The 56,810-nt window shown below is 72.3% G+C and carries 51 protein-coding genes and 2 pseudogenes (2 of these 53 only partly in view); 30 read left to right on the top strand and 23 right to left on the bottom strand.

Annotated features, from left to right (window positions below; translation table 11 throughout):
- Nucleotides 1-112: 112 nt before the first annotated feature.
- From SCWH03_RS25915 to SCWH03_RS25940, 6 genes and pseudogenes are all read right to left on the bottom strand, one after another.
- Nucleotides 113-793, bottom strand: a pseudogene (locus SCWH03_RS25915) (IS3 family transposase); the annotation flags it as partial.
- On the bottom strand, nt 790-1,101 hold the full coding sequence (locus tag SCWH03_RS25920; protein WP_173266951.1) for a transposase: 312 nt from the start codon (nt 1,099-1,101) through the stop codon (nt 790-792). The pseudogene SCWH03_RS25915 and the gene SCWH03_RS25920, both read right to left, overlap by 4 nt.
- Before the next feature lie 144 nt (nt 1,102-1,245).
- A complete protein-coding gene (locus tag SCWH03_RS25925; protein WP_173266953.1) occupies nt 1,246-1,911 on the bottom strand; it encodes a response regulator in 666 nt (221 codons plus the stop codon).
- Nucleotides 1,912-1,969: 58 nt separating this feature from the next.
- On the bottom strand, nt 1,970-2,179 hold the full coding sequence (locus tag SCWH03_RS25930; RefSeq protein ID WP_308788888.1) for an MbtH family protein: 210 nt from the start codon (nt 2,177-2,179) through the stop codon (nt 1,970-1,972).
- A 122-nt stretch (nt 2,180-2,301) separates the two neighbouring features.
- Nucleotides 2,302-2,508, bottom strand: a pseudogene (locus tag SCWH03_RS29990) (DUF6444 domain-containing protein); the annotation flags it as partial.
- Nucleotides 2,509-3,217: 709 nt separating this feature from the next.
- Complete coding sequence (locus SCWH03_RS25940; protein ID WP_173266957.1) at nt 3,218-4,387, bottom strand: hypothetical protein; 1,170 nt, start codon at nt 4,385-4,387, stop codon at nt 3,218-3,220.
- Between the two features lie 174 nt (nt 4,388-4,561).
- Here SCWH03_RS25940 and SCWH03_RS25945 point away from each other — a divergent pair, with 174 nt between their 5' ends.
- The gene (locus SCWH03_RS25945; protein WP_173266958.1) at nt 4,562-6,307 is read left to right on the top strand and encodes a DEAD/DEAH box helicase; all 1,746 of its coding nucleotides are present in this window, start codon (nt 4,562-4,564) and stop codon (nt 6,305-6,307) included.
- Nucleotides 6,304-8,445: a hypothetical protein gene (locus SCWH03_RS25950; protein WP_173266960.1), complete on the top strand. Its 2,142-nt coding sequence runs from the start codon at nt 6,304-6,306 to the stop codon at nt 8,443-8,445. Before SCWH03_RS25945 ends, SCWH03_RS25950 begins: the two co-directional genes overlap by 4 nt.
- Before the next feature lie 314 nt (nt 8,446-8,759).
- On the opposite strand, the gene SCWH03_RS25955 is transcribed toward SCWH03_RS25950, so the two are convergent.
- Nucleotides 8,760-10,445, bottom strand: a complete 1,686-nt coding sequence (locus SCWH03_RS25955; RefSeq protein ID WP_173266962.1) for a bifunctional 3'-5' exonuclease/DNA polymerase — start codon at nt 10,443-10,445, stop codon at nt 8,760-8,762.
- Between the two features lie 277 nt (nt 10,446-10,722).
- Nucleotides 10,723-11,280, bottom strand: coding sequence for a sugar O-acetyltransferase (locus SCWH03_RS25960; protein WP_173266965.1), 558 nt, complete (start codon nt 11,278-11,280; stop codon nt 10,723-10,725).
- Between the two features lie 232 nt (nt 11,281-11,512).
- Here SCWH03_RS25960 and SCWH03_RS25965 point away from each other — a divergent pair, with 232 nt between their 5' ends.
- Entirely contained in the window at nt 11,513-12,670 is a 1,158-nt protein-coding gene (locus tag SCWH03_RS25965; RefSeq protein WP_308788889.1) for a DUF2786 domain-containing protein, read from the top strand.
- A gap of 479 nt (nt 12,671-13,149) precedes the next feature.
- Nucleotides 13,150-13,389: a DUF397 domain-containing protein gene (locus SCWH03_RS25970; RefSeq protein WP_173266967.1), complete on the top strand. Its 240-nt coding sequence runs from the start codon at nt 13,150-13,152 to the stop codon at nt 13,387-13,389.
- 439 nt (nt 13,390-13,828) lie between these two features.
- On the opposite strand, the gene SCWH03_RS25975 is transcribed toward SCWH03_RS25970, so the two are convergent.
- The gene (locus SCWH03_RS25975) at nt 13,829-14,314 is read right to left on the bottom strand and encodes an ATP-binding protein (RefSeq protein WP_173266969.1); all 486 of its coding nucleotides are present in this window, start codon (nt 14,312-14,314) and stop codon (nt 13,829-13,831) included.
- Nucleotides 14,315-14,609: 295 nt separating this feature from the next.
- Between SCWH03_RS25975 and SCWH03_RS25980 the strand changes: the two genes are divergently transcribed.
- From SCWH03_RS25980 to SCWH03_RS25990, 3 genes are all read left to right on the top strand, one after another.
- Nucleotides 14,610-15,521: a Sco1979 family transcriptional regulator gene (locus SCWH03_RS25980; RefSeq protein ID WP_254077029.1), complete on the top strand. Its 912-nt coding sequence runs from the start codon at nt 14,610-14,612 to the stop codon at nt 15,519-15,521.
- 78 nt (nt 15,522-15,599) lie between these two features.
- Nucleotides 15,600-17,060: an aldehyde dehydrogenase family protein gene (locus tag SCWH03_RS25985; protein ID WP_173266972.1), complete on the top strand. Its 1,461-nt coding sequence runs from the start codon at nt 15,600-15,602 to the stop codon at nt 17,058-17,060.
- A gap of 577 nt (nt 17,061-17,637) precedes the next feature.
- Complete coding sequence (locus SCWH03_RS25990) at nt 17,638-17,859, top strand: hypothetical protein (RefSeq protein ID WP_173266973.1); 222 nt, start codon at nt 17,638-17,640, stop codon at nt 17,857-17,859.
- Nucleotides 17,860-18,019: 160 nt separating this feature from the next.
- Here SCWH03_RS25990 and gad read toward each other — a convergent pair whose 3' ends face one another.
- Nucleotides 18,020-19,453 carry a glutamate decarboxylase gene (gene gad / locus SCWH03_RS25995; protein ID WP_173266974.1) on the bottom strand — a complete coding sequence of 478 codons (1,434 nt, stop codon included), beginning with the start codon at nt 19,451-19,453 and terminating at the stop codon, nt 18,020-18,022.
- Between the two features lie 14 nt (nt 19,454-19,467).
- The gene (locus SCWH03_RS26000) at nt 19,468-20,748 is read right to left on the bottom strand and encodes an ion channel protein (RefSeq protein ID WP_371872780.1); all 1,281 of its coding nucleotides are present in this window, start codon (nt 20,746-20,748) and stop codon (nt 19,468-19,470) included.
- A 220-nt stretch (nt 20,749-20,968) separates the two neighbouring features.
- Between SCWH03_RS26000 and SCWH03_RS26005 the strand changes: the two genes are divergently transcribed.
- Nucleotides 20,969-21,667, top strand: coding sequence for a DedA family protein (locus SCWH03_RS26005; RefSeq protein ID WP_173267063.1), 699 nt, complete (start codon nt 20,969-20,971; stop codon nt 21,665-21,667).
- 205 nt (nt 21,668-21,872) lie between these two features.
- On the opposite strand, the gene SCWH03_RS26010 is transcribed toward SCWH03_RS26005, so the two are convergent.
- Both SCWH03_RS26010 and SCWH03_RS26015 read right to left on the bottom strand, forming a co-directional pair.
- The gene (locus tag SCWH03_RS26010; RefSeq protein WP_173266976.1) at nt 21,873-23,522 is read right to left on the bottom strand and encodes a threonine/serine exporter family protein; all 1,650 of its coding nucleotides are present in this window, start codon (nt 23,520-23,522) and stop codon (nt 21,873-21,875) included.
- 109 nt (nt 23,523-23,631) lie between these two features.
- Nucleotides 23,632-24,126 carry an inorganic diphosphatase gene (locus tag SCWH03_RS26015; protein ID WP_173266977.1) on the bottom strand — a complete coding sequence of 165 codons (495 nt, stop codon included), beginning with the start codon at nt 24,124-24,126 and terminating at the stop codon, nt 23,632-23,634.
- Between the two features lie 120 nt (nt 24,127-24,246).
- On the opposite strand from SCWH03_RS26015, the gene dacB reads away from it, so the two are divergent.
- The 6 genes from dacB to folE all read left to right on the top strand — a co-directional run bounded on the left by dacB (nt 24,247) and on the right by folE (nt 32,263).
- Nucleotides 24,247-25,656: a D-alanyl-D-alanine carboxypeptidase/D-alanyl-D-alanine endopeptidase gene (dacB, locus tag SCWH03_RS26020; protein WP_254077030.1), complete on the top strand. Its 1,410-nt coding sequence runs from the start codon at nt 24,247-24,249 to the stop codon at nt 25,654-25,656.
- Nucleotides 25,657-26,207: 551 nt separating this feature from the next.
- Nucleotides 26,208-27,335: an Rv3626c family coenzyme F420 biosynthesis-associated protein gene (locus SCWH03_RS26025; RefSeq protein WP_173266979.1), complete on the top strand. Its 1,128-nt coding sequence runs from the start codon at nt 26,208-26,210 to the stop codon at nt 27,333-27,335.
- Between the two features lie 326 nt (nt 27,336-27,661).
- A complete protein-coding gene (gene tilS / locus SCWH03_RS26030; RefSeq protein WP_173266981.1) occupies nt 27,662-28,714 on the top strand; it encodes a tRNA lysidine(34) synthetase TilS in 1,053 nt (350 codons plus the stop codon).
- Nucleotides 28,715-28,777: 63 nt separating this feature from the next.
- Nucleotides 28,778-29,317, top strand: coding sequence for a hypoxanthine phosphoribosyltransferase (gene hpt, locus SCWH03_RS26035; protein WP_109297800.1), 540 nt, complete (start codon nt 28,778-28,780; stop codon nt 29,315-29,317).
- Between the two features lie 198 nt (nt 29,318-29,515).
- Nucleotides 29,516-31,540: an ATP-dependent zinc metalloprotease FtsH gene (ftsH, locus tag SCWH03_RS26040; RefSeq protein ID WP_173266983.1), complete on the top strand. Its 2,025-nt coding sequence runs from the start codon at nt 29,516-29,518 to the stop codon at nt 31,538-31,540.
- A gap of 117 nt (nt 31,541-31,657) precedes the next feature.
- Nucleotides 31,658-32,263, top strand: a complete 606-nt coding sequence (gene folE / locus SCWH03_RS26045) for a GTP cyclohydrolase I FolE (protein ID WP_173266985.1) — start codon at nt 31,658-31,660, stop codon at nt 32,261-32,263.
- A gap of 386 nt (nt 32,264-32,649) precedes the next feature.
- Here folE and SCWH03_RS26050 read toward each other — a convergent pair whose 3' ends face one another.
- The 6 genes from SCWH03_RS26050 to SCWH03_RS26075 form a co-directional block, all read right to left on the bottom strand.
- Complete coding sequence (locus tag SCWH03_RS26050) at nt 32,650-33,135, bottom strand: DUF3180 domain-containing protein (protein ID WP_173267067.1); 486 nt, start codon at nt 33,133-33,135, stop codon at nt 32,650-32,652.
- Nucleotides 33,136-33,189: 54 nt separating this feature from the next.
- Complete coding sequence (gene folK / locus SCWH03_RS26055; protein WP_173266987.1) at nt 33,190-33,777, bottom strand: 2-amino-4-hydroxy-6-hydroxymethyldihydropteridine diphosphokinase; 588 nt, start codon at nt 33,775-33,777, stop codon at nt 33,190-33,192.
- Nucleotides 33,774-34,133, bottom strand: coding sequence for a dihydroneopterin aldolase (folB, locus tag SCWH03_RS26060; protein ID WP_173266989.1), 360 nt, complete (start codon nt 34,131-34,133; stop codon nt 33,774-33,776). The genes folK and folB overlap by 4 nt, the downstream gene beginning before the upstream one ends.
- Before the next feature lie 193 nt (nt 34,134-34,326).
- Nucleotides 34,327-34,788, bottom strand: coding sequence for a nuclear transport factor 2 family protein (locus SCWH03_RS26065; protein ID WP_173266991.1), 462 nt, complete (start codon nt 34,786-34,788; stop codon nt 34,327-34,329).
- The gene (folP, locus tag SCWH03_RS26070; protein ID WP_443098668.1) at nt 34,785-35,645 is read right to left on the bottom strand and encodes a dihydropteroate synthase; all 861 of its coding nucleotides are present in this window, start codon (nt 35,643-35,645) and stop codon (nt 34,785-34,787) included. The genes SCWH03_RS26065 and folP overlap by 4 nt, the downstream gene beginning before the upstream one ends.
- A 502-nt stretch (nt 35,646-36,147) precedes the next feature.
- Nucleotides 36,148-37,293, bottom strand: coding sequence for an ABC transporter ATP-binding protein (locus SCWH03_RS26075; RefSeq protein ID WP_173266993.1), 1,146 nt, complete (start codon nt 37,291-37,293; stop codon nt 36,148-36,150).
- A 347-nt stretch (nt 37,294-37,640) separates the two neighbouring features.
- On the opposite strand from SCWH03_RS26075, the gene SCWH03_RS26080 reads away from it, so the two are divergent.
- The 4 genes from SCWH03_RS26080 to SCWH03_RS26095 all read left to right on the top strand — a co-directional run bounded on the left by SCWH03_RS26080 (nt 37,641) and on the right by SCWH03_RS26095 (nt 41,445).
- On the top strand, nt 37,641-38,339 hold the full coding sequence (locus SCWH03_RS26080) for an ABC transporter permease (protein ID WP_173266995.1): 699 nt from the start codon (nt 37,641-37,643) through the stop codon (nt 38,337-38,339).
- On the top strand, nt 38,339-39,007 hold the full coding sequence (locus SCWH03_RS26085; RefSeq protein WP_173266997.1) for an ABC transporter permease: 669 nt from the start codon (nt 38,339-38,341) through the stop codon (nt 39,005-39,007). Before SCWH03_RS26080 ends, SCWH03_RS26085 begins: the two co-directional genes overlap by 1 nt.
- Before the next feature lie 26 nt (nt 39,008-39,033).
- Nucleotides 39,034-40,023, top strand: a complete 990-nt coding sequence (locus SCWH03_RS26090) for an ABC transporter substrate-binding protein (RefSeq protein ID WP_173267072.1) — start codon at nt 39,034-39,036, stop codon at nt 40,021-40,023.
- Between the two features lie 345 nt (nt 40,024-40,368).
- A complete protein-coding gene (locus tag SCWH03_RS26095) occupies nt 40,369-41,445 on the top strand; it encodes a hypothetical protein (RefSeq protein WP_173266999.1) in 1,077 nt (358 codons plus the stop codon).
- Nucleotides 41,446-41,674: 229 nt separating this feature from the next.
- Here SCWH03_RS26095 and SCWH03_RS26100 read toward each other — a convergent pair whose 3' ends face one another.
- Both SCWH03_RS26100 and SCWH03_RS26105 read right to left on the bottom strand, forming a co-directional pair.
- Nucleotides 41,675-42,817, bottom strand: a complete 1,143-nt coding sequence (locus SCWH03_RS26100) for an NADH-quinone oxidoreductase subunit D (RefSeq protein WP_173267001.1) — start codon at nt 42,815-42,817, stop codon at nt 41,675-41,677.
- Nucleotides 42,818-43,314: 497 nt separating this feature from the next.
- On the bottom strand, nt 43,315-44,310 hold the full coding sequence (locus SCWH03_RS26105) for an SAM-dependent methyltransferase (protein ID WP_173267003.1): 996 nt from the start codon (nt 44,308-44,310) through the stop codon (nt 43,315-43,317).
- Between the two features lie 96 nt (nt 44,311-44,406).
- Here SCWH03_RS26105 and SCWH03_RS26110 point away from each other — a divergent pair, with 96 nt between their 5' ends.
- On the top strand, nt 44,407-45,606 hold the full coding sequence (locus SCWH03_RS26110; protein ID WP_173267006.1) for a sensor histidine kinase: 1,200 nt from the start codon (nt 44,407-44,409) through the stop codon (nt 45,604-45,606).
- Between the two features lie 201 nt (nt 45,607-45,807).
- Nucleotides 45,808-46,479 carry a response regulator transcription factor gene (locus SCWH03_RS26115; protein ID WP_173267074.1) on the top strand — a complete coding sequence of 224 codons (672 nt, stop codon included), beginning with the start codon at nt 45,808-45,810 and terminating at the stop codon, nt 46,477-46,479.
- 343 nt (nt 46,480-46,822) lie between these two features.
- Here SCWH03_RS26115 and SCWH03_RS26120 read toward each other — a convergent pair whose 3' ends face one another.
- Nucleotides 46,823-48,172, bottom strand: a complete 1,350-nt coding sequence (locus SCWH03_RS26120; protein ID WP_254077031.1) for a threonine aldolase family protein — start codon at nt 48,170-48,172, stop codon at nt 46,823-46,825.
- 249 nt (nt 48,173-48,421) lie between these two features.
- Here SCWH03_RS26120 and SCWH03_RS26125 point away from each other — a divergent pair, with 249 nt between their 5' ends.
- The 10 genes from SCWH03_RS26125 to SCWH03_RS26170 all read left to right on the top strand — a co-directional run.
- On the top strand, nt 48,422-49,384 hold the full coding sequence (locus SCWH03_RS26125) for a Rossmann-like and DUF2520 domain-containing protein (protein ID WP_254077036.1): 963 nt from the start codon (nt 48,422-48,424) through the stop codon (nt 49,382-49,384).
- Nucleotides 49,381-50,379 carry a pantoate--beta-alanine ligase gene (gene panC / locus SCWH03_RS26130; RefSeq protein WP_173267009.1) on the top strand — a complete coding sequence of 333 codons (999 nt, stop codon included), beginning with the start codon at nt 49,381-49,383 and terminating at the stop codon, nt 50,377-50,379. The genes SCWH03_RS26125 and panC overlap by 4 nt, the downstream gene beginning before the upstream one ends.
- On the top strand, nt 50,376-52,166 hold the full coding sequence (locus SCWH03_RS26135; protein ID WP_173267011.1) for an L-aspartate oxidase: 1,791 nt from the start codon (nt 50,376-50,378) through the stop codon (nt 52,164-52,166). Before panC ends, SCWH03_RS26135 begins: the two co-directional genes overlap by 4 nt.
- Complete coding sequence (gene nadC, locus SCWH03_RS26140) at nt 52,163-53,188, top strand: carboxylating nicotinate-nucleotide diphosphorylase (protein ID WP_173267013.1); 1,026 nt, start codon at nt 52,163-52,165, stop codon at nt 53,186-53,188. The genes SCWH03_RS26135 and nadC overlap by 4 nt, the downstream gene beginning before the upstream one ends.
- Before the next feature lie 4 nt (nt 53,189-53,192).
- A complete protein-coding gene (locus SCWH03_RS26145; RefSeq protein ID WP_173267015.1) occupies nt 53,193-53,990 on the top strand; it encodes a type III pantothenate kinase in 798 nt (265 codons plus the stop codon).
- 317 nt (nt 53,991-54,307) lie between these two features.
- Nucleotides 54,308-54,943 carry a hypothetical protein gene (locus SCWH03_RS26150; protein WP_254077032.1) on the top strand — a complete coding sequence of 212 codons (636 nt, stop codon included), beginning with the start codon at nt 54,308-54,310 and terminating at the stop codon, nt 54,941-54,943.
- A 13-nt stretch (nt 54,944-54,956) separates the two neighbouring features.
- A complete protein-coding gene (locus SCWH03_RS26155) occupies nt 54,957-55,148 on the top strand; it encodes a hypothetical protein (RefSeq protein WP_173267018.1) in 192 nt (63 codons plus the stop codon).
- 170 nt (nt 55,149-55,318) lie between these two features.
- On the top strand, nt 55,319-55,792 hold the full coding sequence (locus SCWH03_RS26160; protein ID WP_173267020.1) for a BlaI/MecI/CopY family transcriptional regulator: 474 nt from the start codon (nt 55,319-55,321) through the stop codon (nt 55,790-55,792).
- A gap of 9 nt (nt 55,793-55,801) precedes the next feature.
- Nucleotides 55,802-56,341 (top strand): amino-acid N-acetyltransferase, encoded by a 540-nt coding sequence (locus tag SCWH03_RS26165; protein ID WP_173267022.1) that lies wholly within the window; start codon nt 55,802-55,804, stop codon nt 56,339-56,341.
- 172 nt (nt 56,342-56,513) lie between these two features.
- Nucleotides 56,514-56,810 carry the 5' portion of a histone-like nucleoid-structuring protein Lsr2 gene (locus tag SCWH03_RS26170; protein ID WP_173267024.1) on the top strand. 42 nt of this gene lie beyond the right edge of the window, so the window shows 297 of its 339 coding nt (coding positions 1-297); it begins with the start codon at nt 56,514-56,516; the stop codon falls past the right edge of the window.
- Nucleotides 56,783-56,810, bottom strand: partial view of an SCO3374 family protein gene (locus SCWH03_RS29445; RefSeq protein ID WP_503827454.1) — the 3' portion only. Its footprint extends 947 nt past the window's final position; 28 of the gene's 975 nt are visible here — the last part of the coding sequence; its start codon lies beyond the right edge, outside the window; its stop codon occupies nt 56,783-56,785. The genes SCWH03_RS26170 and SCWH03_RS29445 overlap by 70 nt on opposite strands.

The raw sequence follows: 56,810 nt of genomic DNA on the forward strand, positions 1-56,810 counted from the left end.
GCCCGGCCCCGACCACCCCGCTCCCGAGGCCGCCCAGGGCATCAAAATCAGCGACCGCATCGCGGCCCGCGAGGCAGCTCTATCCGCACAATCGCAAAGGAGCGCAGTGTGATGACAACGGTTTGTCATAGCTGTCCGCGACGGACCCCACCGACGCGGAAGCCCCGACCTCCGTGAGACGTTCCGTATAGCGAATGGACACGTATTGCGACCCTCTGTCGCTGTGGTGGATGAGCTCGGCGTCCTTCTTGATCTTCTGCCTCCACAGCGCCATCTCCAGCGCGTCCAGCGGCAGGTCCGTGCGCATGTGCGTGGCGGCCTGCCAGCCCACGATCCGGCGTGAGTACGCGTCCAGGACGAACGCCACGCAGACCCACCCCGACCATGTGCGGATGTAGGTGAGATCTGCCGGCCAGAGCTGGTTGGGCCGCTCGGCGGTGAAGCGGCGGTTGACCAGGTCCGGCGGGCGCGGCGCGGCCGGTTCGGGGACCGTGGTGCGGCGGCGCTGTCCGCGGATGACGCCCTCGATACCGAGCTCGCCCATCAGCCGCTCGACCGTGCAGCGGGCGACGCGGTGGCCGGCGCGGACCAGCGCGCGGGTGATGCGGCGGGCGCCGTAGGTGTGGCCGGAGTCCTCCCAAACGCCTGTGACCAGCGGAATCAGCTCCTCATCGCGGAGCCGGCGAGCCGACTTCGGCCGCGTCTTGCGCGCGAAGTACGTCGACGGTGACAGGTCCAGCACCCGGCAGACGGGATCGACCCCGAGGCCCTTGTCGCGCAGGTGGTCGATCACCTGCTCGGCCTCGTCCGGGGACGGTCGATCTCCTGGGCAAAAAACACCGAGGCGGCCTTCAGGATCTCGTTGGCCCGCCTCAACTCGGCATTCTCCTTGCGGAGTTCCTTCAACTCCTCGCGCTCGGCAGTCGTCAGCCGGTCGTCGCGTTCACCGGCGTCCGCCTCGGCCTGGCGGACCCAGCCGCGCAGGGCCTCCTTGTGGATGCCAAGGTCGCGGGCGACGTGCGCGATGGGACGTCCGCTCGAGCGGACCTCGCGCACCGCGCGCTCACGCAGCTCATCAGGATATTTACGGGGTGCTGGCATTGCTCGTGGTTCTCCTTACGCCTGGAAGCGTAACCCAAGCTTCAGGGACTCCACGAGAACCAGTGCAGCTCACTGAGAGACCAGCACGGATACCTGTTCCACGCATCTGCCGAACGGCATATCCGCGGGCATCAGCACGGGAACTCAGCCGGATGTCCGGCCGGTGGCGTACCCAAGTTCCCAGGCGCGCACGGCTACGCCCACCCGATTACGCACCCCCAGCTTTCGCTGGATGCTCGCCACATGGGTCTTCACCGTGCCCGCCGAGATGAACAACTCATCCGCGATGTCCGAGTTCGTCTTCCCCTCGGCCACCTTGCCGGCGATCTCGACTTCGCGCTCGGTCAGGCCCGAGTCCCGCGGTGTGCGTCCAGTCGCCGGGGGACCAGTGACGTGCTGCAGAAGCTGCACGGTGACGGACGGACTGATCAGGCTGTCGCCCGCCACCGCCGCTCGCACCGCCTCCACAAGCAGCGCTGGACCCGAACGTTTGAGCAGGAACCCCGACGCCCCGAAACGCAGCGCGGGATAGACGTACTCGTCGAGGTCGAAGGTCGTGACGACGACGACCCGCACCGGGTTCCGCACGCCAGGGCCAGCCAGCAGGCGGGTCACCTCCAAGCCGTCCATCCGTGGCATCCGGATGTCCACCAACGCCACGTCCGGCGCGAGCGCACGTGCCATGTCCACGGCGTCAACGCCGTTCTCCGCCTCCCCGACCACCTGCATGTCAGGTTGGCTCTCCACGATGCGCCGCATACCCCGTCGGACCATCTCCTGGTCGTCTGCGATCAATAAGCGAATAGTCACAGGGTTGGATTCTGCCGCATCACCGCGAGCCGTACGCCGCCTTCCGGACCCGGTCAGGTCACGTCGTGCACGAGGTGGACCGGCCGTCTCCCACGGCGTCCCGCATCGCCCTCACCAGGCTACGCGGCCGCATATCCGTCCAGTGCTCGTTGACATAGGCCACGGCGGACTCGCGGTCAGTCTCAGGGAGGACCACCCTCCACCCCTCGGGTACATCGGCGAAGCCCGGCCAGAGCGAGTACTGGCCCTCTTCATTGACCAGCACCAGGAGTCGCCGCAGGCGGCCGGATAGTGATCGATTATCCGGTCCGGGTCGGCGACCTGTTCCAGCCGCCCGCCCGGATTCCCCTTCGCCCGCCCCGGCTTACGCCCGGTGGCCTTCCGCAGCGACTTCGGCGCGGGCTTCTTGCGCAGCCCGTCACTGGACGGCGGCCTGGACGAGTTGTGCGAGTCGGCGGCGACCTGCCGCTCCAGCTCCGCGATCCGCTCCGCCTGCACCGTGATCGTCTCGGCCTGCGCGGACACCAGCAGCTTCAACTCCACGATCAGCGCGGCCAGGTCCTCGTACGAGGGCTGCGGCGGCGGAGTCGAGGACACAAGATCAACCTACCCGACCCCAACGATCACTCTGCACCACGCCACCGCAGATCACGCCCAGCCGTAAACAGTCACCAGCTGCCGCGCCCCGGGACGTCATTCGTCGCGAGTCGCTGGTGAGTGTCTAACTGCGTGACAACGCCGACGGACACCGGCGGACAACCGCGCACACCTGTGGACCGTCTCCGCAGGTGATAGGCACGGCAGCCCGAGGTCGAGCACCCACCCGAGTTGCTTCGGGACGAAGAGGTCGTGGGTTCAAATCCCGCCACCCCGACAGTGAAGTACCAGGTCAGGCCCGGTGCTGAGGGATCAGCGCCGGGCCTCGCTTGCCTTGTGGGCCTGTTTGGGGAGCCGCTTGGGAGCCCCCCTTCCGGGGACGGGTCCCGAGCGGCTCCCACGAGTGCCGCCAGGACGGACTCATACCAGGCGAGAGATGAGCGTCCAGCCCGCGGGGACGCCGGCTCCGCAGCGCACCGCGAAGCCCCCACAGCCATCGCCGGCGGAAGTCGGAGCCGCTTTGATCGCGGAAGTTCAGCAGGCTGGACGGTTTCTCCGGATCCCGAACCCGAACGACAAGGAGCGGGCCGGGGACGACGCCGCTCGCGGCGGTCCGCACGACCGGGGAGCCGCGTTGCCCTCGCTGTGCTCCGGGTCCTGGCTCGAGGGCTCCGCGACCAGGACCTCCGCGACCAGGACCGAGGCCCCCTCAGCCGGCTGTCAGGCCGGCGTCGGTGAGGCGCTGCATGAACGAGGGCTTGCCGCGATGCCGTTCGCCCAGGTCGTCAAGGCGCCGTTGGAACTCCTCGGGGGTGCCCGCCCGGTCGTGGACTTCCCTGAGGTCCTTCAGGAGGGTGACGGCGGTGTCGTAGGGGCCGGGCCGCTTCTGCCCGATCAGATGGTCGGCGTCCTGCCAGGCTTGCCCGGTGTTCGCGGCCAGGCGGTCCAGGTGGCCGTCGCGGCCCCGCTGTTCGGCTCGGCGTGCTTGGGCGCGGGCCCGCCCCTGCTGCCGGGTGTGCTCGCTGCGCACCCGGTAGGCGGCGTCGAGGAGCTCCGCGGCCGACCGCCGTGATGTCGAGGTGCACGGCTTCTTCGTGGCGTGGGACGCGGCGCGGTGGCGCGCCAGCAGAGTGGGGCCCGGCTGCGGGGCTTTGCCCAGGGCGGCGTTCAGCAGCAGGGTGTCCTTCTCGCGCTGCGGCAGGGTGCGGATCCAGTCGGCGAGCGACTCCTCGTCGACCTCACTCGGAGGGGCGGCATCACTGGCACGGGCAGCCGCGGTGAGCAGATGCGGGTCGACGTGCAGGAAGTCGGCCAGGGCGCGCTGCGCCCCCGTGAGCCGGCCGAGACCGGCGGGGACGGGCGGCTCGAAGGCGGAGGCGTACTCGTCCTCGTCGACGTCCTCCTCCAGCTCCCAGCGGGTGAGTGCGGACAGCCACGCCAGATAGAGGGGGCGCAGGTCGCCCGCGGCGAGTTCGGCACGCAAGGCGGTGAACGAGGCGAGCGTGGAGGAGGTCTCGAAGTCCCACTCGCCGCCGTCCTCGTCGTCGTAGGAGAATTCGAGCAGCAGGTGCCCCTTTCTGGTCCAGCAGCTCAGGGCGTCTTCCGCGCAGTACGGTTCGGCGCTGCGGGAGGGCAGCAGGGCGGTGGGCAGGCGCAGCATCAGACGCCGTGATCCCCAGTTGGCGAAGTACAGATGCGCGTCGTACAGCCGCTCCATCAGTTTGCGCTCATCGCCGCGGAAGTTGCCGTAGTGGTACTCGTTGACGAAGTGGGTCGCGCTGATCCGGGCCCGGCTCGACAGCGCCCTCACCCCGTCGAGTTCGTCCCGGGTCAACGGCCGGTCGATGGCCTGGAACTCGTAGTACTGGTACACGCTCACGCTTGCGCAGCCTACCGACAGGCGCCCCGGATCGTCCCGCGGTCCCGGACGCGATCCCCTGGACGGGGTTTCGGCGGCGGTTATGGCCGTCGCGGTGCAGTCGGTACGCTGGCCCGTGCGGGTGACGGAGCGTGCCCGTCCTTATCCTTTCCGCAGCTCCCCGAGCGAGGTCGCTTGAGTACCGTCACCCTTGCCGCTCCCGCAGAAGGCGGCCCGGCTGCGCGGCCCGAAGGGCTGCCTGACGCGTTTGCCGCGCTGTTGGCCCGGCTGGGGGCCGCTCCGGTGGATCCGGTCACCTCGGCGCTGGTGGATGCGGCGGTGGAGGTATGGCGCAGACCGGGCTTCGACTCGTTCCTGTCGCTTCCGCATCTGTCCTTCGCGCCGTTCGGGTACCAGCTGCAGACCGCTCAGACGGTGCTGCGGCGGATGCGCGGCCGGGCGATCCTCGCGGACGAGGTGGGGCTGGGCAAGACCATCGAGGCGGGGCTGGTCCTGTCCGAACTGCGGATGCGGGGGTTGGCGGACCGGACGCTGGTGCTCACCCCGGCGGGGTTGGTGGAGCAGTGGCGCGAGGAACTGGAGCGCAAGTTCGGCCTGCCCACGGCGATCGCCCGGGGGCAGGGCTGGACGGAGGCGGACAGCGACCGGCCGGTGGTGCTCGCCTCGATCGCCGCCGCACGCCGGGAGCCGCTCAAATCCCGGCTGACCGAGAGCCAGTGGGATGTGGTGGTGGCGGACGAGGCGCACCGGTTGCGCAATCCGCGCAGCGCCTCGGGAAAGCTCGCCAGGGCCCTGCGCGCCCGCTATCTCCTGCTGCTCACCGCGACTCCGGTGGAGAACCGGTTGCAGGACCTGTATGAACTCGTGAGTCTGGTCGCGCCCGGACTGCTGGGCACTCCCGCGCAGTTCCGCCAGCGCCATGCCGGATCCGGGGCGGATGCGTCGGCGCCCCGCAATCCGGCAGAGCTGCGGGCACGTACCCGGGAGGTGATGGTGCGTCACCGGCGCAGCGAGGTCGAGGTGCTGCTGCCGCAGCGGCTGGCCGAGACGGTGCTGGTGGCCCCCTCGCGGGAGGAGGCCGAGTTGTACGCGGGGATCGCGGCCAGGATCAGGGAGGAGGCCGAGGGCGCCTCCTCGGCGCGGCTGCTGACCCTGCGCGGGCTGACCAGGCTGGCCGGGTCGAGCCCGCAGGCCGCCGCGCCGACCCTGGCCAAGGTCGGCTGGACCGACCTGGCGGCACTGGCCCGGGAGATCGAGGGGTCCACCAAGGCCGACCTCCTGCTGGAGCGGTTGCGCCGGCACAACGGCCAGGGGGAGAAGGTACTGGTGTTCACCGCCTTCCGGCGGACCCTGGAAGCGCTCGCCGCACGGCTGGAGCGCGAGGGCGTGCCCGCGGCGGTCTACCACGGCAGTCTCTCGCGCCGCGACAAGGAAGCCGCGGTGGCCGCCTTCCGGGATTCCGCGCCGGTGCTGCTGTCCACGGAGTCCGCCGGAGAGGGCCGCAACCTGCAGTTCTGCCATGTGATGGCCAATGTCGACCTGCCGTGGAACCCCATGCAGATCGAGCAGCGCCTGGGCCGGCTGCACCGGGTGGGACAGGAGCACGACGTGGTGCTGACCAATCTGGTCTCCCGGGGCACCATCGAGCAGCGGATCCTGCACGTCCTTGAGTCCAAGATCAATCTGTTCGAACTCGTGGTCGGCGAACTCGACATGATCCTGGGCCGGGTGGACGAGGACTTCGACTTCGAGGCCTCCGTCTTCGACGCCTTCGCCACCGCCGAGGACGACGCGGAGTTCGCCGAGCGCCTGGAGCGCCTGGGCGAGCGGCTGGTCAGTGCCCGTACGGACTACCTCGACAGCCGCGGTGCGGTCGATCGACTGGTCGGCGGCGATGACGAGCGCGAGGCGGGCCGATGATCAGGAAGGAGGCCGGTCTCGCCTTCTGGCTGGACTGGGTCGAGCACCGGGGCGGGCTGTGGGAGGACGCCGGGGACACCGCACTGGCCCTCCTGCCCGCTGCCCTTTCGAGTGAACTGGAGCTGCCCGAGGAGACCGCGGTCACCGCTGACCCCGATGTCGCCCGGGAGGACGGCGCCCTGCTGCTGGTGACCGGGCACCCGATGGTCGCCAGAGCAGCGGAGAGCGTGCTGGCCGCGGGTGACACCGGCACCCTCACCCTGGCAGCACCGCGCTCCGTGCCGCCCGATGCGGCCACGCTGCTGGCCAAGGCCCGAGAGCATCTGCCGGTCGACCACGGTCGCCTCGATCCGCGCGCCGAATCCCCGCCCCAGCGGGCTCTGCGGCCGGTGCTGCGCGTGGGCGCCCTGGTCGGCTACGAACTCTCCGCGGAGGACCACTTCCAGGAGCAGGGCGAGGTGTTCGTCGACGTGCCCAGCCGCCTACGGCTGCCGGCGGGGGTGACCGAGCGCCTCGCCCGCACCGGCCCCGACCCCCGTGCCGAGACCGCGCTGCCCGGCGGGGGCGCCGCCCTGGACCACGCCTCCACCAGCCGGCCGGACCTGGTGGCGGCCCTCGCCGAGGCGTACGGGATGCTGGAGACCGCCGCCGGACTGCGCCGTGACGGACTGGCCGGGCAGATTGCCGATGCGCACGCCAAGGAGCGCGCCCGTGCCGAGGCGTACTACGCGGCAGCCGTGGACTCCCTGGAGCGCCGTGCCGCCAACGCGCCAGACGATCGCGCGGCGTTGCTGCGCGCCCGAATCGAGAGCACGTGCGAGGAGCGGGCCCGCCGTCTGGCCGAGATCGCCGAGAAGTACCGTGCCCGCCATACGCTCACGCCCTACCGGCTCTACCTGCTGAGAGTCCCGGTGCTACGTCTCGCGCTGGATGTCCGCCGGGGCGAGCGGCGCTATCCGCTGGACCTGGACTGGCTGCTGCCCGCTGGGGAGTTCGCCCCCTTGCGCTGTCCGGCCTGCGCCCGCAGCGGTGCGCAGTTGGTCGCCGCCAAGACCCACCTGGGCTGCGAGCGATGCCTGGCTCCCAAGCGCGCCGCGCCGAGGCCGGTCCCGGAATCCGTACCCCCGCCTCGTGACGGCGCCGCCGGGCACGCCGGCGCATCTGCGAAAGGCGCGGTTGCGCCGGAGCACCCGGGCGCCGCCGCTGCTGTGGGGCCGGGCGCCGTCCCTGTTGTCAGGCAGGGGGATGCACGAGGGGCCGAGGCGGCGGGTGGTGCTGTGCGTCGAGGCAGGGGTGGGGGCGGGGCGGAGGCAGGTCGGATCGCCGAGGCGTCCGCAGCGCGGGCCGCCTCCGACCGGACTGCCGCCGCACCCGGCCATGCCCAGTCCCGACCGCAGTCCCGACCGCAGCGCCGATCCGCCGATCCCCAGACCCTGCGGAAGCGCGCCTTCACCTTCTGGGAGAACGCCGCGGGGGGCGACCGCCGCAAGCTGGAGCGGCTGTGCGCCCCGGACTCGCCCGCCGCCGCACTGCTGCGGCTGTACGGCGCCGCCGGGCCGCTCCACGGGATCGGCGTCCGCTCCGGGGAGCGGGTGGAGTCCTGCAGCGCCACGGTCTTCCCCGCCGAGGGGAGACGCGGATGGGACAGCGCAGGAGGCGAGGTCCACACCGACCAGGGCCACCACGACTACCTGCTGCGCTGGTCCCCCGGGTCCGACCGGTCGGTCGTCGAGGTCATGCCCTACGCGACTCCTTTCGCGTTGAACGCCGCCACCATGATGGCCCGCTACCGCGCGGGCGGTACCGAGCCGACCAGCCGCCTGCTGCGCACCGGTGCCGAAGTGGACCCGGTCGCCGACCTGCTGTGGCAGCGCACCTCCGCCCGGCAGGGGGCGCATCTGGCCGCCCGGGCCCTGGCTTCCTGGTGGCGGCTTGCCGACCCGGAGGCGTTGCGTGAGCGTTACCCGGTCGCGGTCCTCGCCGCCGCCGTCGAACGGTCCGCCTGCTACTGGAGCGGTGCGGGCGGGGGCGGCTACGGCGACGCGGCACTGCTGTGGCAGGTCCCCGAGGCCGACCTGCGCAAGGCCGGCGCGCACCTGCAGCGCCTGCTGAAGCTGACCCAGGACCAGCCCTGGTAGTGGCCACCGCGACCGGGACGCGTGGTGCCGGCCGGAGGCGCGAGCGCAACCTCGGGAGGGTCCCGGGGCAGCACGGTCTGCGACGCCGCCGAAGCGCTGGCCTCGGCAACGCACCCACCCGTGAGCCGCCCGGTCCGGTGGACCTCGCCCGGGCGTACCCGCCGTAGTCTCCGACCGGCTGCGCCTGCCTCGCCGTGCGCCGACCCGAGGCGTGCCTGGCCATCATCGAAGGGCATGGACGGAGCGGGATGGAGCGGACGGAGCGGACGGAGGGACGAGGGGGACGAGGGCGGCGCCGGGTCGGGGCGGGTCGGTCACTTGGCGTCCGCATAGCGCTCCACCACCGCCGTCGTGAAGGGGAACCGCACCGGCGTCTCTCCGAAGGCGATCCGCCCGGCCAGCTCACCGGCGGTGCGGATCGCCCGCACCACCTCCTCGGCCTCATCCGCCGGGCAGTGCACGATCACCTCGTCGTGCTGGAAGAAGACCAACTCGGCACGCATGCCCACGGTCGCCCTGCGGAGTGCGGCGAGCAGCAGCAGTGCCCAGTCCGCGGCACTGCCCTGGACGACGAAGTTACGGGTGAACCTGCCGCGGGCCCGGGTGTCCGTCGAGGCGTAACCCGGGGTGAACCCGCTCCGGGCGGGGGCGTCGCCGCCGCTCTCCTGCGGAATACCGGCTTCGTCGCCGTCGCCGTCGCCGGCCGCCGGCGGGCTGGTGCGGCCCAGCCAGGTGCGGACGAGTCGGCCCTCCTCACCGGCACGTGCCGCGTCGTCCACGTAGGCCACCGCACGGGGGAAGCGGCGGCGCAGCGCGGCGAGGTTCTTCAGCCCGTCGCCGCTTGTCTGGCCGTAGACGGCGCCGAGCAGCGCGATCTTGGCGTGCTCACGGTCCCCGGAGAACGCCCGGTCCGACAGCCGGGTGTACAGGTCACCGTCGTGTGCGGCGACCTCCATCAGCCCCGGGTCGCGGGAGATCGCGGCGAGCACCCTGGGCTCCATCTGGTCGGCGTCGGCCACCACGAGCCGCCAGCCGTCGTCCGCCGCCACGGCGCGCCGGATGACCTTGGGGATCTGCAGAGCGCCACCGCCGTTGGTGGTCCAGCGGCCGGACACCGTGCCGCCGGGCAGGTACCCGGGCCGGAAGCGGCCGTCCCGTACCCAGTCCTGCAGCCAGCTCCAGCCGTGTGCCGTCCAGATCCGGTACAGCTTCTTGTAGGTGATCAGCGGACGCACCGCCGGATGGTCGATCTCCTCCAGCTCCCAGCGCCGGGTCGACCGCACCGTGACCCCGGCCCGGGCGAACGCCCTGACGACGTCCGCGGGCAGATCGGGGCGTACCCGGTGCCCGAACGCAGCCGAGACCTCGTCGGCCAGCTCGGCGAGGCGGCGCGGCTCGCCCCCTCCCGCGTACCGCTCGCCGAGGAGTTCGCGCAGCACGTCCCGGTGGACGTCAGCCCGCCACGGCAGACCTGACCGGTTCATGTCCGAAGCGACCAGCATCCCCGCGGACTGGGCTGCCGTCAGCAGCCGCATCCGGCCGGGGTGCTCGGTGGTGTGGTGCCGTCGCTGCTGCTCGGCATAGACCTCCAGCAGACCGTCGAACGGCACGGCCACCGGCTCCGGTTCGAACAGCGACGACTGCGAGCCGGGGACGGCGGCGCGCGGCGGCGGGTCGTCCGGGACGGGGGCGCGCCGCAGCCGCGCCCAGGCGGCGGCCGCGGAACGCGGCTCACCGTGCCGCCCTTCGTACCCGAGCAGGAGCAGTTCGGCGTCCTCGATGTCGTAGCACCGGTCGACCCGCACGCCGGCCGCGAGCAGCCGCGGGTAGACCTCGGCCGTGGACCGCCACACCCACCGTGCGACTGCCGGCCGCGACCTCACCGCAGTGACGAGATCGGCCTCTGTGCGTACCTCTCCGGCGGGCAGCCCGTCCGGGCCGAGCGGCACGAGCACCGCTCCGCCTTCCTCGGCAGGGGCCAGGGCCCACCGTCCGTTCACGGTGCCGAGTCTCGCACCCACGACTGACAGCGCCGCGCCCGCCGCCGTGCGGTCCGCGGCGGCGCTCGGGGAGCGTACGCGGTGTCGGGCTGCCGGTCGCGTGCGGAGCGCGGGCCGGCGCGGTGCCCGGCACGGGTCTGCGTGGTGTCGGTCCGCGGGCGCGTCCCGCGTGGTGTCGGTGGCGTATGGGGCGCGGGCTTTCGCGTCGGTCGCGGGGCCGGGGCGCGGCCACCGCCGGCGTGGTGCAGCCGGTACGGACCGCCACGCCGGCCTGCCGTCAGGTGAGTGTGCGGATCACCCGTGCCGGGTTGCCCACCGCCAGCACCCCCGGCGGCAGGTCGCGGGTGACGACGGCCCCGGCTCCGACCACCGTGTCGTCGCCGATCGTCACACCGGGGCAGACGATGACGCCGCCACCGAGCCACACGTTGTCGCCGACCGTGATCGGGTCCCCCTTCTCCCAGCCCTCGCGGCGGCGCGCGGCGTCGAGTTCGTGGGAGGGGGTGAGCAGCTGGACGCTGGGCCCGAACTGGCAGTACTCGCCGATCCTGATGGGCGCGACGTCCAGGAACACGGCTCCGAAGTTGACGAACGTGCCCTCGCCGACGTGGATGTGATAGCCGAAGTTGCATCGGAACGGTGGGTGGATCCGGACGCCGCGGCCGACGGAGCCGAGGAGTTCGGTGAGGAGCGCGTCCCGCGCGACGGGCGGGTCGCAGCACTCGGCGTTGTACGCCGCGCAGAGCCGGGAGCGTCGTTCGCTTTCGGCGGCCAGGTCGGGGTCGTCGGGGCGGTACCAGTCGCCCGCCAGCATGCGCTGCTTGTTCTCGCCCATGGCGCCACCGTACTGCCTCGGCGGGGGCCGCCAGCGCCCCGTCCAGGGCGGTGCCGCGTCTCGACCGGGTGGTCCAGCCGGGCGTGGAGGCTCCGGTCTGGCGGGGCGCGGGTCCCACGTCCGCCGGTATGTCGCCCCGGAGCAGCCCCGCGCAGACCCCGGGCATCCATGCCCCGGGGCCTGCGCGGGGCGCGAGGCGGGGGCTCGCGTACTCTCGTTCGGCGTGGATGTGGTGGAGCGTGCGCTCGCTGGGGCGCTGTACGCCGATGACGACGACGCGCTCGACATGGGCGCCTCGCTGCTGGCGGCCGCGCCGCCCGACGCCGACGCGGAACTGGTCCGGCGCGGGGAGGAGTTCGTGCGCCGGGCGTGGGAGCGCGGCTGGCAGCCCGCGGATGTCATGCGGATCGTCCGTCGCGATCTCGGTGAGCGCCATGGGGAGTCGGCCGCTGCCCTCATCGTGGGGGAGGCCCGGCGCTACGGGGACGATCTGCCGCCGCGCTGGCGGGCCCAGCTCGACGGACTGCGGGACGGAGGGAGCGAGCGGCCCCCCGCGGACCGGTTCTCGCACGCGGCCGCCGTGCTCGAGTTGTACCGGCTCCTGGTACGGCTGCCGGTGGTCGAGCCGGTGGGGCCGATCCCGGGGACGGCCCCGGGGACGGCCGTCTGCCCGAGCTCGGCCCCCGCCGTTGCCGAGCCGCGGATGCTCACCCGGATCCGCGCTCTCCTCGCGAAGGCCGAAGCCACCGGCTATCCGGAGGAGGCGGAGGCGCTGACGGCGAAGGCCCAGGAGCTGATGGCGCGCCACAGCATCGACGCCGCGATGCTCGCCGCCCGCGCCCACCGCGTGGATGGGCCGGGCGCCTGCCGGATCGGCGTGGACGCGCCGTACGAGGCGGCCAAGGCGATCCTGCTGGACGCGGTGGCCTCGGCGAACCGCTGCCGCGCGGTCTGGGACGGCGGTTTCGGCTTCTCGACGGTCGTCGGCTTCGAGTCGGACCTGGAGTCGGTGGAGCTGCTGTACGCCTCCCTGCTGGTGCAGGCGACGACGGCGATGACCCGCGCTGAGGCGTCCCAGCGTGCCGGCGGGCGCAAGCGGACGAAGACGTTTCGGCAGTCGTTCCTGCTGGCATACGCACACCGCATCGGCGACCGGCTGGCGCGTGCGGCCTCCCAGGTGGCGCAGGACACTACCGGGGGCGACCTCCTGCCGGCCCTCGGGGCCCGCGATGTCGCCGTAGCCGACCACGCGGAAAGCCTCTTCCCGAACACGGTCCGCACCCGCGTCCGCGGCGCCGCGGACGCGGCAGGCTGGCGCGACGGCACCGCGGCGGCAGACGGTGCCCGAGTATGCGGTACGGACCACGGGGGCGAGCTTCCAGGGCACTAGCGGACGGGCGCCGGTCGCCGACGGCTCCCCGAGGGGCCGCGCGGGTCGGCGAGCGGCCGGCGGGCCGGATTCTCCCGCTTCGGTCGCGTGCGGCGAACGGCGAAGCGCACCGGACCTGCTGCCGCATGCGTCGTCGTCCCGCTGACGCGCTCGGGTGGCCGGGTCCCTCCGGGGGCGCTCCGTCGGGGCCGCTCCGCGGGGGAGGGCCGGGTGCTTCGCCTCCATGGTGTCGGTTCGCGCGTCTTCCCTGGCGCACCGCGCTTCAGCCCCGGTGAGTCCGCACGGTGAGGCAGGGGAGGTCGCGGACGGCCGCCCGATGTGACCGAAGGCGGCCGTCGGGGCTTCCGTGCGGGGTGCGGTGGTCGTTGTCACCATGGAAGTACAGTGCGTGCACGTGCATATGCTCATGCGACTGCACGTGAACACGGCTATGATCCACGACAGTTGACACCTGAACCTTGCAACTCGGGGAGCGTCCTGTGCACGACGTGTACAACGGCATGGCGGCCACAGAGCTTCACGGGGCCGCCTGGCAGAAGAGCAGGCACAGCAACTCCCAGGGATCGTGTGTGGAGTTCGCACGACTGCCCGGCGGAGATGTCGCCGTGCGCAACTCGCGCTTCCCCGAGGGGCCGGCGCTCGTCTACACGCCGGCCGAGATAAGGGCCATGCTGCTGGGCGTGAAGGACGGTGAGTTCGACCACCTCGCCGACGGTTAGTGCCACCTCGGGCGACGTTCGCCCCCTCGCGGTGCCCGGCACGCCCGGCATGCCCGGCACGGCGACTCGCGGTGTTGCCGGATCGATGGAGCAGGTCCCCGGCGGGATCGATCCGGCGCGGTGCGGCGCACCAGACGCCGTGCACCGCACCGGACGCCGCGCCGTGCCCTCCTCCTCGACGGGCGAACCCCGCCTGACGCGGCGCTGGTCGGCCCACTCGGCGAGCCGGCCCGTTCGGAGCGGGACGGCAGGGGCGGTCCGCTGACCGGCAGGTTGCGGTCTGCCGCTCGTCCGTGACGACCGTCATGGACGGGACGACCGTCACGGACGGGACCGTCGTCAGGGAGCGGGGCCACGGCGATCCGCGGCTCCGGGGCGGCCGCGGCGACCCGGAGTGCGGCAGGTCCGAGGCGCGGGGCTCACGTCGGGGCACGGGGGGTCACGTCGGGGGCAGGCGGAACAGCGCCCAGACGACCTTCCCGGTGAGCGGCCCCGCCAGCGGGTGCCAGCCCCAGCCGTCGCTGAAGGAGTCGACGAGGAAGAGCCCCCGGCCGCACTCGGCCGAGTCCTCCGCCTCGCCGGCCACCGGACCGTCTTCGCTGGGGTCCCGCACGGCGCACACCAGCCGGCTCGTCCAGCGCATCAGGTGGAGCCGCACCGGGGGCTCCTGGTCGCGCGGCGCGTCCGCGGGCAGGGCGTGCCTCAGTGCGTTGGTGACGAGTTCGGAGACGACCAGTGCGACGTCGTCGAAGCGCTCGTCGAGGTCCCAACGGGTCAGCGTCCTGCTGGTGAACTTCCGCGCGCCGCGCACTGCTTCGTAGCGGGCGGGCAGCGCGCACGTGGCGGAGCTGGACACGGCCGCGGGGTCGATCGGCGGAAGGCCCTGCCGTAACGGCTCGAGCATGGTCGATCCATTCGTTCCCATGCGAGGCACTCCCGGGAATCGCAGCTGTGGCGCTACAACACGAACGAGCACGTACGAGTGCGCAGGTGCGCGCGCTCCATGGTTCCGAATGCCCACAGCAGATGCAAGGGCAAATGCACGTGCACGCGCCTGCCCTGTCCCCAACCGTGCCGGTTCCTCAGCAAATCTTCCGCGCGCCTTCCCGCGCCCTTGCCCGGAGGGCTTCTTGTTTCCGTAATCGAACGAGTACGGGGCGAAGCGTTTTGGTGGCAGAATCCGGGTTCGGGGCTCGGGGGTGCTCCGGCAAGAGTTGGCGATGGGGAGGGTGGGAGACGTGACCGCAGTGGAGTCGTGGGGCTACCCCCGGGCCGATGGCCCCGGCGGGGGGTCGGTGGTACGCCGCATACTGCTGGGCTCGCAGCTGAGGCGCCTTCGGGAGTCGCGCGGTATCACCCGTGAGGCGGCGGGATATTCGATCCGTGCGTCCGAATCCAAGATCAGCCGGATGGAGTTGGGTCGGGTCAGCTTCAAGGCCAGGGACATCGAGGACCTCCTCACGCTCTACGGCGTGACGGACGCCGCGGAGCGCGCGTCGCTGCTCGGTCTCGCCAAGGAGGCCAATGTGGCCGGCTGGTGGCACAGCTTCGGCGATGTGCTGCCCGGCTGGTTCCAGACGTACATCGGCCTGGAGGGCGCCGCCTCGCTCATCCGCATCTACGAGGTCCAGTTCGTCCACGGCCTGCTGCAGACGGAGGCGTACGCCCACGCGGTCGTCGAGCGCGGCATGCCCGGTGCGCCGCCCGCCGAGATCGACCGCCGGGTCGCGCTGCGTCTGGAGCGGCAGAAGGTCCTCGTCTCCGAGCGGGCGCCCCGCTTCCACGCCGTCCTGGACGAGGCGGCGCTGCGCCGTCCCTACGGCGACCGGTCGGTGATGCAGGGCCAGCTGCGGCATCTCATCGAGGTCTCCGAACATCCGAACATCACCGTCCAGATTATGCCGTTCAGTTTCGGTGGCCACGCGGGCGAGTCCGGGTCGTTCACCATGCTGCGCTTCCCGGAGTCGGATCTCTCCGACCTCGTCTACCTGGAGCAGCTGACCAGCGCGCTGTACCTGGACAAGCCCGAGGAGGTGGCGCAGTACGAGCGGGCCATGGAGCGTCTGCGGGAGGACAGCCCCGATCCGGACGAGAGCCGGGACCTTCTCCGGGGATTGCTCCAACTGACCTGACTGGTAAGTAGAATGACGCGACATCAGTCATGCAGGTGACTGCACACGCCCCTGCTCCAGCGGCCGGTAAGGGAACCCATGTCCTCCTTCTTCAGCGACCTGGCACTCCAGTACATCGATGGCGAATGGCGCCCGGGCAGCGGTTCCTGGGACATCATCGACTTCAACCCGTACAACGAGGAGAAGCTCGCCTCGATCACCGTCGCCACGGCCCATGAGGTGGACCAGGCCTACCGCGCGGCGGAGCGTGCACAGCAGGAGTGGGCCGCCACCAACCCGTACGCGCGGCGGTCGGTCTTCGAGCGGGCCCTGAGGATCGTCGAGGACCGCGAGGACGAGATCGCCGAGGCCATCGTCGCCGAACTGGGCGGCACGCGGCTGAAGGCGGCCTTCGAACTGCACCTCGCCAAGGAGTTCCTGCGCGAGGCGGTCCAGCTGGCGCTGCGTCCCGAGGGGCGCATCCTGCCCTCGCCGGTGGACGGCAAGGAGAACCGGGTCTACCGGCTCCCGGTCGGTGTGGTGGGTGTCATCAGCCCGTTCAACTTCCCCTTCCTGCTGTCCGTCAAGTCGGTCGCGCCGGCGTTGGCGCTCGGGAACGCGGTCGTCCTCAAGCCGCACCAGAACACGCCGATCTGCGGCGGCTCCCTGGTGGCCAGGGTCTTCGAGGACGCGGGTCTGCCCGCCGGGCTGCTGAACGTGGTGATCACCGACATCGCGGAGATCGGTGACGCGCTGATAGAGCACCCGGTGCCGAAGGTCATCTCCTTCACCGGCTCCGACCGGGTCGGCCGGCACGTGGCCACCGTCTGCGCGGCCAACTTCAAGCACGCCGTCCTCGAACTGGGCGGCAACAGCGCCTTCATCGTGCTGGAGGACGCCGACCTCGACTACGCGGTGGACGCCGCGGTCTTCAGCCGGTACGTGCACCAGGGCCAGGTGTGCATGGCCGCCAACCGCATCCTCGTGGACCGCAGGGTGGAGCAGGAGTTCACCGAGAAGTTCGTCGCCAAGGTGCGCACCCTGAAGGTGGGCGACCCGGCCGACCCCGGCACGCACATCGGCCCGCTGATCAACTCCTCCCAGGCCGAGGCCGTGTCCAGCCTGGTCGAGCAGTCACTCGAGGCGGGCGCCACGGCTCTGCTGCGCGGCCGCACGGAGGGCAACGTGGTCGCCCCGTCCGTGCTGACCGGTCTCCCGGCCGACTCGCCGGTGCTGTCGCAGGAGATCTTCGGGCCGGTGGCGCTGCTCATCCCGTTCGACGGCGACGAGGAGGCGGTCCGGATCGCCAACGACACGCCGTACGGCCTCAGCGGCGCCGTGCACACCGGTGACATCGAGCGCGGCGTGGCACTGGCCCAGCGGATCCACACCGGGATGATCCACATCAACGACTCCACCGTGCACGACGAGCCGATCGTCCCGTTCGGCGGCGAGAAGTCCTCCGGTGTCGGACGGCTGAACGGCGAGGCGATGGTCGAGGTCTTCACCACCCAGAAGTGGATCTCGGTGCAGCGGGACCGTTCGGTCTTCCCGTTCTGAGCCGAGAACAGCCTCCTCGCAAACGGGGCCCCTCCTGCGACCTGCCCCGGACACCCCTGACGAGCCCCTGCCGCTGCCCCGCCGGGCCGAGGGAGTCCGGCGCGCGGACCGTCCGCGTTTCACCTGCGTTTCACCCGGGTGCTGCCGGACGCCGCCGGGTGCTTCCGGGATCGCTGGGGCCCCGGCTGCCGGTGCGCGTCCGGCCTGGCCTGCCGGAAGGCGGGCGGAGCCCGGGACGGCAGGCGGGCCGGCGGACGGCGGCGCCGCGGGAGCGGCGGTCCGGGCGCCGTGGGCAGGCTCCGCGACGGACCGGCGGGCGTCGGTGCGGGCGACACGGGCGGATCGGCAGCGGCGCAGCCGTTGAGGCAAGCCCGCGCGGAGGCGGCGCACCGGGCGGGGGCATGACCCCCTCGGTGACGGCAAAGACCCCTGGCCACAGGCGGTGGCGCCCCGGGCGGGGGCATGACCCGCATGGAGGCGGCGCACCGCGTGGAGGCTGGCGCTTCGGGCGGTGGCGGCGCGGGTCCGCGGTGACGCCCCTCGTGCGGATGGCGGGCCCGTGCCACACGCTTGAAGCATGAGTGACGCACCAGGAGTGGCCCCGATCGTCGTCCTGCCCGTCCAGCCGGGTGATCCGCCGTTCCGGGTGGTGGAGATCGAGGGCCGGACGGTCGGGATCGCGCACGACATGATCGATGTGATCAGCCTGGCCCACGCGTCGGGCCGGCACGGCGTGGATCTGGACGACCCCGCGCTGGTGCGCTGGGTCGGCGGTGGCAAGTACCGGTGGAAGCCCTGAAAGGCCGGCCGGGGGGCGTCGGCTGCGCCGCCCCCCGGGGCAGCCGCGGCGGCGCCTCCGGCGTTCACGGGCCCTCCGGCGTTCACAGGCCCTCCGGCGTTCACGGGCCCCGCGGCGTTCACGGTGCCCCCGGGACCTCGGGCGGTGCCCCCGATGCGTCTCAGTGGTGGAATCCGGTGGCCGCCGCCTTGTCCCTGCTCTGCGGCGCGCTCTGGGCCCGCAGCCCCGGCATGGCCCGCCGCAGGTCCTCCAGCAGCAGCTCTGCGAGGTCCGCCGAGAAGCCGTTGCGGCAGACGAAGCGCAGCACCGAGAGGTCCTCCCGGTGGGGCGGGAAGGTGTAGGCCGGCACCAGCCAGCCGCTCTCCCGAAGCCGCCGAGAGACGTCGAACACGTCGAAGTTCCCGGCGTTCCCGGCCTCCGGGTTCGTCGCCACGGCGAACACCGGCAACTCGTCCCCCCGGGTGAGCAGCCGGAAGTCGCCCAGGGCCTCGATCTCCCCGGCCAGGTTCCGGGCCACGTCCCGGGTCGTCTGCTGGACCGCCCGGTAGCCGTCCCTGCCGAGCCGGATGAAGGTGTAGTACTGCGCCACCACCTGGGCGCCGGGACGGGAGAAGTTGAGCGCGAACGTCGGCATGTCGCCACCCAGGTAGTTCACCCGGAAGACCAGTTCGTCGGGCAGGTCGTCCGGCGAGCGCCAGAGCGCCCAGCCGACCCCCGGGTACACCAGTCCGTACTTGTGCCCCGAGGTGTTGATCGAGGCCACCCTCGGCAGCCTGAAGTCCCAGGCCAGGTCCTCGTCCAGGAAGGGGGCGACCATCGCGCCGGAGGCACCATCCACATGTACCGGGATGTCCAGGCCGGTGCGCTCCTGGAGGGCGTCCAGGGCGGAGCAGACCTCCTGGACCGGCTCGTACGACCCGTCGAAGGTGGATCCGAGGACCGCGACGACGCCGATGGTGTTCTCGTCGCAGAGGCCGGCCGCCGCCTGCGGGTCGAGGTGGTAGCGGTCGCCCTCCATCGGGACCAGCCGGGGCTCCACCTCCCAGAAGTTGCAGAACTTGTCCCAGCAGACCTGCACGTTGACGCCCATGACCAGGTTGGGCCGGGCGCCCGCACCGGGGTACCGGTCCCGGTTGCGGTGCGCCCACCGCCGCTTCAGCGCCATCCCGGAGAGCATGCACGCCTCGCTCGAACCGGTGGTCGAGCAGCCCACCGTGGACTCCGGGTCCGGGGCGTGCCAGAGGTCGGCGAGCATCGCCACGCACCGCCGCTCCAGTTCCGCGGTCCGCGGGTACTCGTCCTTGTCGATCATGTTCTTGTCGCGGCACTCGGACATCAGCCGCCCGGCTTCCGGTTCCATCCACGTCGTCACGAACGTGGCCAGGTTGAGCCGTGAGTTGCCGTCCAGCATCAGCTCGTCGTGCACGAACTGGTAGGCCGCGGAGGGCGCCATCGGCCCGTCGGGCAGCCGGTGCTGCGGTGGCGCCAGGACCATCGATCCCAGGGGGTCGGCCTCCCCGTAGAACGGGTTGAGGGACAGCCTGCGCCGTTCCTCGCTCGCCTCGGGACGCATACCGACCTTGTGGAGTGCCATGTCAGATTCGCCTTTCAGCGCAGTGGGGTGCCGTCGTCGTGGAGTTGCATCTGGGGCCGCCCGGTCACCAGCAGCCACGCCGGGGCCAGGCCGAGGCACAGCAGGGGCAGCGCATGCGGGTCGGCGGCCAGTACGGACGCGGTGAAGAGGCTGAGCCAGCCCTGCCGGGTGATCGCCAGCAGCACACCGAGGACCGCGCACGCCACCCCGACCGTGGTATGCACCTCGGGTACGAGGGCGCTCACCCCCAGCCCCAGGGCGACGCCCACGAAGATGCTGGGGAAGATCCGCCCGCCGCGGAAGCCGCACGTCGCCGCGATGGTCAGGGCGGCGAGCTTGACCACGGTCATCAGCGCGAACTGTCCCGAGGACCAGCCGGACGGGTCCGTGGCGAGTACCTTCACCTGCTCCAAACCCTTGAAGAGGGTGAGGTGCCCGCCCAGCGCCCCGAGGAGCCCCAGCACCAGCCCGCCCGCGGTGACCGCGGCCACCGGGTGCCCGATCTTCCGGAAGGCGGCGTGTGTGTAGGGGAACACGTACACGGCCGCCATCCCCAGCAGCGCGCCCAGCGAGGAGACCGCGAGCGCCGCCGGGACGTCGACCCAGCGCGAGCCGTTCAGCGGCGGGAGGGCGAGGTCGAAGGTGGGATGGGCGATCAGCACGGTCGTCAGCGAGCCGGCACCGCCCGCGATCAGCGGGGCGAACAGCTTGTCCCACAGAGCGCCGGGCGCCGGCCGGGAGGCGAGGGACTCGGTGAGGATCAGCGCCGCCGCCACGGGGGTGCCGAAGAGCGCGCCGACCGTGCCGGCCGCGGCCAGCGAGGCCCACAGCTCCGCGCGCGACCCGCGCATGGCCTTGCCGCCCAGCCAGGCGGCGAGCGCGATGTTCGCCGCCGTGATCGGGTTCTCCGGGCCCAGGCTGACCCCGCCCGCGAGTCCGAGTACGGCCGCGAGCAGCAGGCTGGGCACCACCGAGGCGGGCATCGGGCGGTCGACGAGCCCGGTGGTGGCCGGGTCGGGGCCGGCGTGTCCCGGCACCCTCCACACCACCAGCCCGACCGCGAGGCCGGTCGCGGTGAGTACGACGATCGTCCACAGCGCCGAGAAGCGGCCGATGCCGACGGCGTCGGGGAGGACTTCCCACAGGACGCCCTCGAGCTGCTCGGAGACCTCGGTGAGGGCGAGGAGCAGGAGACTCGAGGCGACGCCGACGGCGATCGCCGGGACGATCAGCGGGAGCAGCCTCCGGTGAGGGGGCACCGCCGGGGCGTGGTCGGTCGTCGTCACGGGCCTCACGATAACGGGAGGAAACGCTCATAAGGTGCGTAGCGGGCTGCGTGGTCCGGTGCGCTGCCCGCTGCGTTCGCCGTGACGACCGGCACATCGCGGTGGGGTCCCGCGTCTCGCCGAGATCCCCGATTCCCGGGGGAGTGGGGCACTGGAACCCGCTCCCAAAGAATGCGTTGATAGTTTGGGCGCCACGCCCGACGACTCACACCACTGGAGCCCGGACCTCGTGAACCCCCTTGCGCTCGGACCGAGCTGGCTGGACCCGGACTTTCTGATCACCACCTTCGGACTGATCGGCGTACTCGTCATCGTGTTCGCCGAGTCCGGTCTGCTGATCGGATTCTTTCTGCCCGGAGACTCCCTGCTGTTCACCACGGGCCTCCTGGTGACCACGGATGTCATCAAGCAGCCGCTGTGGCTCGTGTGCACGCTCATCGTGCTCGCCGCGATCATCGGCGACCAGGTCGGCTACCTCTTCGGCCGCAAGGTCGGCCCCGCGCTCTTCAAGCGCCCGGACTCCAGGTTCTTCAAGCAGGAGAACGTGGAGAAGGCGCACGAGTTCTTCGAGAAGTACGGCCCCAAGTCCCTGGTTCTCGCCCGCTTCGTGCCGATCGTGCGGACGTTCACGCCCATCATCGCCGGTGTGAGCCGGATGAACTACCGCTCGTTCGTCACGTTCAACATCATCGGCGGTGTGCTCTGGGGCGCCGGAGTGACGCTGCTCGGCGCCGCGCTCGGCAAGGTCGACTTCGTGCACAAGAACATCGAGGCGATTCTGATCGCCATCGTGCTCATCTCGGTCCTGCCGATCGTCATCGAGTTCATGCGGGCACGCTCCAGGAGCAAGAAGGAGGCCCGTGCGGGCGGCGCCGGCAACGCGGTCGCGGAGGAGGCGGCCCCGCGCGGCCGGCACGCCAAGCGCTGAGACCCCCAGCGCCTGCGCCCCGGACCTCGGCCGAGGTCCGGGGCGCAGGCGCTGGGGAGCGTGGTCCGGGGCGCAGGCCCGCCGGGAGGGACGAGATCCCCTTGCCGTTGCGGGGAGGGGCGGGCCTCTCGCCGTGAGGGGTGCCCCCGGGTGCCACCGGGGCGGCCCGATGCCCCGGTTCTCCCCGGCGCCCCCGGGCAGCGCGTCAGAAGCCGCGTGTCCGCTTGGCCGCGCGACGCCTGCCCGCGGCCGCCGGGCTGCGCAGGAACATCCGGGCGATCTCGCCTCCCAGGTTCACGCCGATCGCGATGGCCAGTGCCAGCGCCGCGGCCCTCGCCAGTGAGGCGAACCCCGCGTCGATGTTGTTCTGCGCGATGTGCAGCACACCGAAGTACATGGCACTACCCGGCAGCAGGGGGCCGATCGCTGCGGTCACATACGGCAGCGAGGAGGTGTGCTGGATACGGGCGAGCAACTGCCCGAACAGACCCACCAGCCCGGCCGCCACGGCGGTCGCCAGCACGGCCGACCCGTTGCCCGCCAGCGCGACCGCTCCGTAGATCACCCAGGCCACCCCGCCGTTGGCGGCGGCGACCAGCACGGTGGAACGATCCTGCTGGAGCAGCACCGCGAAGGTGAGGCTCAGCACCATCGCCGCCAGAATCTGCGTCACCGGCCGCTCGACGCTGATCAGCGCCCCCTCCGGACTGAGCTTCGCCTCGAACTGCACGCCCACGTAGAGGACGGTGAGCACCCCGACGACGATCGCCACGAAGAAGTAGGCGACCTCCAGGAGCCGGGCCGACGCCGTGATGTAGAAGCCTGTCAGCCCGTCCTGCACCGCCGCCACCAGGGCCCGTCCCGGGATCAGGGCGAACAGGCCACCGGTGATGACCGCCGAGAGGCGCAGATCGAGGTGGAGCGCGCTGAGCGCCACACCGATCGCCGCCGGCGGCATCGCTGCCACCACGAACTGGTAGAACTCCGGCAGCCCGCGGCCCGCGCACAGCCACGCCAGCCGGTCGCCCAGCATCGCGCCGACCGCCGCCGCCAGGAACACCAGCGGGCCACCGCCCACCAGTACGGAGGCCGCGCCCGCAAGCGTGCCCGCCGCCAGAGTGAGTACCCAGCCGGGATAGGGGTGCCGGTTCCGGCGGATCGCGGCCAGACGCCGGTAGGCCTCGTCCAGCCTGACCTCGTGGTCGTCTCCGCTGATGTCCGCGACCAGCTGGTACACCGCCGTCAGCCGGGTGTAGTCGGTGGCCCGGCGGCGCACGGTCCGGTTCGCCGTCACCGGGTCGTCGACCAGCGAGGGCTGGTAGGTGATCGACAGCAGGGTGAACGTCACCGTCGGCTCGGCGTTGTCGAGACCGTACGCGTTGGTGATGGCGAGCATCGCCGCCTCGACGTCCTCCGCGCCCTCGCCGCCCGCGAGCAGCAGCTCGCCGATGCGCAGCGTCAGGTCGAGCACACGGGGCACGGCAGGACCGGAGTCGTCGTGCCGCTGCACCGGCTCCGGTACGGGGCGCTCGCTCACCGGGATCCGCAGCATCGTGCGCATCCGGTCCTGCCAGGGCACGTCCTTGGACAGCTGGACCAGGGGAAAGCCGTGGGCGGGCGTGTAGGCGGGCGGGGACGACTTCGCGCGGTACGTCGACGGGGGTGCGAACGCCGAGCCCTCCGGCTCGGCCGGTGCCTCCGTGGACAGCCCCTCGGGAACGGAGAACTCGGAGGAGGGATGGTCCTCCTCCGGCGGTCCCGGCTGGTCGACGCCCTCCGGTGGGGCGAAGGCGCTGCGCGCCTCGTCGGACTGCGGCTTCCGGTCCTCGGGTGGACCTTCGGGCTCCGCCACCACGCTCTACCGACTCCTCCTGCTGCTGCGTACTGCGCGTGCGCCCCAGTATGCGACGGGCGGTGCGCCCCTCACGGGGTGCACCGCCCGACCGCGCGTACGGGGGAACGCGTCAGTGCCCGCCGCCCTGGGCTTCGAGGCGCTTGAAGGAGGCCTCGATCTCGGCCTCGGCCTCGGCCCGGCCGACCCAGTTGGCGCCCTCGACGCTCTTGCCCGGCTCCAGGTCCTTGTAGACCTCGAAGAAGTGCTGGATCTCCAGTCGGTCGAACTCCGACACGTGGTGGATGTCCCTCAGGTGCTCCACACGCGGGTCGGACGCCGGGACGCAGAGCAGCTTGTCGTCGCCGCCGGCCTCGTCGGTCATCCGGAACATGCCGATGGCGCGGCACTTGATCAGGCAGCCGGGGAAGGTCGGCTCGTCCAGGATGACCAGGGCGTCGAGCGGGTCGCCGTCCTCGCCCAGGGTGTTCTCGACGAAGCCGTAGTCGGCCGGGTAGCTGGTCGAGGTGAAGAGGCGACGGTCCAGGCGGATCCGGCCGGTCTCGTGGTCCACCTCGTACTTGTTCCGCGACCCCTTCGGGATCTCGATGGTGACGTCGAACTCCACGGGTGGCACTCCTCCATGATCAACATGAACAACATGATCAACACATATGTAGGTGACGCGGCTGTCCGCAGTGATTAAGTGTCCCCTACGCAGGTGTGTGATCGCGAAAGGGGCCGACCGATGGTGCCTGACCGGGGAACATGGCAGCTCACTGCGGGTGCGGCCGTGGCCGGCCTCGCCTTCGCGGCAGCGGCGGTGACCGCGGCCGGCCCCTGGGACGACGGCCAGCGTAGGGCCGAGCGCGAGCATGCGGCGGCCCACGGCCGGACAGGTGGCGCAGATCACCAGGCCGGGGGGAGGGGGCGCGAGGAGGCGGAGGCACCCCGCCCCGCGCCGGCGCCGAGCGCCCCCGGTGTACTCCATGCCGCGAGCGCCCCCACGGTGCCGGCGATCGCGCCCGCCGCGCTCGCCGACGCCCTGGGCCCCCTGCTGGACGATCCGGGCCTCGGCCCGATGCGCTCCGCCTCCGTCGTGGACGCCGCCACCGGGGGGCAGCTGTACGGCCGGGACACCGGCACGGCCATGGTTCCCGCCTCCACGGTCAAGATCGCCACAGCCGCGGCGGTGCTGTCCGCCACCAGCCCTGCGCACCGCATCCCCACCAGGGTCGTCGCCACCCCGGACTTCCGGGGGATCACCCTGGTCGGCGGCGGTGACCCCACACTCGACCTGCCCCGGATGCGGACCCTCGCCGACCGGACCGCGAAGGCCCTGCGCGACCGGGGCGTCACCACCATCCGGCTCACCTACGACACCTCGCTCTACCGGGGCCCCCTGATCCACCCCATCGGCGCCGGCAACGACAACATCGCCCCCGTCACCGCCCTGATGGTCAACGCGGGGCGCCTCGACGACTCGACGGAGGGCCCCGCACCCCGCAGTGCCGACCCGGCGGGTGACGCCGCCCGCGCCTTCGTCGGCCTGCTCAGCGAGCACGGCGTGAACACCGACTCGGGGCCGGCCCCGGGCAAGGCCCCGGCGAAGGGGCCCGCCCTCGCCGCCACGTACTCGGCGCCGGTCCCGGTACTCGTCGAGCGGATGCTGACCAACAGCGACAACGACCTCGCCGAGGCGCTGGCCCGGCAGACCGCGCTCGCCACGCGCCGTCCGGCGAGCTTCGCCGGGGCGGAGGCCGCGGTGACCGACCGGCTCACGAGGCTGAAGCTGCCCCTGACCGGAGCGCGCTTCGCCGACGGCAGCGGGCTGAACCGCGCCGACAGGGTCTCGGCCGCACTCCTCACCACACTGCTGGTCCGGGCCGCCGATCCCGCCCGCCCCGAGCTGCGCCCCGTGCTCACCGGCCTGCCCGTCGCGGGCTTCACGGGCACGCTCAGCGGTCGTGCCGCCGCCGGTTCCGGAGGTCTGGTGCGGGCCAAGACCGGCACGCTCAGCGGCGTGGACACCCTCGCCGGAACGGTGTCGTCCGCCGACGGCCGGCTGCTCGCCTTCGCCTTCCTCGCCGGCGACACGCCGTCCGCGTCAGCGGCGCGCCCTGCGCTGGACCGCCTCGCGGCGGCTCTCCTGCCCTGACCCCGCCGCGGTCCCTGCGGTCTCCGCAGATCCGTTCGCTCCGGTACCGCTTCGTCCCAGCGGTACCGCTTCGTCCCGGCGGTCCCGGCGGTGCCTTTGGTCCGGTGCACCGGCTGGACGCAGTCGTTCCGGCGTTCCCGGCGTCCGAGCCGCCGGTACGCAGCCCCGTGCCCGCCGTCCGGTTCCGCGGTCATCTCTTCCGTGGTTCCCGCGAGCGGGCCTGGCATACGCGGTGCCGTCGGCGTCTCCGCTGATCCCGGTGATCCCGCTGATCCCGGTGGCCCCGGTCGCCCGGCGTCAGTGTCATGCCCCGCCCTCGGCCGCCTCGTGGCGGCTCTCCGGTCATGCCCCGGCCTACCGCCCTTACCGCAGGCGCGCCTGTCACCCCGCCACCGGCGGCCCGCCCTCGCACGCCCGTCCCGCCACGCCAGGGCGGGCACGGGAGCCGGCATGGACCGTCGGCGAGGCGTGGCACCTTGGGGACTCCCGCGTCCGCGGGCCCGGCAGCCGACGCCTCACCGTGCGCCGGGGTGACAACGTACGGTTGACGCATGACGCGCATCGGTGGTGCCGAGATGGTCGACTGGAACCTCGCGGTCGCGACCGCGATCCGCCTCGTCCGGCCGGGGCCGGACGTCACCCGAGAAGAGGCCCGTGCCGTCGTCGCCGAACTGCGGCGGCACGCCAAGGCCTCCGAGGAGCACGTCCGCGACTTCACCCGGATGATCCCCGACGGACACGAACCCGAGGACACCCCGGTCCTCGTCGTCGACAGACCGGGCTGGGTCAAGGCGAATGTCGCGGGCTTCCGCGCACTGCTGAAACCCCTGATCGACAAGATGGAGGAGCGCCGCGCCGGCACCGCCGGCGGAGCCGTGCTGGGCGCCGTCGGCGGCAAGGTGACCGGAGTCGAGCTGGGCATGCTGCTGTCGTTCCTCGCCTCCCGGGTCCTCGGCCAGTACGAGACGTTCGCCCCGCCGACGCGCGAGCTGCCCGGGGCGCCCGGCAGCGGTGGCAGGCTGCTCCTGGTCGCACCGAACATCGTCCATGTGGAACGCGAACTCGACGTGGCCCCGCACGACTTCCGGTTGTGGGTGAGCCTGCACGAGGAGACCCACCGCACCCAGTTCACCGCCGTGCCCTGGCTGCGCGACCACCTCAAGGGCGAGATCCAGGCCTTCCTCGCCGAGACCGACGTGGACCCCATGACCGTGCTCGAACGACTGCGCGAGGCAGCTCAGACGCTCGCCGGCGGCCGTCCCGAGGGCGAGCGGGACGAGGGGCGCTCGCTGGTCGAGATCGTCCAGAGTCCCGAGCAGCGCGAGATCCTCGGCCGGCTCACCGCGGTGATGTCCCTGCTCGAGGGCCACGCCGACTATGTGATGGACGGTGTGGGGCCGCAGGTCGTGCCGTCCGTGGCGGAGATCCGCGAGAAGTTCCAGCAGCGCCGCGCCCGGGGCGCCTCCCGCCTCGACCTCGCGCTGCGCAAGCTCCTCGGCCTGGACGCCAAACTGCGCCAGTACCGGGACGGCGAGCGGTTCGTGCGGGCCGTCGCCGAGGAGGTCGGCATGGATGGCTTCAACCGGGTCTGGACCTCGCCCAACACCCTGCCCACCAAGGCCGAGATCACCAGACCGGCGGACTGGATCGCGAGGGTGCACCGGAGGGCGGACTCCTGAACCCGCCGGAACCGCCGGACCCGCCGGACCCGCTGGACCCGCTGGACCCGCCGGACCCGCTGGACCCGCCGGACCCGCTGGACCCGCCGGACCCGCTGAATCTGCTGGGCCTTCTGAGGATCCTGAGCCCCTGTGCGGCCGACGGCAGACGGGCGCCCTCGTAATCACCCGTCCGAGGGACCGTGGGCGGTGGGTAGGCGTGCAATGCTCGGGGAACGGTGCGGTTCTGTCACCATCGGGACACTCTGAGTGACCGAATCCTCCTCGCCTCCGCCTCCTCCGTACGGAGGCACCCCGACCACCCCGACTCCACGAAGGGCACGGACATGGGTCCGCATCCTGCGGTCGCGGCGATACGCCTGGCGGTCCGCCGCGTACTGCACGACGTACTGAACGAACTGAACAAGATCCCGAGCGCCGCACCCCGCTCCGGGGGGTGCTCCACCGCCGCGCCGGGCTCGGACGACCGCCCCGTCGTGCTGGTCGCCTGCTCCGGTGGCGCCGACTCCATGGCGCTCGCCTCCGCACTCGCCTTCGAGGCCCCCAAGCTCGCCGTCCGCGCCGGCGCCGTCACCGTCGACCACGGCCTGCAGCCCGGATCCGACCTCCGCGCCGCCGAGGTGGCGGCCCGGCTCACGGTCATGGGACTGGACCCCGTCGAATCCGTCGCCGTGACCGTCGGCCGCGCCGGCGGCCCCGAGGCCGCCGCCCGGGACGCCCGCTACGCCGCCCTCGACGAGGCCGCCGAGCGGCACGCAGCCGCCGCCGTGCTCCTCGGCCACACCCGCGACGACCAGGCGGAGACCGTCCTCCTCGGCCTTGCCAGAGGCTCCGGCATCCGCTCGCTGTCCGGCATGGCGGACGTCTCCGGCGCCGGCGGCCGCTACCGGCGCCCTTTCCTCCGGCTCGACCGGCAGACGGCCCGCAAGGCGTGCCTGGTCCAGCACCTGCCCGTCTGGGACGACCCGATGAACGCCGATCCCGCCTACACCCGCTCCCGGCTGCGCCACGAGGGCCTGCCCGCGCTGGAGAAGGCGCTGGGCAAGGGTGTGGTCGAGGCGCTGGCGCGCACCGCCCGGCTCTCCCGCGACGACGCCGACGCGCTGGACGCCTGGGCCGCGCAGGCCGACGAGGCCGTCCGCGACGACGCGGGGCTGCTCGAATGCGCGAAGCTGTACGCACTGCCTCCCGCCGTTCGCCGCCGGGTGCTCCGCAGGGCCCTGGTGGCAGCCGGTTCACCTGCGGGTTCGCTGTTCGCCCGGCATGTCGAGGAGGTCGAGCGGCTCATCGTCGGCTGGCGGGGGCAGAAGCCCCTCAACCTGCCCGGCCGGGTCGAGGCGCGCCGCCAGGGTGGCAGACTGGTCATTCGGCAGAGCTGAGCCGTTAGCGGGCCGGGTGCCGGGACGCCGAGACAGAAAGCGACGCGGGTGAACGAGAAGGACATGGGAGCCGATCTCAAATCGGTGCTCATCACCAAGGAAGAGATCGACGCGAAGCTGGCCGAGCTGGCCGCGAAGATCGATGCGGAGTACGCGGGCAAGGACCTGCTCATCATCGGGGTCCTCAAGGGCGCCGTGATGGTGATGGCGGACCTGGCGCGTGCCCTGTCCACGCCCGTCACCATGGACTGGATGGCGGTGTCCTCGTACGGCGCGGGCACCCAGTCCTCCGGAGTGGTCCGCATCCTCAAGGACCTGGACACCGACATCAAGGGCAGGCACGTCCTGATCGTCGAGGACATCATCGACTCCGGTCTGACCCTGTCCTGGCTGCTGTCGAACCTCGGCTCCCGCGAGCCGGCCTCGCTCGAGGTCTGCACGCTGCTCCGGAAGCCGGACGCCGCCAAGGTGGCGATCGACGTGAGGTGGATCGGGTTCGACATCCCGAACGAGTTCGTCGTGGGCTACGGCCTCGACTACGCGGAGAAGTACCGCAACCTCCCGTTCGTGGGTACCCTCGCGCCCCACGTGTACGGGGGCTGAGGCGCGCGGCGCGGCCCGGGGAACCCCGACCGCTGTCCCGCCGTTGGAGCAGGGGAAGGCGGTCCCGAGTGACAATGCTGGGGTACCGTCCGAAGAACAGTCTTTCAGTCAGACTCACAGCAGCAGTCTTCAGAGCAGCAGTCTCAGAGCAGCATTTACCTACGGGCAGGAGGGACGGGGCGACACCGCTCCGTATGGATGGACGTGAAGCGATACTTCCGTGGGCCGGTCATGTGGATCGTGCTGGCCGTCCTCGCCGTGGTCGTGCTGATGCAGGTCGTCGGCTCGTCGGGCGGCTACAAGACGGTGGACACCGCCAAGGTCGTCCAGGCGATCACCAACAACCAGGTCGATCAGGCCCGGCTGACCACCGGTGACGAGCAGATCATCAAGATCGAGCTGAAGGACGGCCAGAAGGTCGACGGCAGCGACAAGGTCCAGGCGAGCTATATCGGCGACCAGGGCGTCGAGCTGGCCACGACCCTGCAGCAGAAGTACGACGCGGGTGAGATCGAGAAGGGCTACACGGTCACGCCCGAGCGGCAGAGCCCGTTCCTGTCGGTCCTCCTCTCGCTGCTCCCCTTCGTGCTCATCGTGGTCGTCTTCCTGTTCCTGATGAACCAGATGCAGGGCGGCGGCTCCCGGGTCATGAACTTCGGGAAGTCCAAGGCCAAGCTCATCACCAAGGACACGCCGAAGACCACCTTCTCCGACGTGGCCGGGTCGGAGGAGGCCGTCGAGGAACTCCACGAGATCAAGGAGTTCCTGCAGGAGCCGGCGAAGTTCCAGGCCGTCGGCGCCAAGATCCCCAAGGGCGTGCTGCTGTACGGCCCGCCCGGTACGGGCAAGACGCTGCTGGCCCGTGCCGTCGCGGGCGAGGCGGGCGTGCCGTTCTACTCGATCTCCGGATCCGACTTCGTCGAGATGTTCGTCGGCGTCGGCGCCTCCCGGGTCCGCGACCTCTTCGAGCAGGCCAAGGCGAACGCCCCGGCGATCGTCTTCGTCGACGAGATCGACGCGGTGGGCCGCCACCGCGGCGCGGGGCTCGGCGGCGGTCACGACGAGCGGGAGCAGACCTTGAACCAGCTGCTCGTCGAGATGGACGGCTTCGACGTCAAGGGCGGCGTCATCCTGATCGCCGCGACGAACCGCCCCGACATCCTCGACCCGGCGCTGCTCCGCCCGGGCCGCTTCGACCGGCAGATCGCCGTCGACCGGCCGGACATGCAGGGCCGTCTGGAGATCCTCAAGGTCCACCAGAAGGGCAAGCCGGTCGCCCCGGACGTCGACCTCTCCGCCGTCGCCCGTCGCACCCCCGGCTTCACCGGAGCCGATCTGTCGAACGTGCTCAACGAGGCCGCCCTGCTGACGGCCCGCAGCGACAAGAAGCTGATCGACAACCACTTCCTCGACGAGGCCATCGACCGTGTGGTCGCGGGCCCGCAGAAGCGGACCCGGATCATGTCCGACAAGGAGAAGAAGATCACCGCGTACCACGAGGGCGGACATGCCCTGGTGGCCGCGGCCTCCCCCAACTCGGACCCGGTCCACAAGATCACCATCCTGTCCCGCGGCCGGGCTCTCGGCTACACGATGGTCCTTCCGGACGAGGACAAGTACTCGACCACGCGCAACGAGATGCTGGACCAGCTGGCGTACATGCTGGGTGGTCGAGCGGCCGAGGAGCTCGTGTTCCACGACCCGACCACGGGCGCGGCGAACGACATCGAGAAGGCCACGGCCACCGCCCGCGCGATGGTCACGCAGTACGGCATGACCGAGCGCCTCGGGGCGATCAAGTTCGGCGGCGACAACTCGGAACCGTTCCTGGGCCGCGAGATGGCGCACCAGCGCGACTACTCCGAGGAGGTCGCCGCACTGGTCGACGAGGAGGTCAAGAAGCTCATCGAGGCCGCGCACAACGAGGCGTGGGAGATCCTGGTGGAGAACCGCGACGTCCTCGACAACCTCGTCCTCGCACTGCTGGAGAAGGAGACCCTCGGCAAGGAGGAGATCGCGGAGATCTTCGCCCCGATCGTGAAGCGCCCGGCCCGCCCGGCGTGGACCGGCTCCTCCCGCCGTACGCCGTCCACCCGCCCGCCGGTGCTGTCGCCGAAGGAACTCGCGCTCACCAACGGCGCCAACGGGGCCTCCGCCCCGACGGTGACCGATGTCACCAAGGCCCCCAAGGAGGCCGTCCAGGACGAACGTCCGGACGTCTGACCAGGCATGACGCGGCGGTGAAAGCCGCCGTACCGGAATGAACGCCGCACCACCCGGGTTCTAGCCTGGGAGGTGCGGCGTTCTCGCGCCGCGGCAGAGCACAGGAACGAGGCACAGATGACCGACCCGGTGACGCTGGACGGCGAGGGTTCGATCGGCGAGTTCGACGAGAAGCGCGCCGAGAACGCCGTACGCGAGCTCCTCGTCGCCGTCGGGGAGGACCCGGACCGCGAGGGGCTGAGGGAGACCCCCGCGCGGGTGGCACGGGCCTACAGGGAGATATTCGCGGGGCTCTGGCAGCGGCCCGAGGACGTGCTCACCACGACGTTCGATCTCGGCCACGACGAGATGGTCCTGGTGAAGGACATCGAGCTGGTGAGTTGCTGCGAGCATCACCTGGTGCCTTTCCGGGGTGTCGCCCACGTCGGCTACATCCCGTCGACCACGGGCAAGATCACCGGCCTGTCCAAGCTCGCCCGCCTCGTCGACGTGTTCGCCCGCCGTCCGCAGGTGCAGGAGCGTCTGACCACGCAGATCGCGGACTCCCTGATGGAGATCCTGGAGCCGCGCGGGGTCATCGTGGTCATCGAGTGCGAGCACATGTGCATGTCGATGCGCGGCATCCGCAAGCCGGGCGCGAAGACGATCACCTCGGCCGTGCGCGGCCAGCTCCGCGATGTCGCCACGCGCAACGAGGCGATGAGCCTCATCATGGCGCGCTGACCCTCTCTCCGGTCCCTCTGCCGCACCGGTGATCCGTGATCCGGCGGACGATGTGCCGGGACGGGAACCGCGCCGCGGAACGGGCGGAAAAGCCACGGGGGCGGCCCACCGCCACCCGGAGGCCGGTCCGGTCGTGCGGAGTGCCGGAGTGCCGTCCGGCGCGCGACGCCCATGGGCGGGGTGCTCGCGCTCCGCTCGAACCGGGCGCGGAGGCCTGCTGCCGGCCTGCCCGTGCCGCGTCGAACCGCGGAGTACCCCGGGCCGCGCGGGATGGGGCGCTCCCGCCGCCCTACGGCAGGGACAGAGCCTCACCACGCCGCCTCACCGCGGTCGGCCTCACCGCGGTCGGCCTCGGTGCGTCGTCCCCAGGCCGGCCCGTGCCGTCCTCAGTGCGCCGGAACCTGGCCCGTGCCGTCGTCCTCGTCGTCCGGGAGTGTGCAGACCCGCTCCACGAACAGACCCGCAGCGATCACCGCGATGCCCGCCAGCACCGCGAATCCGGCATAGATCGCCTGGTCGCGGCGGGCGGGGACATCGAGTGAGCCGAGCAGGAAGACGCCGACACCGCCGTACACACCGCTGACGAGCGCTGCCACGAGGGCGCTCGCCTGGCCGAAGACGACAGCGCGGGCGGCCATCAGCGGCTCGACTCCCTTGGCCCCCTGGCGGCGCTCCCGCTGGGCCCGCAGCCGGGCGCGCAGCGACAGCGCGGTCGCCAGGAGGATCGCGGCGATCGCCGCCAGGACGACGGGCGCGGCCAGCGGAACGCTCGGCAGTGTGCCCACCGAGTCCCACAGCCGGGCGCCGCCCCAGGACAGCACCCCGGCCGCCGCGAACAGCCCGGCCAGTACCCCAAGCCGTAGTTGCTTCACCACGCGCCCCTGTGTCCTTCGTGTCGGTGCCGGAGACCCTGAAGAGCGTAACGACTACTCGGGGAGGCGGAGTTCCAGGTCCTCGCGCGGATCGACACCCGTCGGCCCCATGCGGTCCAGCAGCTCCGCGATGCCGCCACGGCCGGGCAGCCGGGCCTCGGGCTCCACGTCGTGCCACGGGGCGAGGACGAAGGCGCGCTCGTGCGCCCGGGGATGCGGAAGGGTGAGGAGCGGATCGTCCGAGACCACGTCCGCGTACGCCACGATGTCGACGTCGATCGTGCGCGGACCCCAGCGCTCCTCGCGCACCCGGTCGAACGCCTCCTCGATCGCCTGGCCGCGCTCCAGCAGGGAGGCGGGCGGCAGGGTCGTCCTGACGAGCACCACGGCGTTGAAGTACGACGGCTGGGTGCCCGGCTCGACGCCCCAGGGTTCCGTCTCGTACACCGGCGAGACCGCCCTGACCCGCACGCCGGGAGTGTCCTCCAGCAGGTCCACGGCGCCCTGGAGCGTCTCCAGCCGGTTGCCCAGGTTGGATCCGAGCGCGATCACGGCGCGTTTGGGGTTGGACAGGGTGACGTCGGCCGCGTCGACCTGCTCGACGACGGCGGTGGGCACGGGCTGCACGGTGGGGTCGCTCATGCACGGCTCCGGGTGATGGTGATGGTGACATCGTCGAACGGGACGGTGATCGGGGCGTCCGGCTTGTGCACGACGACCTCGACCTCCTGGACGCCGGCGTGCCCGAGGCACCGCCGGGCGATGCGCTCGGCCAGCGTCTCGATCAGGTCCACCGGCTCCCCCTGGACGACATCGGCGACCTCCTCCGCCACCACTCCGTAGTGAACGGTCTTCGCCAGGTCGTCGTCGGCCGCCGCGGGACGGGTGTCGAGGCCGAGCACCACGTCCACGACGAAGATCTGGCCCTCCTCGCGCTCCCGGGGGAAGACGCCGTGGTGCCCGCGGGCCCTCAGGCCGCGCAGCGCGACACGATCCACGCGAATCACTCCTGCTGTCGTAGTCCGGCGAGTACGCGGCCGCGTGGCTGGCGGCAGCGGTGCACGGATGCGAATCTACCTGCGGGCTCGGACACACCCTGCCCGCGGGGGCCGCGGACGGAAAGCGCCGGCGCCGCCGGCCGCCCCTGCCCGCAGCCGCGCAAACCAACCTCCCACAAGCCGGTGTACCCACTCACGGGGTGGAATCGCCGTCCTCTTCACCGTCCGATTCCGCCAGCACGGGGGAACCGTGGTGTGACCAGATTCTCCACCCGCCGGGTGTGCGGCGGAACACATTGGTGGCCACGACCAGCTGCCCCACGAGGGGACCGAGCTCGCCGGCCTCCTCCGCGGGGCCGCCGCTGAGGATGTTCTCGGTGCACGTGGCGACGGCGGTGTCACCGCAGACGCTGACGCGCACGTCGGTGAGGAAGAACTGGATGTACTCGGTGTTCGCCATGATCAGGGCGTACGAGCGGAGTACCTCGCCGCGCCCCGAGAGCACCGGCCAGCCCGGGTGCACACAGGAGATGTCGTCGGCGTCCCCGCCGTTCAGCCAGAGCTCGGAGACCTCCTCGAAGTCGCCCCGCTCCATGGCCTCGTAGAAGGCGGTGTTGGCCGCCTCCACGTTCTCGACGTCGGTACGCGAGGTCACCGGGCTCCCTCGACAGCCCGCGCGACCCGGACGGCGTCCGCCGTGGCCCGCACCTCGTGCACCCGGACCGCCCAGGCACCCCCGTGGGCGGCGATCGCGGAGACCGCGGCGGTGGCCGCGTCTCGTTCGCGGGCGGGTGGCGGTGTCGCCGCCCCACCGGCCAGGACACGGCCGAGGAACCGTTTGCGGGACGCGGCGACGAGGACCGGACGACCCAGCGCGCGGAGTTCGGGGAGGTGGGCGACCAGGGAGAGGTCGTGCCCGGCCTGCTTGGCGAAGCCGAGGCCCGGGTCGACGATGATCCGTTCGGCGGCGACACCGCCCGTGACGACGGCGTCCATCCGCTCCCGCAGTTCGGCGAGGACCTCGGTGACGACGTCCCCGTACACCGCCCTGCCGTGCATGTCCTCGCTGAAGCCGCGCCAGTGCATGACGACGAACGGGACCTCCGCGGCAGCCACGGCCGGCACCATCTGCGGGTCGGCGAGCCCTCCCGAGACGTCGTTGACGAGAACGGCGCCCGCGGCGACCGCCTGCGCGGCGACGGAGGCGCGCATGGTGTCGACGGACACCGCGACGCCCTCGCCCACCAGGCCCCGCACGACCGGGAGGACGCGGCGCAGCTCCTCCTCCTCGTCGACCCGGGAGGCGCCGGGCCGGGTGGACTCGCCGCCGACGTCCACCAGGTCCGCGCCCTCGGCGACAAGGCCGAGGCCGTGTTTGACGGCGGCCGTGGTGTCGAACCAGCGGCCTCCGTCGGAGAAGGAGTCGGGGGTCACATTGACGACTCCCATGACCGCACAGCGGTCCCACTCCGGCAGGCCCGTGGGCGTGCCTCGTCCGCGCAAGGTACTCATACGACCAGCGTAGGCCCGGTGGCATCCCGTTCCCGTGCTGCCTGCTCCGCTGCCGTACCCGCAGGTCGGCGGTTGCCCGGACGGGTGTCTGCGCGGTCCGCCGCCGGGCGGCGGGCACAGCGGCCGTCCGGCCGCTCCTCCCGTCGCGCGGGTTGCTTGCGCGGCCTATGCCGTCCGCGCCCCAGGGCGCGAAGTCGAGCACCGACTCCAGGCCGCCGCAGGGCCCGGCTCGCCGTCCCCGGCCCGCGGCGGCGATCGCACTGCCGCCGTCCGAGGGGTGGCCGGTCCGGCCGAGGGCCACCCCCCGGCGCCGCCGATCGGGTCGCCGCCGGCGAGCATGGCGCCCGGGACGACGCGGTAGGCGACGGCGGGCCCTGCCGCCGGGGGAGCCCTTCCGGGACGGCGCTTGCTTTGCAGGGGTGGGCTCACCGGATTCCGGGAGATTCTCACGCAAGGAGCGCGACCGCCTCATGGGTCTCACCGAGCGCGAGGACGCGCGAGTTCATCGGGAGGGGACCCGGTCGATGTCCACCAGGGTGCGGGGGACGTCCCGCGAGTCCGCGTCGACGGAGCGGCGCAGGGCCTCGTGCAGGCGATCCGGGGTCAGGACCCCGAGGAAGCGCCCCTTCTCCTCCCGGTCCACGACCGCGACCCACCCCGCGTCGTGCTGCAGCATCGTCGCGAACGCCTGCTTCAGCGAGGCGCCGACCGGCATCCAGGCGTCCATGCGCCGGGCGTGCTCGCGCACGGTGCCGGTGCGGCCCGCGTGCTCGGCGGAGATCCAGCCGTGCAGGCCGCCACCGGAGTCCAGGACCACGGCCCAGGGCGCGTCCAGATCACGGGGCAGCGGGTCGTCCAGGCGGACGACGGGCGGCTGCTCGAGATCCCCTTCCTCGACGGGGGTGACGGACAGCCGCTTGAGGCCCCGGTCCGCGCCGACGAAGTCCGCCACATAGGGGCCGGCCGGTGCTCCCAGCACGGCCGCGGGTGCGCCGAACTGCTCGATCCTGCCATGCCCGTAGACGGCGATGCGGTCGCCGAGCCGGACGGCCTCCTCGAGATCATGCGTGACGAAGAGCACCGTTTTGCGGACCGAGGCCTGCAGTCTGAGGAACTCGCTCTGCAGCCGCTCCCGGACGACGGGGTCGACGGCGCCGAACGGCTCGTCCATCAGCAGGACGGGAGGATCGGCTGCCAGAGCCCGGGCCACGCCCACCCGCTGGCGCTGGCCACCGGAGAGCTGCTCGGGGTAGCGGCCGCCGTACACGCCGGGGTCGAGGCCGACGAGATCGAGCAGTTCGGCGGCCCGCTCACGGCCCCGGGAGCGCTTCCAGCCGAGGAGGCGGGGGACGGTCGCCGTGTTCTCCAGGACCGTCTTGTGGGGGAAGAGGCCCACCTGCTGGATGACATAGCCGATCCGGCGCCGCAGCTGTACAGGGTCGATGGTGGATATGTCGTCCCCATCCAGGAATATCCGCCCCTCCGTCGGCTCGACGAGGCGGTTGACCATCTTCATCGTGGTCGTCTTGCCGCAGCCGGACGGTCCCACGAGGGTGACCAGTTCACCCGCGGCGACCTCGAAGGACAGGTCGTCCACAGCGGTCGTGCCGTCCGGGTACCGCTTGGTCACGCGCTCGAATCGGATCATGGTTCCCCATTGTGGCGGGTGACGCCGGGTCCGCGGTGGGCGGTATCGCCGGGACATCACACGCTTCGGCGGCGGTCGCCGGTTCCCGGGCAATGCCGGTTGCCGGGGGATGCCGGTTGCGCGGCGGTCGCCGGGTGCCTGGCGCGTGGTTCGGCCCACCGCGCTGGTTCCCCGGCCGTCGTCCCCTGCCGTCGTCCCCCACCCCACCCACCCCCCGCCCCTGTCCCCGCCGCTGCACCCGGGCGGCTGTCCGTCGGCCCCTCGGTGACTGTCGGTGGCGGGGGTTAGGGTCGTTCCGTGTTCGGCGAGCCGTCGGACAGGCCGGACACGAGGACGGGGGTGGGGAGATGGCAGGCCCGGACTGCCTGGTCACCAACGACTGGATCTGCGGCGAGTACCTCCGCTCCCGCAGCCAGGAACTGGTCGATGCCACGGCGCAGCACGTCCAGATCACGGCCGCCTCGGTCGCGATCGGGCTGGCCGTGGCCTTTCCGCTGGCGCTGCTCGCCCGCGGCCGCCCCCGGTTCGCCGCACCGGTCCTGGGGCTGACGACGGTGCTCTACACGATCCCGTCGCTCGCCATGTTCTCGCTGCTGCTGCCCCTCTTCGGCCTCTCCGCCGCCCTGGTGGTCACCGGCCTGGTGCTCTACTCGCTGACCATCCTGGTGCGGAACACGGTGGCCGGGCTCGAGGCGGTCCCCGCAGAGACCCGCGAGGCCGCCCGCGGCATGGGATACGGACCGGCCCGGATGCTGTGGGAGGTCGAGCTCCCGCTCGCCCTCCCCGCCGTGATGGCCGGGCTGCGGATCGCCACCGTCTCCACGGTCGCGCTCACCACCGTCGGATCGATCGTCGGCCGCGGCGGCCTCGGCAACCTCATCGAGGACGCGCTGCCCAGCTTCTTCAAGGCGCAGGTACTGACCGCCTCCGTGCTCTGCGTGCTCCTCGCGGTCGCCGCGGACCTGCTGCTGCTCGGTGTGCAGCGGCTGCTCACGCCCTGGACCCGAATACGCACACGTCAGGCCGGAAACCGGGAGGCCCGCTGATGGACGTGCCGGCCAAAACCTGGGCGTGGCTCACCGACGGCGCCAACTGGTCCGGGGAGGGCGGTGCCTGGCACCGGCTGGGCGAGCATCTGTACGTCAGCGGGGTCGCCCTGGCCCTGGCCTGTGCCGTAGCCCTGCCCGTCGCTTTCTGGCTGGGCCACACCGGACGCGGCGGTGCCCTGGCAGTGAACATCTCGAACGTGGGGCGGGCTGTTCCCGTGTTCGCGGTGCTCGCGCTGTTCATGGTCACGCCGCTGCGCGGTGCGGGATACGTCCCGACGATCATCGCTCTCGTCCTGTTCGCCGTGCCGCCCCTGCTCACCAACGCCTATGTGGGCATGCGGGAGGTGGACCGGTCGGTGGTCGAGGCGGCGCGGGGTATGGGGATGTCGGGCGGCCAGTTGTTCGTCCGGGTCGAACTGCCCCTCGCCTATCCGATGGCGATGACCGGGCTGCGGTCCGCCGCGGTGCAAGTGGTCGCCACCGCGACGATCGCGGCGATGGTCGGGCAGGGCGGCCTCGGCCGCATCATCACGGCGGGGTTCAACACGTACGACACACCGCAAGTGGTCGCGGGCGCCCTGCTCGTGGCCGGGCTCGCCCTCCTGGTGGAGGCCGCGCTGGTCGCGGTGGACCGCATGGTCAGTCCGCTCCGGAGGGCCGTGTGACGACCTACACATGGGATGGTGAACAGATGGGCAAGACCTCGCGCCTTGCGGGCGCGGTGCTGGGCGTCATGGCTCTGGGGGGCTCGCTCGCCGGCTGCGGCGGTGACAGCCTGGAGCAGGAGAAGAGCGCTGGTGGCGCATCGGCCCCCGGCGCGAGCGCCGGGGGCAAGGGCTCCCTTGTGGTCGGAGCGGCGGCCTTCACCGAGTCCAAGGTGCTCGCCGAGCTCTACGCCCAGGTGCTCCGCGACGCCGGGTACGACGCCTCCGTCACCACGGTCAAGAACCGCGAGTTGTACGAACCGTCCCTGGAGAAGGGCGAGATCGACGTCGTACCGGAATACGCCGCCACGATCGCCGAATTCCTGAACGCCAAGGCGAACGGCCCGCAGGCCCCCGAGGAGAAGCCCGTCGCGTCCAGCGATGTCGGCGCCACGGTGGCCGCCCTGGAGAAGCTCGCGACCCCTCGCGGTCTCAAGGTGCTGCCCCCCGGGGATGCGGTCGACCAGAACGCGTTCGCGGTGAGCAGGGAATTCGCCGAGAAGAACGACCTCACATCCCTCTCCGATCTTGGCAGGTCGAAGATCCGGGTCAGGATCGCCGCCGGTGACGAGTGCGAGGTGCGCCCGTTCTGCGCACCGGGGCTGAAGAGGACGTACGGCATCGACGTCGCGGGGGTCGACCCGAAGGGTGTCGGTACCCCGCAGGCGAAACAGGCGGTCAAGGACGGCGAGGACCAACTGGTCCTGACCACTACCACCGACGCCACGCTGGAGAGCTTCGGTCTGGTCCTGCTGGAGGACGACAAGAAGCTCCAGAACGCCGACAACGTGCTGCCCGTGGTCAACGCCGAGGACGCCGGATCACAAGAGATAGCCGACGCGCTCGGCAGGCTCACCCGGGCGTTGACGACCGAGGACCTCATCGAGCTGAACCGGAAGGTGGACGCCGAGAGGGCGAAGCCGCAGGAGGTGGCGAAGGACTACCTGGCGTCCAAGGGGCTGCTTGCGAAGCAATGACCCTCCCGCCGGGGTTCGCCACGTCGCCACGTCGCCACGTCGCCACGTCGCCCCGGGGGCGGTAGCGGTCGCGGGACCGGCCGGACCGGCAGTCCGGAGCCGGGTTTCCGGAGCGGTCGGCCCGTGCAGCCGCGACCGGGGGCTGGAAGGGGCGTTCGCGACTCGCCCCGGGTGCGCCCCAGGGGCCGGCGCCCTGAGCGAACCGGAGCCCGGCCCGGAATACGACCGGGTGCCCTGGCATTTCGACGCCGGGTGCCCCACTACACCGAAAGCGGGTGTTTCCGATGCGAAGAGATTGCCGGTCCGACCCCCCATTCGTCACCTACGCACGGTAAATTTCAGGCCATGCCACGTGGACGCCACCGCCATTCACCACCGCTGCACAGGCTCCTTCCGCCCTCGGCGGTCGCCGGAGCTTCGGTCCTTTGTGCTCTGGGCGCCTGGCTGCTCTCCGATCCGGTCCTGCTCCGCACCCTGGTCGCGGCCGCAGCCGTCGCTGCGGTCACCGGGGCGGTCCTCATGCGCAGTTGGGACAGGTACGCGGGTCGTCGGGTCGCCGAGCTCACCCGTCTCCGTGCCAGTGACGCATGGAGTACGGAGGAGCGTATCGCGGAACTGGAAGCCGATCTGGACGAATCCCGCGAACTGCGGACCAAGCTCGACGCCAAGCTGCGTGCCAAGCGGGTCGAGCTGGCCGGGCTGCGCAATGAGCACGCCGCGCTGCTCCGCCGGTACGCCAACGCGGAGACCGAGCGGGCCAGCGCGCTTGAGGGCCGCAGGCAGCTCGCGATCGAGGCCGGCTCGCCCAGGGAGTTGCTTCCCGGGGGCTCCACGCCCACGCCGTCCGCCTATCTGCGCGCGGCCAAGGCGCTGGACGAACTGCCGCGCCGGGCCGCCGAGCAGCGGGCGAGGCGCACCGTCGAGGAAGCCCGCGAGCGTGACATCGCCGAGCGGGCCCGGGAGGCGGACGAGTCGAAGGGGAAGCACGCGGCGGTCGCCGGGGGAGTGCAGCACGCCCACCCGTCGTCCGCCGCCTCCGCCACGCGTGTGCCGGTCGCCGCGGTGATCGTCCCCCACTCCGGGCAGCGTCGGCCCGTTCGCCCGCAGGGCGGTTTCGACTTCTTCGGCACGCAGGGCGAGAAGGCCGAGGAAGGCGCCGAACCCGCCGAGGAAGCAGCCGAGTCCGCCGGACCGGCCGCGGCCGCCGAGGACGGCACCCGGGACGAGGAACCGGCCACGGCCCTGGAGCCGGCACGGCTCGCCTCGGTCCAGGACGAAGACCTCGCCGACGTGGTGGGCGAGGAGGCGCTGGCGCAGCGCAGGCGCACCGAGGATCGTGCCGTGGGAGAGGTCGTCGACCTGACCGCGCACGACGAGACGGAGCAGCTTGACGTGGTTCAGCTGCGCAGCGCGATCTCCTGACCGCGCGCGGCTCGGGTGGCCGCCCCGTCGTGGAACGCCGGGTGGCGGGAACACCCGGCGTTCTCGTCGTCACCGGGCGCCGGCGGCAGCTCGAGGCCCGAGCGGATGTCCCGGGCGGACGCCCCGGAGGGCTTGGCCCATTCCGGCGTGGGCCGGATGCCGGGCCGGTCGGGCCGACGGCCCGACGACCGGGCTACCCGGAGACCGGTGTGGCCTCCTCCCCGTCCGTCTACTTGTCGATGTCGCCGACCACGAAGAACATCGATCCCAGGATCGCCACCATGTCGGAGACCAGCGTGCCGGGCAGCAGTTCGGTGAGTGCCTGGATGTTGTTGTACGACGCCGAGCGCAGCTTGAGCCGGTACGGGGTCTTCTCCCCCTTCGAGACCAGGTAGTAGCCGTTGATGCCGAGCGGGTTCTCGGTCCAGGTATAGGTGTGTCCCTCGGGCGCCTTGAGCACCTTGGGAAGCCGCTGGTTGACGGGGCCGGGCGGCAGCCCGGCGAGCCGGTCCAGACAGGCGTCCGCCAACTCCAGCGAGTTGTGTGTCCCCCACAGCAGGCACTCGAACCGCGCGAGGCAGTCGCCCTCGGTGCGGGTCACCACGGTGAGGGTCTCCCGCAGGTCGCCGTAGGCGAGGTACGGCTCGTCGCGCCGCAGGTCGAAATCGACGCCGGAGGCCCGGGCGAGGGGGCCCGAGACGCCGTACGCGTGCACGGTCCGCTCGGTGAGCACGCCGACCCCGCGGGTGCGGGCCCGGAAGATCTCGTTGCCGAGGACAAGCCGGTCGTAGACGTCCATCCGCGAACGGACCTCGGCGATCGCGCTCCTCGCCCGCCCGGTCCAGCCGGCGGGCAGGTCCTCCTTGAGGCCGCCGACGCGGTTGAACATGTAGTGCATCCGCCCGCCGGAGATCTCCTCCATGACGTGCTGGAGGTCCTCCCGCTCGCGGAAGGCGTGGAAGATGGGGGTGATTCCACCGAGTTCAAGGGGGTATGACCCCAGGAACATCAGGTGGTTGAGCACTCGGTTCAGCTCCGCGAGGAGGGTGCGCAACCACACCGCGCGCTCCGGCACCTCCATGCCGAGCATCCGCTCGACGGCCATGACCACGCCCAGCTCGTTCGAGAAGGCGGAGAGCCAGTCGTGCCGGTTGGCCAGCATCACGATCTGACGGTAGTCGCGTGCCTCGAAGAGCTTCTCCGCGCCGCGGTGCATGTAGCCGATCACCGGCTCGGCCCGCTCGATGCGTTCGCCGTCCAGGACGAGACGGAGACGTAGCACGCCGTGCGTCGAGGGATGCTGCGGTCCGACGTTCAGCACCATGTCGGTGCTCTCCGCCGCGCCGCCGATGCCGATCGTCGTCTCCGTCATGGGCGACAGTATCCCTCGCATGGGCCGGCGGCCGGAGCCCCGCCCTGGGGACCGGTGCGGGACGTGGCCGGGCCCCGGTCGGGCTCTTGGCCGGCCCGCGCAGGGGTCCCTGCTCATCCGGGAAGGGGGCCGCGGCTCTCGTGACGCACTGTTCGCGGCGCGGCCCGTACCCTCCGTGGCGTGTCCACGCCCTCGCCACCGGGCCCGTTGGCCGGGGCGTGCCGGGCGGTGCCGGTCGGGGTGGTGCCTTCGGGGCCGCGGGCGGACGACCGCCGCGGGCCGCCCCGACGGACGCCTGGCCGCCCCGGTACCCGCCGGAGCGGCGGAAGCCTCCGGGTGCGGTCAGGCGGGGTGGTGGTGCGCTGGTGGCCGGGTGTCGGCCGGGTGTCGGCCGGGTGTGGGGCGGGCGGCGGGAGCCCGGGGCGGTGGCGGCGCCGGCCTGTGCGGCGGGTGCCGCGCCGTATGCGCGTCCCCGGTGCTGTCGGTTGCCCGTTCCGTCAGCGTGCCGGGACCGGCTGGAGGAGCCAGGTGAAGTCGCCGAGGCCGCCGGGCGCGATGAGTTCGGCGGCCTCGCCGGCGGAGGCGAGTGCGCGCATGTAGGCCGTCGGGTCGGTCGAGGCCAGGGCGAGCGGCGGCCGGGTGCCGGAGACGCCGAGCCGGCGCAGGGCCTCGCGCTGACTCACCAGCTCGGCCCCGGGCCCGGCACAGGAGTCGAGGGCCACATGCGCCGTGATGTCGCAGCCGCCGTCCGGGACGGGGCGTACCTCTCGCCCGCGGCTGAACCCGGTGAGCGTGCCGAACGGCGGACGGTCGCCGGCACGGTGGGTGTAGTCCACTGCGACCGCGAGCCCCGCGTCCAGGCATGCCACGGCCGCAGCCCAGGCCGCGTCGCGAGGCCATCCGATCTCGGCGCGCGTGCCGGGGCCTGCCGGCGGCCACCAGCGGCCAAGCCACGCGGCGTCGGCACCGGCCACCGGATCCCCGAGCCGTTCCTCGCCGTCGGCCCTGACCAGGACATAGCGGGGGACACCCGAGTCGTCGACCTCGGCGACGTCAACCGGGATGTTGTCCAGCCATTCGTTCGCGAACAGCAGCCCGGAGACCCCGTGCGGCAACCGCTCGCTCCACTCGATCCGCGGGTCGAGTGGAGCGGGCCGGACGGCCCGCTCGACGGCATACGCGCGCACCGGGAACCCGTCCGGCAGCGCTGCCAGTACCCCGGTCAGCAGTTCCCCGCGTCCCGCGCCGACATCGACCAGCGCGACCTCCGTGACCGGGGCCGGCAGGTCCTCGGCGGTCTCCCGCAGCAGCCGCGCCACCGCGGCGGCGTACAGCGGGGAGGCGTGTACGGAAGTGCGGAAGTGCCCCGCAGGCCCCTCGGGCCGGCGGTAGAAGCCCTCCGGCCCGTAGAGGGCGCGTTCCGCGGCCTCCCGCCAGAGGACCCACTCCGCGCCGCCGGTGTGCTCCGACTCGTTCGCCGCCTGGTAGGTCATGCGCCCCAGTCTCCACCTTGGGGAGTAGCCGCCTCGGCACCGGATCGCCCCTCCGGTTGACCCGGTCGGCTTGGCGGACTGCCTACGCTGGGTTACGTGCAGCGCCTCTATGATGTTCTCCGCAGGCACCCGACGGGCGTCGACAGCTTCTGGGCTGTGGTGCTCTTCGGGTTCTCCATGCTGTGGGTCGTCCAGGAGCACATCGGGGTCGAGCCGCGCCTGGCGCCCTCCGTCACGGTGCTTCTCCTCTGCCTCGCGGTGGCGCTGCGCCGCCGGGTGCCGGAGCGGATGCTGCTCCTGGTGGCCGGGGTCGGCCTCGCGCAGCTGGCGCTGGACGTGGCGCCGAACCCGGCCGACTTCGCCATGCTCGTGCTCATCTACACCGTCGCCGCGCACGACGGCAGGCGCTGGGCCTCCCACCTCGCGCTCACCGGCGGGCTGTGCGCCGCGACGCTCGCCCAGATCCGCTGGCCCGAGCCGGGCATGACCGCGGGGACGAAGATCTTCTTCACGGCCGTCATGACCGTTCCGTTCGCCCTCGCCTGGGTGCTCGGCGACTCCCTGCGCACCCGGCGCGCCTATTTCGCCCAGCTCGAGGAGCGGGCGTCCCGACTGGAGAAGGAGCGCGAGGCGCAGTCCAAGGTCGCGGTGGCAGCCGAGCGCGCCCGGATCGCCCGGGAACTCCACGATGTCGTCGCGCACAACGTCTCGGTGATGGTCGTGCAGGCCGACGGTGCCGCCTATGTGCTGGACGCCTCGCCCGACCAGGCCAGGCAGGCCCTGGAGACGATCTCCTCCACCGGCCGTCAGGCCCTCGCCGAGATGCGCCGGCTGCTGGGCATCCTGCGCACCGGTGACGCACCGGAGAGCGGGGAGTATGTGCCGCAGCCGGACGTCGAGCAGATCAAGGAGCTGGTGGAGCAGGTGCGCGGCGCGGGTCTGACCATCGACTTCCGGGTCGAGGGCACCCCGCGGCCGCTGCCGAGCGGTGTGGAGCTCACCGCATACCGGATCGTCCAGGAAGCTCTCACCAACACCCGCAAGCACGGTGGCCCCGACGCCGGGGCGAGCGTCCGGCTGGTCTACTTCGACGACGGCCTCGGGCTCCTCGTCGAGGACGACGGCCGCGGCGCGGCCCACGAGCTGTATGAGGACGGCGGCACCGACGGCAGGGGCCACGGCCTCATCGGCATGCGGGAGCGGGTCGGCATGGTCGGCGGCACGCTCGACGCCGGTCCGCGGCCGGGCGGCGGATTCCGGATCAGTGCGCTGCTGCCGCTCACCACCGCTCACTAGTGCCGCGTCGGGCAGGGTTTGCCCGGTCGCGACGTGGTAGACGACGGGCAAACCCTGCCCGAGCTGATGATGGCGTGAAGCGCGTGTGGCACCCCCTCTGCGGCCCCGTCCGGCGACGGTGAGCGACACGGCCGGGCGGGGCTCCGATCTGCGTACCCTGGCCGTATGACTGCCTCTGATGCGCCCTCTCCGGTAAGTCCCATGAGAGTCATGCTCGTCGACGACCAGGTGCTGTTGCGCACCGGCTTCCGGATGGTGCTCGCCGCCCAGCCCGACATGGAGGTCGTCGCCGAGGCCGGTGACGGGGCCGAGGCCGTCGAGACCCTGCACACCACAGCGGTCGACGTGGTGCTGATGGACGTCCGTATGCCCAGGATGGACGGGGTGGAGGCGACCAGCCGGATCTGCGCCCGGCCCGATCCTCCGAAGGTGCTGATCCTCACCACGTTCGACCTCGACGCGTACGCCTTCTCGGGACTCAAGGCGGGAGCCAGCGGGTTCCTGCTGAAGGACGTGCCCCCGGCTGAACTGCTCGGCGCCATCCGCTCCGTGCACAGCGGGGACGCGGTGGTCGCTCCGTCCACGACACGCCGACTGCTCGACCGGTTCTCGCCGATGCTGCCTTCGCCCGGGAAGCAGCCGCGGCAGAAGGAGCTGGAGCGGCTCACCGACCGCGAGCGCGAGGTCATGCTGCTCGTCGCACGAGGCTTGTCGAACGGCGAGATCGCCGCCCGGCTGGTCCTGTCCGAGGCGACGGTCAAGACCCATGTGGGCCGCATCCTCACCAAGCTCGGGCTGCGCGACCGGGTACAGGTCGTGGTCCTGGCCTACGAGAGCGGCCTGGTCCGCGCGGGCGGCGGGGCCGTGTCCTGACGGGCGCCGCGGTGATCGACGGCCGACCGGGAGGCGGGACGCCTCGGGCGCAGGAGCCGCGGCCGGGCCATCCCGCGGCCCGTAGCCGTCGTGCCGGGGGTCGCGGCGCGCACCGGACGGTTCGGCACCCGACCCGGCCGGGTGCCGAACCGTCCGGCGCTCTCGGCCACCTGGCGCGGCACCCGCCACCGGCGGTGCCCCGCGGTGGCCGCGATCGCCGCCACCCGTGCCCGGATCCACCACCGCTGTTGCCGCTGTTGCGGCCGGCGACGCCGCTGCACCGCCGTCGCCACTGCGGCATCGTCCGCCGAGGTGGTCTCGGCGAAGGCGAGGTGCCCCGGTCTCAGCGGCGGTCCCGCCCGTCTCCGGCCCGTATCAGCGCCGTGAAGTCCGCAAGCGCCGCCCCTACGTCGTCCGCGGTCCACGACAGCCCCGGCGAGGACACGGTCACCTCCGTGGTGCTGACACCCGGGGGGCCGCACGGAGCGGGGAACCAGCGGCGGAAGAGGGTTACGCCCGTCTCCTCCGCCTGCCGCACACCTGCCTCGTCCAGCGCTCCGGCGTCGAAGGGCAGCCACACCTGGAACTGGTGGGTGTGCGGCGGGTCCGGATGGACGCGGAACCAGGGCACTCCGCGCTCCTCCGCCAGCCCGGCCGACAGCGCCGCGGCGACGGTCCTCGCATGAGCCACGTACGCCGGCAGCCTCGGCAGCTCCCGTTCCAGGCCGAGCAGTGCCGAAAGGGCGGCGGGGTACTGCTGGAACACCTGCCCGCCGCAGCGGTGGCGCCAGACACGCGCCTCCGCCACCAGGGAAGCGGGTCCGGCCAGCACCGCTCCGGAAAGGCCCGCGAGGGACTTGTAGAACGACACATACACGCTGTCCGCGAGTCCGGCGATCTCGTCCAGTGCACGGCCGAAATGGGGGGCGCATTCCCAGAGCCGGGCACCGTCGAAATGCACCACCGCCTCCATTTCACGCGCCGCCTCGACGGCCTCCACGAGTTCGTCCCATTCCGGCAGCACGAACCCGGCGTCCCGTAGCGGCAGTTCCAGCATCAGCGTGCCGAATGGCTCGTCCAGGTCGCGTATCTCGTCCCCCGTCGGCAGCCGCGGCTCCCGGGTCGGGTGGACCGTGCGCAGTCCGCCGACCGCCGCCAGCGCGCCCCGCTCGTGCACCTCCGGGTGGGCGAGCGGATGCAGTGCGACCGTTCGGTTTCCCGTACGCCCTGCCCAGCAGCGGAGCGCCACCTGCTGCGCCATCGTGCCGGTGGGGAAGAAGGCCGCTGCCGGGAAGCCGAGCAGTGCCGCCACCCGCCCCTCCAGCTCCGTGACCACCCCGTCGCCGTAGAGGTCCACCTGGTCGTCGAGGTCGTGGACGGCTCCCGCGTCGGCCGCGAGGGCCGCCAGCCGCTCGCCGAGCCTGGCGTCCGCAGAACCGTGCCACAGCACCCGGTCCGAGGCCCGCCAGGCAGCCAGCCTGCGGAGCCGCTCGGCCTCCTCGCTGCCGTCCGTGCGCTGTCCCGGGACGGTGGCCGGGCCCGGGCCGGCCGGTCCCCTCCCCCCGGCGGGGGCCTCCTCCGCGCCGATCGCCTTCTCCTGGCCTGCCTCCGCGCCGATCGCCTTCTCCCGGCCGGCGCAGGCCGTCCCCGGGGTGCCGATGGGCGGTGCCGTCCCCTCCGCGTTCTGAGTCATGCTGCGATCATTGCCCACGTCCGGCCGCGCCGTGCCGTTGTCCACAGGTCCCGCGCTGCTTGGGCCGCTGCCGTCTCCACAGCCTGTGGACAAGTGGAAGCCCCGTCGAAACGCTGGCGTAGCATGGCGAGGAGTCGTCCGGTACCCCCTGCGGACTGGAACGGAAGGCCGCGCGTGAACGCACCATCGCCAGCAACACCACCGGCACGGGAGCCGATCGACCCGAAGGACCGTCCGGCCCGCCTGACCGTGGGCGTCGTGGGAGCCGGCCGCGTCGGCCCGGCCCTCGCCGCATCCCTCCAGCTGGCCGGCCACCGCCCCGTAGCCGTCTCCGGAGTCTCCGACGCCTCCGTGCGCCGGGCCGCCTCGATGCTGCCGGACGTGCCGGTCGTCTCCCCCGCCGAGGTGCTCGCGCGCGCCGAGCTGGTGCTGCTGACCGTCCCCGACGACGTGCTGCCCCGACTCGCCGAGGGCCTGGCCGAGACCGCCGCCGTGCGCCCCGGCCAGCTGCTGGTGCACACCTCGGGCCGGTACGGCGCGGCCGTCCTCGACCCCGCTCGCCGGGCCGGGGCGCTGCCGCTCGCCCTGCACCCGGCCATGACCTTCACCGGCACGTCCGTGGATGTCCAGCGGCTGGCCGGCTGCTCCTTCGGCGTCACCGCCCCCGAGGAGCTGAGGCTCGCCGCCGAGGCGCTCGTCATCGAGATGGGCGGTGAGCCCGAGTGGATCGCGGAGGCCGACCGCCCGCTGTACCACGCGGGCCTCGCCCTCGGCGCGAACCATCTGGTCACTCTGGTCGCCCAGGCCATGGAGCTGCTGCGCACCGCCGGGGTCTCCGCCCCCGACCGGATGCTCGGCCCGCTGCTCGGCGCCGCGCTCGACAACGCCCTCCGCTCCGGCGACGCCGCGCTGACCGGGCCCGTCTCCCGCGGCGACGCCGGGACCGTGGCGGCACACGTGGCCGAGCTGCGCAAGCACGCTCCGGGCATGGTCGCCGGCTACCTGGCCATGGCCCGTACGACCGCGGACCGCGCCCTTGCCCACGGGGTACTGAGGCCCGAACTCGCCGAGGATCTGCTGGTGGTACTCGCGGACGGCCACGACAGCCGCGACAGCCGCGACACCCGCGATGGCCTGGGCCGTCCGGACACCCCAGGCGGCCGGGACGGCTGGGACGGCCGGGACGCCGCGGACGGGGAGAGCGACAGATGATCAACCACCTGCGCACCGCCGCGGAACTCGGCGCCCTCGCGCCGGCGGCCACGGCGCGCCGCGCCGTCGTCATGACCATGGGCGCTCTCCACGACGGCCACGCCACCCTGATCCGCACGGCCCGCTCACTGGTCGGGCCCGGGGGACAGGTCCTGGTCACGGTGTTCGTGAACCCCCTGCAGTTCGGCGCAGGCGAGGATCTCGACCGCTATCCGCGCACCCTCGAAGCGGACCTGAAGACCGCGGCGGAGGCCGGCGCGGACGCCGTCTTCGCCCCGCCCGCCGACGAGGTGTACCCGGGCGACGGGCCCCAGGTCCGGATCAGCGCCGGCCCCATGGGGGAACTCCTCGAAGGCGCCGCCCGGCCCGGCCACTTCGACGGGATGCTGACCGTCGTCGCCAAGCTGCTGCACCTCACCCGCCCCGATGTCGCGCTGTACGGGCAGAAGGACGCCCAGCAACTGGCCCTGATCCGCCGGATGGTCCGGGACCTGGACTTCCCGGTGCGGATCGTCGGGGTGCCGACCGTGCGGGAGCCGGACGGCCTCGCCCTCTCCAGCCGCAACCGCTATCTCTCGCCCGAGGAGCGCCACACCGCCCTCGCGCTGTCCCGGGCCTTGTTCGCCGCCCGCGACCGGCTCACCGCCCAGGCCGCCCTGCGTGCCCGTGCCGAGTCCGCGCCCGCCTCCAGTGCCCGGGCCGCCGCGCTGTCCGCGCTGGGCGAGGCCCGAGCGGCCGCCGACGCCCACGCGGTCGCTGCGGCCCAGCCCGGTGGCGGTGCCGACGCCGTGCGGGCCGCGGCGTGCGCCGTCCTTGACGAGGCCGCCGCGTCCTCACCGCCCCTCGAGCTCGACTACCTCGCCCTGGTCGACCCGGCCGACTTCTCCGAGGTGGCGGACGACCACACCGGTGAGGCGGTCATGGCGGTAGCCGGCCGGGTCGGCACGACCCGGCTGATCGACAACATCCCCCTGACCTTCGGAGCCGCCCCGTGACGAGCACCGGTATACGGCTCGACGCCCCGGCCCCGGGCTGGGCCATCGATGCCGACGTCGTCGTGGTCGGCTCCGGCGTCGCGGGCCTCACGGCGGCACTGCGCTGCTCGGCCGGGGGCCTGCGCACCGTCGTGGTCACCAAGGCGCTCCTGGACGACGGGTCCACCCGCTGGGCCCAGGGCGGTATCGCCGCGGCCCTGGGCGAGGGCGACACCCCTGAGCAGCATCTCGAGGACACGCTCGTCGCGGGCGCCGGACTGTGCGACGAGCAAGCCGTGCGCGCCCTCGTCACCGAGGGGCCGGACGCGGTAAGGCGGCTGATCGAGACCGGAGCCCGGTTCGACAGCGACGGCGCGGGCGGCATCGCGTTGACCCGAGAGGGCGGCCACCACCGCCGCCGTATCGCCCACGCGGGAGGCGACGCCACGGGCGCCGAGATCTCCCGCGCGCTCGCCACGGCGATACGCGAGGGCGCTGTCCGCGTCATCGAGCACGCGCTGGTGCTCGACCTCCTGACGGACGCAGAGGGCCGCACGGCCGGTATCACCCTGCACGTCATGGGCGAGGGCCAGCACGACGGCGTCGGCGCGGTGCACGCCCCGGCGGTGGTTCTGGCGACCGGCGGCATGGGCCAGGTCTTCTCGGCCACCACCAATCCGCCGGTGTCCACCGGTGACGGCGTGGCCCTCGCGCTGCGTGCCGGGGCCGAGGTGAGCGACCTCGAGTTCGTCCAGTTCCACCCGACGGTTCTCTGGCTCGGCCCGGACGCCGAGGGCCAGCAGCCGCTGGTCTCCGAGGCGGTGCGCGGTGAGGGGGCCCATCTCGTCGACGCGGCCGGTACCCGCTTCATGGTGGGGCAGCACGCGCTTGCCGAACTCGCCCCCCGGGACATCGTGGCCAAGGGCATCATGCGCCGCATGCGGGAACAGGGCGCCGACCACATGTTCCTGGACGCCCGGCAGTTCGGCGCCGAGATGTGGGAAAACCGGTTCCCCACCATCCTCGCCGCCTGCCGCGCCCACGGCATAGACCCGGTCACCGAGCCGATCCCGGTGGCCCCGGCCGCCCACTACGCCTCGGGCGGCGTCCGCACCGACCTGCACGGCCGAACCACCGTGCCCGGCCTGTACGCCTGCGGCGAGGTGGCCTGCACGGGTGTCCACGGGGCCAACCGGCTGGCCTCCAACTCCCTCCTGGAGGGACTCGTCTTCGCGGAGCGCATCGCCGGGGCTATCGCCGGGGCCCACGAGAGCGGGTCCGCCCGCCCAGGCCCCCCACCCGGTACGGGCACGGGGGAGCCGACCGCCGCCGGAGCCCCGGTGGCGGCCGGCTCGCCGGGCTCGGTGCCGCTCCTCGTGCCCGAGGCCCGGCACGAGATCCAGCGGATCATGACGAACGGCGCCGGAGTGCTGCGCTCCGCGGGGAGCCTGGAACACGCGGCGGACTCCCTGGAGGCCCTGCACCTGTCCGCGCTGCACGAGGCCGGGGGGTTCGCCAAGGCCGCCGAGCCCGGCGTCGAGTCCTGGGAGGCCACCAACCTGCTGCTCGTCGCCCGTGTGCTGGTCGCCGCCGCCCGCGAGCGGACCGAGACGCGCGGCTGCCACTGGCGCGAGGACCACCCGGGGCGGGACGACGCCGGGTGGCGCCGCCACACCGTCGTGCGTCTCACTCCCGAACGCCGCCTTGTCGCACACCGCACGGCGACCCAGGCGTTTCCGCCCACACGTCCCGCACCCGCACCGACCCCCGCCTCCGCCCCCACCGCCGACAGGGAGCCGCAACAGTGAGCACGTCCGAAGAACGTCCCCAAGCCGTGGACGTCCCGCTGATCCAGATCGGCGCCCGCGCCGCCGAAGAGCAGGGCTGCGGCGAGGACTGCGGCTGCGGCGACGAGGCGTACGAGTGCGGCCTGGACCCCGCCCTCGCCGCGCTCCTCGCCGCGTCCGGCCTCGACCCCGTGCAGGTCGAGGACATCGCGCACCTCGCCGTCGAGGAGGACCTGGACGGCGGCGTCGACGTGACGACTGTCGCCACCGTCCCCGAGGACGCGGTGGCCACCGGCGACTTCACCGCCCGCGAAGCCGGCGTCGTCGCGGGCCTGCGCGTCGCCGAGGCGGTCCTCTCCATCGTCTGCGCCGACGCGTTCGAGGTCGAGCGCCATGTCGAGGACGGCGACCGCGTCGAGCCCGGCCGACGGCTCCTCTCCGTCACCGCCCGCACTCGGGACCTGCTCACGGGCGAGCGCAGCGCCCTCAACCTCCTGTGCCGCCTCTCGGGCATCGCCACCGCCACCCGGGCCTGGGCAGACGCGCTCGAGGGCACCGGGGCGCGGGTGCGCGACACCCGGAAGACGACACCGGGCCTGCGCGCTCTGGAGAAGTACGCGGTGCGCTGCGGCGGCGGCGTCAACCACCGGATGTCGCTGTCCGACGCCGCCCTCGTCAAGGACAACCACGTGATCGCCGCGGGCGGGGTGGCCCAGGCGTTCACGGCGGTCCGGGAGACCCTGGCCGCGCTGGGCACCCCCGGCCTGCCCGTCGAGGTGGAGGTCGACACCCTCCATCAGGTGCGCGAGGCCCTGGACGCCGGGGCGGACCTGGTCCTGCTGGACAACTTCACGCCCGCCGAGACCGCCGAGGCCGTCGCGATCACCGGGAAGCGGGCGGTGCTGGAGTCCTCGGGCCGGCTCACCCTGGCGAACGCGCGGGCCTATGCCGAGACGGGCGTGGACTACCTCGCGGTCGGGGCGCTCACCCACTCCTCAGCGATCCTCGACATCGGTCTCGATCTGCGAGAGGCCGGGGTCTGATCCGATGCTGCTCACCATCGACGTCGGCAACACCTACACCGTCCTCGGCCTGTTCGACGGCGAGGACATCGTCGAGCACTGGCGCGTCTCCACCGACCCGCGCCGTACGGCCGACGAGCTGGCTGTGCTTCTCAACGGCCTGATGGGCATGCACCCGATGCTCGGCGATGAGCTGGGCGACGGGATCGAGGGCATCGCGATCTGCGCCACCGTGCCCTCCGTGCTCCACGAACTCCGCGAGGTCACCCGCCGCTACTACGGCGATGTGCCCGCGGTGCTGGTCGAGCCGGGCATCAAGACCGGGGTGCCGATCATGATGGACAACCCGAAGGAGGTCGGCGCGGACCGCATCATCAACGCCGTCGCCGCCGTGGAGCTCTACGGAGGTCCGGCGATCGTCGTCGACCTCAGTACGGCGACGACCTTCGACGCGGTCAGTGCGCGCGGCGAGTACGTGGGCGGTGTCATCGCTCCCGGCGTCGAGATCTCCGTCGAGGCGCTGGGCGTCAAGGGGGCCCAGCTCCGGAAGATCGAGCTGGCCCGCCCGCGCAGCGTGATCGGCAAGAACACGGTGGAGGCCATGCAGGCCGGCATCGTCTACGGCTTCGCGGGTCAGGTCGACGGCGTCGTGCAGCGCATGAAGCGCGAGCTGGCCGCCGACCCGGAGGACGTGACGGTGATCGCCACCGGGGGCCTGGCCCCGACGATCGTCGGTGAGTCCTCCGAGATCGACGAGCACGAGCCGTGGCTGACGCTGATGGGGCTGCGCCTGGTCTACGAGCGGAACGCCTCGCGTAGGTGAACCGCCGAGCGCCGCGCACGCCCCCGCACCCGGCGGCGGGCGGATGCCCGTCCCGGCCTCGGCGGCCGGCTGCGGGCCGGGACATCCTCTGGGGTCAGCGCGTGTCCTGCCGGCCAGGCGGGCGGCACCGCGCCCTTGTCCTGCGCTACCCCGCCCCCGTCGGCCGTCCCGCACGGCGCCCGCACCCGGCCGCCGAGGCGCCGTGCTCTGCTCTCCCGGAGCCGGCCCCGACCGGCGGACCCGCGTCGCATAGCACACGCCGCGCCGCGAATAGATGGTTAGGCGAAGTTTGTCCGATTAGCGCGTATCGTCGGTCCATGCCCACGCCACACGGATCCCGCGGCGGCATGGCGTTCAGTGCGGACGAGCTGAGTGTGCTCCGCCGCGCTCTCGCCATCGCCCTCAATCCCGACCAGTCCCGTCGCTCCGACCGGAGTGACGTTCCCGGTGCGCCTGCAGTCCGGGAGTATCTGCGGCTCGCACAGTCCGTGGACGAGGCCCTCCGCGAGGCGGGCCGGCTGCGGGTCTTCCTGCTCGCCGACCTGGCGCGATACCGGAACGCCCTGCCCGGCTCCGCGAGCGGCTATCTGGAGCTCCTCCAGGAGGCCCTGGCCGCCGGTCACGAGCCGGCTCCCGAGGACGTCGCGGCCCTTCGCGCCCTGCGCCGCGCACCGCTTCCCGAGGCCCTCCCTGAGCCCTTCGGGGACGCGGCGGCCGAGGGGTGCGCACCCACCCGGGAGCCGGCGGCGGCCCCGTCGCGCGTACGGCTGCAGGCGCTGCCCGGTGGCCGCACCTCCGGCGGGGACAAGCAGGAACCCCGTCCGGCCGCTCCGAAGCCCGCCCGTCCGGCTCCCCGCCCGGACCGCCCGGACCGCCCGATCCCGACTCCGGGCGAGGTCTTCCCGCCGCGCCGCCGCCCGACGCCCCCACCGGAGAAGCGGGCGGCCGGATAGCTACCCTGGGGGCATGGACTACGTCGCCGCGCTCCTGCCCCCGGTCGTGATGGCCGTGTTCTTCACCGCCCTCGTCGTCACGATCGTGAAGAGTCAGGGCGGTCCCAACAAGGCCAAGGAGGACGCCGCCGTCGACGCGGCGATCGCCCGCGCGGAGGCTGCGGCAGGCCGGCCCGCCCCGTCGGACCGGCCTGCCGGCGCCTGACGGCGGCCCGTACCGGCCGTCTGCCCCAGTCGTCGGTACCGGGCCCGCTGCGCCAGGCCCCCTGCATCGGCCGCCCGCAGGGCGTACGGTCCATCAGCACCGTACGTCCTTTTTTACGCCATAAGTATGTCAATGCCGGTCATTGCGGCATCTCCGACTATGGTGGCGATGTGCCCCGCCAATTGGGAGAGCTCGAAGACGCCGTCATGACGCGCATCTGGCAATGGAACCGCCCGGTGACGGTGCGCGAAGTGCTGGAGGATCTCCAGCGGGAACGTTCCATCGCCTACACCACGGTCATGACCGTAATGGACAATCTCCATCAGAAGGGCTGGGTGCGCAGGGAAGTCGAAGGCCGCGCCTATCGATATACCGCGGTCTCCACCCGTGCCGCCTACTCCGCCGCACTGATGAACGAAGCCTGGTCGAAGAGCGACAACCCGGCCGCGGCCCTTGTCGCCTTCTTCGGCATGATGTCGCCGGAGCAGCGCCAGGCGCTGCGGGACGCGATCCGCGTCGTTCAGCGCGACCCGGCGCTACAGGATCCGGAGCCGGAGCGGGACGCGCCTTCGCAAGGGGCGGCGGACGGTCCTCCCGAACAGGATGGCGAGGGCGCCGACGGCGCGGAGGGCGCGGGGCGATAGCGTCCGCTCATGTCGTCAGCCCAGTCGCTCGCCAATGCCGCAGCAAATGCCGTCACCGTCCGCCGGGCCAGGACGAGCGATGTTCCGGCCGTACGCCGGCTCGTGGACCCGTACGTGAGCGAGGGCATCCTGCTCGACAAAGCGACCGTGACGCTTTACGAGGACATCCAGGAGTTCTGGGTCGCGGAACGCGGCGCGGACGCCCGGGTGGTCGGCTGCGGGGCCCTCCATGTGATGTGGGAAGACCTCGCGGAAGTCCGGACTCTCGCGGTCGACCCCCGGTTCAGGGGAGAAGGTGTGGGCCACCATGTGCTGGGCAAGCTACTCCACACCGCCCGCTGGCTGGGAGTGCGGCGGGTATTCTGCCTGACCTTCGAAGTGGAGTTCTTCACGAAGCACGGGTTCGTGGAGATCGGCGAGGCTCCGGTCGACGGAGATGTCTACAGTGAGCTGCTGCGTTCCTATGACGAGGGCGTCGCCGAGTTCCTCGGTCTCGAACGGGTGAAGCCGAACACCTTGGGTAACAGCCGGATGCTTCTGCATCTGTGATCCCGCAGCGGCGGCGGGGGGAAGCGTGCCTCGGACGCGACACCGAACCCTATGTCCGAATCGCGTATGTTTCCCGCGTCCCCGGGGTTCTGAACCTCTGCCGAGGGTTTGTGTTTTCCCGGGAAAAGCGGTTTCCTTTCCGCGTACTGCATTTTCGATGAAAGGAAATCCGGTGGCACAGAAGGTTCAGGTCCTTCTTGTCGATGACCTCGACGGCGGCGAGGCGGACGAGACCGTGACGTTCGCGCTGGACGGCAAGACCTACGAGATCGACCTCACCACCGCCAATGCGGACAGGCTCCGCGGTCTGCTGGAGCCGTACACCAAGGGCGGCCGGCGCACCGGCGGTCGTTCCTCGGCCGGCCGAGGAAAGGGCCGTGCCGCGTCCTCGACGGGTGGCAAGGACACCGCCGAGATCCGGAAGTGGGCCAAGGAGAACGGCTACAGCGTCAACGACCGCGGCCGCGTT

Source organism: Streptomyces pacificus (assembly GCF_011766325.1).
Lineage (GTDB): Bacteria > Actinomycetota > Actinomycetes > Streptomycetales > Streptomycetaceae > Streptomyces > Streptomyces pacificus.

Excerpts from the sequence above, each read along its gene's own strand:
- SCWH03_RS25920 (WP_173266951.1), bottom strand. The coding sequence starts at position 1,101 with ATGCCAGCACCCCGTAAATATCCTGATGAGCTGCGTGAGCGCGCGGTG.
- SCWH03_RS25950 (WP_173266960.1), top strand. The coding sequence starts at position 6,304 with ATGATCAGGAAGGAGGCCGGTCTCGCCTTCTGGCTGGACTGGGTCGAG.
- SCWH03_RS25960 (WP_173266965.1), bottom strand. The coding sequence starts at position 11,280 with ATGGGCGAGAACAAGCAGCGCATGCTGGCGGGCGACTGGTACCGCCCC.
- SCWH03_RS25975 (WP_173266969.1), bottom strand. The coding sequence starts at position 14,314 with ATGGGAACGAATGGATCGACCATGCTCGAGCCGTTACGGCAGGGCCTT.
- SCWH03_RS25980 (WP_254077029.1), top strand. The coding sequence starts at position 14,610 with ATGGGGAGGGTGGGAGACGTGACCGCAGTGGAGTCGTGGGGCTACCCC.
- SCWH03_RS25985 (WP_173266972.1), top strand. The coding sequence starts at position 15,600 with ATGTCCTCCTTCTTCAGCGACCTGGCACTCCAGTACATCGATGGCGAA.
- SCWH03_RS25990 (WP_173266973.1), top strand. The coding sequence starts at position 17,638 with ATGAGTGACGCACCAGGAGTGGCCCCGATCGTCGTCCTGCCCGTCCAG.
- gad (WP_173266974.1), bottom strand. The coding sequence starts at position 19,453 with ATGGCACTCCACAAGGTCGGTATGCGTCCCGAGGCGAGCGAGGAACGG.
- dacB (WP_254077030.1), top strand. The coding sequence starts at position 24,247 with ATGGTGCCTGACCGGGGAACATGGCAGCTCACTGCGGGTGCGGCCGTG.
- SCWH03_RS26025 (WP_173266979.1), top strand. The coding sequence starts at position 26,208 with ATGACGCGCATCGGTGGTGCCGAGATGGTCGACTGGAACCTCGCGGTC.
- tilS (WP_173266981.1), top strand. The coding sequence starts at position 27,662 with ATGGGTCCGCATCCTGCGGTCGCGGCGATACGCCTGGCGGTCCGCCGC.
- hpt (WP_109297800.1), top strand. The coding sequence starts at position 28,778 with ATGGGAGCCGATCTCAAATCGGTGCTCATCACCAAGGAAGAGATCGAC.
- ftsH (WP_173266983.1), top strand. The coding sequence starts at position 29,516 with ATGGACGTGAAGCGATACTTCCGTGGGCCGGTCATGTGGATCGTGCTG.
- folE (WP_173266985.1), top strand. The coding sequence starts at position 31,658 with ATGACCGACCCGGTGACGCTGGACGGCGAGGGTTCGATCGGCGAGTTC.
- folK (WP_173266987.1), bottom strand. The coding sequence starts at position 33,777 with ATGAGCGACCCCACCGTGCAGCCCGTGCCCACCGCCGTCGTCGAGCAG.
- folP (WP_443098668.1), bottom strand. The coding sequence starts at position 35,645 with ATGAGTACCTTGCGCGGACGAGGCACGCCCACGGGCCTGCCGGAGTGG.
- SCWH03_RS26075 (WP_173266993.1), bottom strand. The coding sequence starts at position 37,293 with ATGATCCGATTCGAGCGCGTGACCAAGCGGTACCCGGACGGCACGACC.
- SCWH03_RS26080 (WP_173266995.1), top strand. The coding sequence starts at position 37,641 with ATGGCAGGCCCGGACTGCCTGGTCACCAACGACTGGATCTGCGGCGAG.
- SCWH03_RS26085 (WP_173266997.1), top strand. The coding sequence starts at position 38,339 with ATGGACGTGCCGGCCAAAACCTGGGCGTGGCTCACCGACGGCGCCAAC.
- SCWH03_RS26090 (WP_173267072.1), top strand. The coding sequence starts at position 39,034 with ATGGGCAAGACCTCGCGCCTTGCGGGCGCGGTGCTGGGCGTCATGGCT.
- SCWH03_RS26095 (WP_173266999.1), top strand. The coding sequence starts at position 40,369 with ATGCCACGTGGACGCCACCGCCATTCACCACCGCTGCACAGGCTCCTT.
- SCWH03_RS26100 (WP_173267001.1), bottom strand. The coding sequence starts at position 42,817 with ATGACGGAGACGACGATCGGCATCGGCGGCGCGGCGGAGAGCACCGAC.
- SCWH03_RS26105 (WP_173267003.1), bottom strand. The coding sequence starts at position 44,310 with ATGACCTACCAGGCGGCGAACGAGTCGGAGCACACCGGCGGCGCGGAG.
- SCWH03_RS26115 (WP_173267074.1), top strand. The coding sequence starts at position 45,808 with ATGAGAGTCATGCTCGTCGACGACCAGGTGCTGTTGCGCACCGGCTTC.
- SCWH03_RS26120 (WP_254077031.1), bottom strand. The coding sequence starts at position 48,172 with ATGACTCAGAACGCGGAGGGGACGGCACCGCCCATCGGCACCCCGGGG.
- panC (WP_173267009.1), top strand. The coding sequence starts at position 49,381 with ATGATCAACCACCTGCGCACCGCCGCGGAACTCGGCGCCCTCGCGCCG.
- SCWH03_RS26145 (WP_173267015.1), top strand. The coding sequence starts at position 53,193 with ATGCTGCTCACCATCGACGTCGGCAACACCTACACCGTCCTCGGCCTG.
- SCWH03_RS26150 (WP_254077032.1), top strand. The coding sequence starts at position 54,308 with ATGCCCACGCCACACGGATCCCGCGGCGGCATGGCGTTCAGTGCGGAC.
- SCWH03_RS26155 (WP_173267018.1), top strand. The coding sequence starts at position 54,957 with ATGGACTACGTCGCCGCGCTCCTGCCCCCGGTCGTGATGGCCGTGTTC.
- SCWH03_RS26165 (WP_173267022.1), top strand. The coding sequence starts at position 55,802 with ATGTCGTCAGCCCAGTCGCTCGCCAATGCCGCAGCAAATGCCGTCACC.